Annotated in this window: 53 protein-coding genes; 25 read left to right on the top strand and 28 right to left on the bottom strand. The window is 64.4% G+C overall.

What is annotated here, in order from left to right; genetic code table 11:
• Nucleotides 1–1045: ABC transporter transmembrane domain-containing protein (locus Q0030_RS34695; RefSeq protein WP_298377781.1), on the bottom strand; the 1045-nt coding region annotated here is incomplete at its 3' end.
• 213 nt (nt 1046–1258) lie between these two features.
• Between Q0030_RS34695 and Q0030_RS34700 the strand changes: the two genes are divergently transcribed.
• Nucleotides 1259–1864, top strand: coding sequence for a TIGR00730 family Rossman fold protein (locus tag Q0030_RS34700; RefSeq protein WP_298377783.1), 606 nt, complete (start codon nt 1259–1261; stop codon nt 1862–1864).
• Between the two features lie 3 nt (nt 1865–1867).
• Here the strand turns inward: Q0030_RS34700 and Q0030_RS34705 are convergent, their stop codons facing one another.
• From Q0030_RS34705 to cysS, 4 genes are all read right to left on the bottom strand, one after another.
• Nucleotides 1868–2245 carry a VOC family protein gene (locus Q0030_RS34705; RefSeq protein WP_298377785.1) on the bottom strand — a complete coding sequence of 126 codons (378 nt, stop codon included), beginning with the start codon at nt 2243–2245 and terminating at the stop codon, nt 1868–1870.
• Between the two features lie 120 nt (nt 2246–2365).
• A complete protein-coding gene (gene cimA / locus Q0030_RS34710; protein WP_298377787.1) occupies nt 2366–3964 on the bottom strand; it encodes a citramalate synthase in 1599 nt (532 codons plus the stop codon).
• Entirely contained in the window at nt 3961–4467 is a 507-nt protein-coding gene (locus tag Q0030_RS34715; protein ID WP_298377789.1) for a GNAT family N-acetyltransferase, read from the bottom strand. Before Q0030_RS34715 ends, cimA begins: the two co-directional genes overlap by 4 nt.
• Nucleotides 4464–5879, bottom strand: coding sequence for a cysteine--tRNA ligase (cysS, locus tag Q0030_RS34720; protein WP_298377791.1), 1416 nt, complete (start codon nt 5877–5879; stop codon nt 4464–4466). Before cysS ends, Q0030_RS34715 begins: the two co-directional genes overlap by 4 nt.
• Before the next feature lie 296 nt (nt 5880–6175).
• Between cysS and Q0030_RS34725 the strand changes: the two genes are divergently transcribed.
• Together Q0030_RS34725 and Q0030_RS34730 are read left to right on the top strand one after the other, a co-directional pair.
• Nucleotides 6176–6484, top strand: a complete 309-nt coding sequence (locus tag Q0030_RS34725; RefSeq protein WP_298377793.1) for a hypothetical protein — start codon at nt 6176–6178, stop codon at nt 6482–6484.
• Between the two features lie 194 nt (nt 6485–6678).
• The gene (locus tag Q0030_RS34730) at nt 6679–7764 is read left to right on the top strand and encodes a DUF2865 domain-containing protein (protein ID WP_298377795.1); all 1086 of its coding nucleotides are present in this window, start codon (nt 6679–6681) and stop codon (nt 7762–7764) included.
• 91 nt (nt 7765–7855) lie between these two features.
• Here the strand turns inward: Q0030_RS34730 and Q0030_RS34735 are convergent, their stop codons facing one another.
• The 4 genes from Q0030_RS34735 to Q0030_RS34750 form a co-directional block, all read right to left on the bottom strand.
• On the bottom strand, nt 7856–9607 hold the full coding sequence (locus tag Q0030_RS34735; RefSeq protein WP_298377797.1) for an NAD+ synthase: 1752 nt from the start codon (nt 9605–9607) through the stop codon (nt 7856–7858).
• Between the two features lie 90 nt (nt 9608–9697).
• Nucleotides 9698–10843, bottom strand: coding sequence for an FAD-dependent oxidoreductase (locus Q0030_RS34740; RefSeq protein ID WP_298377800.1), 1146 nt, complete (start codon nt 10841–10843; stop codon nt 9698–9700).
• Nucleotides 10840–11199, bottom strand: coding sequence for a diacylglycerol kinase (locus Q0030_RS34745; protein WP_229170836.1), 360 nt, complete (start codon nt 11197–11199; stop codon nt 10840–10842). The genes Q0030_RS34740 and Q0030_RS34745 overlap by 4 nt, the downstream gene beginning before the upstream one ends.
• 43 nt (nt 11200–11242) lie before the next feature.
• Nucleotides 11243–12631, bottom strand: a complete 1389-nt coding sequence (locus Q0030_RS34750; protein ID WP_298377807.1) for a class II 3-deoxy-7-phosphoheptulonate synthase — start codon at nt 12629–12631, stop codon at nt 11243–11245.
• Between the two features lie 146 nt (nt 12632–12777).
• Here Q0030_RS34750 and Q0030_RS34755 point away from each other — a divergent pair, with 146 nt between their 5' ends.
• A complete protein-coding gene (locus tag Q0030_RS34755) occupies nt 12778–13704 on the top strand; it encodes an alpha/beta fold hydrolase (RefSeq protein WP_298377810.1) in 927 nt (308 codons plus the stop codon).
• 229 nt (nt 13705–13933) lie between these two features.
• Here the strand turns inward: Q0030_RS34755 and Q0030_RS34760 are convergent, their stop codons facing one another.
• The 7 genes from Q0030_RS34760 to Q0030_RS34790 all read right to left on the bottom strand — a co-directional run bounded on the left by Q0030_RS34760 (nt 13934) and on the right by Q0030_RS34790 (nt 20470).
• Nucleotides 13934–14287 carry a cupin domain-containing protein gene (locus Q0030_RS34760; protein ID WP_298377813.1) on the bottom strand — a complete coding sequence of 118 codons (354 nt, stop codon included), beginning with the start codon at nt 14285–14287 and terminating at the stop codon, nt 13934–13936.
• Nucleotides 14288–14343: 56 nt separating this feature from the next.
• Nucleotides 14344–14553, bottom strand: coding sequence for a DUF2934 domain-containing protein (locus Q0030_RS34765; protein ID WP_298377816.1), 210 nt, complete (start codon nt 14551–14553; stop codon nt 14344–14346).
• Between the two features lie 467 nt (nt 14554–15020).
• Nucleotides 15021–16475 carry an amino acid permease gene (locus Q0030_RS34770; RefSeq protein WP_298377819.1) on the bottom strand — a complete coding sequence of 485 codons (1455 nt, stop codon included), beginning with the start codon at nt 16473–16475 and terminating at the stop codon, nt 15021–15023.
• A 398-nt stretch (nt 16476–16873) separates the two neighbouring features.
• Nucleotides 16874–18259 (bottom strand): glutathione-disulfide reductase, encoded by a 1386-nt coding sequence (gor, locus tag Q0030_RS34775; protein WP_298377826.1) that lies wholly within the window; start codon nt 18257–18259, stop codon nt 16874–16876.
• Between the two features lie 77 nt (nt 18260–18336).
• Nucleotides 18337–18870 carry a DUF2059 domain-containing protein gene (locus Q0030_RS34780; protein WP_298377827.1) on the bottom strand — a complete coding sequence of 178 codons (534 nt, stop codon included), beginning with the start codon at nt 18868–18870 and terminating at the stop codon, nt 18337–18339.
• Nucleotides 18871–18893: 23 nt separating this feature from the next.
• Nucleotides 18894–19592 (bottom strand): ribose-5-phosphate isomerase RpiA, encoded by a 699-nt coding sequence (rpiA, locus tag Q0030_RS34785; RefSeq protein ID WP_298377828.1) that lies wholly within the window; start codon nt 19590–19592, stop codon nt 18894–18896.
• Between the two features lie 107 nt (nt 19593–19699).
• A complete protein-coding gene (locus tag Q0030_RS34790) occupies nt 19700–20470 on the bottom strand; it encodes an SDR family NAD(P)-dependent oxidoreductase (protein WP_298377829.1) in 771 nt (256 codons plus the stop codon).
• 139 nt (nt 20471–20609) lie between these two features.
• On the opposite strand from Q0030_RS34790, the gene Q0030_RS34795 reads away from it, so the two are divergent.
• The 6 genes from Q0030_RS34795 to Q0030_RS34820 all read left to right on the top strand — a co-directional run bounded on the left by Q0030_RS34795 (nt 20610) and on the right by Q0030_RS34820 (nt 27169).
• Nucleotides 20610–21290, top strand: a complete 681-nt coding sequence (locus Q0030_RS34795) for an HAD hydrolase-like protein (protein ID WP_298377830.1) — start codon at nt 20610–20612, stop codon at nt 21288–21290.
• A gap of 160 nt (nt 21291–21450) precedes the next feature.
• Nucleotides 21451–21936, top strand: coding sequence for a hypothetical protein (locus Q0030_RS34800; protein ID WP_298377831.1), 486 nt, complete (start codon nt 21451–21453; stop codon nt 21934–21936).
• Nucleotides 21937–22217: 281 nt separating this feature from the next.
• A complete protein-coding gene (moaA, locus tag Q0030_RS34805) occupies nt 22218–23252 on the top strand; it encodes a GTP 3',8-cyclase MoaA (protein WP_298377832.1) in 1035 nt (344 codons plus the stop codon).
• Between the two features lie 348 nt (nt 23253–23600).
• Nucleotides 23601–24140: a TRAP transporter small permease subunit gene (locus tag Q0030_RS34810; RefSeq protein ID WP_298377833.1), complete on the top strand. Its 540-nt coding sequence runs from the start codon at nt 23601–23603 to the stop codon at nt 24138–24140.
• Nucleotides 24137–25741 (top strand): TRAP transporter large permease subunit, encoded by a 1605-nt coding sequence (locus tag Q0030_RS34815; RefSeq protein WP_298377834.1) that lies wholly within the window; start codon nt 24137–24139, stop codon nt 25739–25741. Before Q0030_RS34810 ends, Q0030_RS34815 begins: the two co-directional genes overlap by 4 nt.
• 123 nt (nt 25742–25864) lie before the next feature.
• Nucleotides 25865–27169 carry a M20/M25/M40 family metallo-hydrolase gene (locus Q0030_RS34820; protein WP_298377835.1) on the top strand — a complete coding sequence of 435 codons (1305 nt, stop codon included), beginning with the start codon at nt 25865–25867 and terminating at the stop codon, nt 27167–27169.
• Nucleotides 27170–27212: 43 nt separating this feature from the next.
• On the opposite strand, the gene Q0030_RS34825 is transcribed toward Q0030_RS34820, so the two are convergent.
• On the bottom strand, nt 27213–28547 hold the full coding sequence (locus Q0030_RS34825) for a HAMP domain-containing sensor histidine kinase (protein WP_298377836.1): 1335 nt from the start codon (nt 28545–28547) through the stop codon (nt 27213–27215).
• A 2-nt stretch (nt 28548–28549) separates the two neighbouring features.
• Nucleotides 28550–29224, bottom strand: coding sequence for a response regulator transcription factor (locus tag Q0030_RS34830; protein ID WP_298377837.1), 675 nt, complete (start codon nt 29222–29224; stop codon nt 28550–28552).
• A gap of 408 nt (nt 29225–29632) precedes the next feature.
• On the opposite strand from Q0030_RS34830, the gene Q0030_RS34835 reads away from it, so the two are divergent.
• From Q0030_RS34835 to Q0030_RS34855, 5 genes are all read left to right on the top strand, one after another.
• Nucleotides 29633–30820 carry an efflux RND transporter periplasmic adaptor subunit gene (locus tag Q0030_RS34835; RefSeq protein ID WP_298377838.1) on the top strand — a complete coding sequence of 396 codons (1188 nt, stop codon included), beginning with the start codon at nt 29633–29635 and terminating at the stop codon, nt 30818–30820.
• A gap of 45 nt (nt 30821–30865) precedes the next feature.
• A complete protein-coding gene (locus tag Q0030_RS34840; protein WP_298377839.1) occupies nt 30866–34111 on the top strand; it encodes a CusA/CzcA family heavy metal efflux RND transporter in 3246 nt (1081 codons plus the stop codon).
• A gap of 51 nt (nt 34112–34162) precedes the next feature.
• Nucleotides 34163–35719: an efflux transporter outer membrane subunit gene (locus tag Q0030_RS34845; protein ID WP_298377963.1), complete on the top strand. Its 1557-nt coding sequence runs from the start codon at nt 34163–34165 to the stop codon at nt 35717–35719.
• Between the two features lie 38 nt (nt 35720–35757).
• Nucleotides 35758–35958, top strand: a complete 201-nt coding sequence (locus tag Q0030_RS34850; RefSeq protein ID WP_298377840.1) for a hypothetical protein — start codon at nt 35758–35760, stop codon at nt 35956–35958.
• Nucleotides 35959–36021: 63 nt separating this feature from the next.
• Nucleotides 36022–36354: a hypothetical protein gene (locus Q0030_RS34855; RefSeq protein ID WP_298377841.1), complete on the top strand. Its 333-nt coding sequence runs from the start codon at nt 36022–36024 to the stop codon at nt 36352–36354.
• Nucleotides 36355–37030: 676 nt separating this feature from the next.
• On the opposite strand, the gene Q0030_RS34860 is transcribed toward Q0030_RS34855, so the two are convergent.
• From Q0030_RS34860 to Q0030_RS34885, 6 genes are all read right to left on the bottom strand, one after another.
• The gene (locus Q0030_RS34860; protein WP_298377842.1) at nt 37031–37303 is read right to left on the bottom strand and encodes a hypothetical protein; all 273 of its coding nucleotides are present in this window, start codon (nt 37301–37303) and stop codon (nt 37031–37033) included.
• Nucleotides 37304–37445: 142 nt separating this feature from the next.
• Nucleotides 37446–38534 carry a TRAP transporter substrate-binding protein gene (locus Q0030_RS34865; protein WP_298377843.1) on the bottom strand — a complete coding sequence of 363 codons (1089 nt, stop codon included), beginning with the start codon at nt 38532–38534 and terminating at the stop codon, nt 37446–37448.
• A 247-nt stretch (nt 38535–38781) separates the two neighbouring features.
• Nucleotides 38782–39870, bottom strand: coding sequence for a TRAP transporter substrate-binding protein (locus Q0030_RS34870; RefSeq protein WP_097672506.1), 1089 nt, complete (start codon nt 39868–39870; stop codon nt 38782–38784).
• A gap of 326 nt (nt 39871–40196) precedes the next feature.
• The gene (locus Q0030_RS34875; RefSeq protein WP_298377857.1) at nt 40197–40490 is read right to left on the bottom strand and encodes a hypothetical protein; all 294 of its coding nucleotides are present in this window, start codon (nt 40488–40490) and stop codon (nt 40197–40199) included.
• Nucleotides 40491–40634: 144 nt separating this feature from the next.
• Entirely contained in the window at nt 40635–41765 is a 1131-nt protein-coding gene (locus Q0030_RS34880; protein ID WP_298377859.1) for an Mrp/NBP35 family ATP-binding protein, read from the bottom strand.
• Between the two features lie 56 nt (nt 41766–41821).
• Nucleotides 41822–42259, bottom strand: a complete 438-nt coding sequence (locus tag Q0030_RS34885; protein WP_298377861.1) for a VOC family protein — start codon at nt 42257–42259, stop codon at nt 41822–41824.
• Between the two features lie 203 nt (nt 42260–42462).
• Here Q0030_RS34885 and Q0030_RS34890 point away from each other — a divergent pair, with 203 nt between their 5' ends.
• The 5 genes from Q0030_RS34890 (at nt 42463) to Q0030_RS34910 (ending at nt 47957) form a co-directional block, all read left to right on the top strand.
• Nucleotides 42463–43335: an NAD(P)-dependent oxidoreductase gene (locus Q0030_RS34890; protein WP_298377863.1), complete on the top strand. Its 873-nt coding sequence runs from the start codon at nt 42463–42465 to the stop codon at nt 43333–43335.
• Between the two features lie 328 nt (nt 43336–43663).
• Nucleotides 43664–45259 (top strand): WG repeat-containing protein, encoded by a 1596-nt coding sequence (locus tag Q0030_RS34895; RefSeq protein ID WP_298377864.1) that lies wholly within the window; start codon nt 43664–43666, stop codon nt 45257–45259.
• Between the two features lie 125 nt (nt 45260–45384).
• Complete coding sequence (locus Q0030_RS34900; protein ID WP_298377867.1) at nt 45385–46989, top strand: ATP-binding protein; 1605 nt, start codon at nt 45385–45387, stop codon at nt 46987–46989.
• 154 nt (nt 46990–47143) lie between these two features.
• Nucleotides 47144–47347 (top strand): DUF1289 domain-containing protein, encoded by a 204-nt coding sequence (locus Q0030_RS34905; protein ID WP_298377870.1) that lies wholly within the window; start codon nt 47144–47146, stop codon nt 47345–47347.
• A gap of 25 nt (nt 47348–47372) precedes the next feature.
• Complete coding sequence (locus Q0030_RS34910; RefSeq protein ID WP_298377873.1) at nt 47373–47957, top strand: TIGR02281 family clan AA aspartic protease; 585 nt, start codon at nt 47373–47375, stop codon at nt 47955–47957.
• Between the two features lie 126 nt (nt 47958–48083).
• Here Q0030_RS34910 and Q0030_RS34915 read toward each other — a convergent pair whose 3' ends face one another.
• From Q0030_RS34915 to Q0030_RS34925, 3 genes are all read right to left on the bottom strand, one after another.
• Entirely contained in the window at nt 48084–49181 is a 1098-nt protein-coding gene (locus Q0030_RS34915; protein WP_298377875.1) for an alpha/beta fold hydrolase, read from the bottom strand.
• 221 nt (nt 49182–49402) lie between these two features.
• On the bottom strand, nt 49403–49693 hold the full coding sequence (gene catC, locus Q0030_RS34920; protein WP_298377877.1) for a muconolactone Delta-isomerase: 291 nt from the start codon (nt 49691–49693) through the stop codon (nt 49403–49405).
• Nucleotides 49694–49795: 102 nt separating this feature from the next.
• Nucleotides 49796–51373 (bottom strand): 4-hydroxyphenylacetate 3-hydroxylase N-terminal domain-containing protein, encoded by a 1578-nt coding sequence (locus Q0030_RS34925; protein ID WP_298377879.1) that lies wholly within the window; start codon nt 51371–51373, stop codon nt 49796–49798.
• 237 nt (nt 51374–51610) lie between these two features.
• Here Q0030_RS34925 and Q0030_RS34930 point away from each other — a divergent pair, with 237 nt between their 5' ends.
• The 5 genes from Q0030_RS34930 (at nt 51611) to Q0030_RS34950 (ending at nt 56084) form a co-directional block, all read left to right on the top strand.
• Nucleotides 51611–52291 (top strand): FAD synthetase, encoded by a 681-nt coding sequence (locus tag Q0030_RS34930; RefSeq protein ID WP_298377881.1) that lies wholly within the window; start codon nt 51611–51613, stop codon nt 52289–52291.
• On the top strand, nt 52288–52812 hold the full coding sequence (locus tag Q0030_RS34935; RefSeq protein ID WP_298377882.1) for a flavin reductase family protein: 525 nt from the start codon (nt 52288–52290) through the stop codon (nt 52810–52812). The genes Q0030_RS34930 and Q0030_RS34935 overlap by 4 nt, the downstream gene beginning before the upstream one ends.
• A gap of 72 nt (nt 52813–52884) precedes the next feature.
• Nucleotides 52885–53754 carry an intradiol ring-cleavage dioxygenase gene (locus Q0030_RS34940; RefSeq protein ID WP_176532048.1) on the top strand — a complete coding sequence of 290 codons (870 nt, stop codon included), beginning with the start codon at nt 52885–52887 and terminating at the stop codon, nt 53752–53754.
• A gap of 68 nt (nt 53755–53822) precedes the next feature.
• The gene (locus Q0030_RS34945) at nt 53823–55001 is read left to right on the top strand and encodes a muconate/chloromuconate family cycloisomerase (RefSeq protein ID WP_298377889.1); all 1179 of its coding nucleotides are present in this window, start codon (nt 53823–53825) and stop codon (nt 54999–55001) included.
• 186 nt (nt 55002–55187) lie between these two features.
• Nucleotides 55188–56084, top strand: a complete 897-nt coding sequence (locus Q0030_RS34950) for a LysR family transcriptional regulator (RefSeq protein ID WP_298377890.1) — start codon at nt 55188–55190, stop codon at nt 56082–56084.
• 7 nt (nt 56085–56091) lie between these two features.
• Here the strand turns inward: Q0030_RS34950 and dusA are convergent, their stop codons facing one another.
• The gene (gene dusA, locus Q0030_RS34955; RefSeq protein WP_298377892.1) at nt 56092–57087 is read right to left on the bottom strand and encodes a tRNA dihydrouridine(20/20a) synthase DusA; all 996 of its coding nucleotides are present in this window, start codon (nt 57085–57087) and stop codon (nt 56092–56094) included.
• Nucleotides 57088–57319: the final 232 nt, after the last annotated feature.

Consider the following 57319-nt stretch of genomic DNA (forward strand, 5'->3'; position numbering starts at 1 on the left):
CGATGATCGCCTGCTTGATCTCGCGATACACCATGCCCATGAAGTTCAGCGGCTGGTAGAGCTGGATCATCATCGAGTTGATCAGCACGAAATCGCCGACGGTGTGGGTGCCGTTGCGGATGCCGAACGCGCACATCAGCATGGTCGCGGTCAGCCCCGCGGTGAAGATGATCGCCTGCCCGGTGTTGAGCACGGCGAGCGAGGTGTAGGTCTTCACGCTGGCCTGCTCGTAGCGCTCCATCGAGCGGTCGTAGCGCCGCGCCTCGCGCTCCTCGGCGCCGAAATATTTCACCGTCTCGTAGTTGAGCAGCGAGTCGATCGCCTTGGTGTTCGCCTCGGTGTCGGAATCGTTCATCTTGCGGCGGATCTCGATCCGCCACTCGGTCGCGATGTAGGTGTAGTACATGAACACGACGACCGTGATCAGCACCGCGAGCACGTAGCGCCAGTCGAACTGCCAGAGCAGCACTGCCGCCAGCAAGGTGACCTCGACGATGGTCGGGATCAGCTGCAGGATCACCATCCGCACGATGGTCTCGATGCCGGAGCGGCCGCGCTCCAGCACGCGGGTCAAGCCACCGGTCTTGCGCTCGAGATGGAAGCGCAGCGACAGCTCGTGCATGTGAACGAAGGTGATGTAGGCGAGCCGCCGCACCGCGTGCATCGCGACGCGGGCGAAGATGCCATCGCGCCACTGCGTCAGCACCGCCATGATGATGCGCACCGCGCCGTAGCTGATCGTCATCAGCACCGGCGAGGCGATCAGCCAGACCATCCAGTTCGAGGAAGCGACCGGCGCCGAGCCCGTGCCGTTCAGCGCGTCGATCGCCCATTTGAAGGTGAACGGCACCGACAGCGTCGCGAGCTTGGCGAACAGCAGCAGCACCACCGACCAGATGACGCGCATCTTCAAATCGGCGCGATCGCCGGGCCAGATGTACGGCCAGAGATGAACGAGGGTGCCGAGCAGCGTCCCCTTCTCGGCGGCCGGCGTCGTGGCCGTGGGCTGATCGGCCACGGTCACAGTCTGTTGCGGCGGCACCATCAGGAGCCCGCTCTCGCCGTCATGGCGCGGCGGTCCGCTGCCACATCTTGTCCACGATTTGCCATTGTGCCCGTCATATAGATCGTTTGAACGCGGCGTACAGGCTTATGACGAAAATTGTTCGCGATTCGCGGGAATTTGCGGGATATTTTGGCCCTCAATCCCCATATGCGAGTCTTGACCCTGTTTACGCTGCAGTGCCACAAGGATCGTATGAACCAAATCAAGACTGTCTGTGTTTATTGCGGCTCCGGCCCCGGTAACAATCCCCGCTTCGTTGAAGCTGCCATCGCACTCGGCAAGGCCTTTGCCGACAACAACGTGCGCCTGGTCTACGGCGGCGGCTCGATCGGCCTGATGGGCGCGGTCGCGAAATCCACCCTCGATCATGGCGGCTCCGTCACCGGCATCATTCCGGAATTCCTGCGGGCGCGCGAGAATGCGCTGACCTCGGTTCAGGAAATGATCGTCACGCCCGACATGCATGAGCGCAAGCGGCTGATGTTCGAGCGCTCGGATGCGTTCGTCGCGCTGCCCGGCGGCATCGGCACGCTGGAGGAGCTGGTCGAGCAACTGACCTGGCAGCAGCTCGGCCGTCATCACAAGCCGATCCTGCTCGCCAATATTGATGGTTTCTGGGAACCCCTGCTCTCGCTGCTGAGCCACATGCGCACGACCGAGTTCATCCGCGCGACCCTTCCCATCAACGTGCTGATGGCCGACCGCGTCGACGACATCCTGCCGCGGCTGCGTTCGGCGGTGGCCGGCAAGCCGGCGGCCGCAAAGGAGCTCGCGCCCGAAGTGGCGCGGCGGCTGTAACCCCTACTCGCTCGGAAACGTCACGGCCTCGATGCGATTGCCGTCGGGGTCGAGGATGAAGGCGGCGTAATAGCGCACGCGGTCGTGCGGGCGCAGGCCCGGGGGACCATCGGAGAGGCCGCCTGATGCCAGCGCGGCGGCGTGGAAGGCATCGACCTCGGCAGTGGTCTTCGCGCGCAGGCAGATATGGCTGCCGCTCTCATGCGCGACCTGCGCCATCGTGGCGCGCAGATTGATCCAGAATTCAGGATAGGTCTTGCCGAAGCCGATCGTTGCCGGCCGCGTGACCAGACGGCTCAGGCCGAGCGCGGTCAGCGTCGGCTCATAGAACCGCGCCGCGCGGTCGAGATCGCGGACGCCGACAGAGACGTGGTCGATCATGGGCCCTCCTGCCCGTCATTGCGAGGAGCGAAGCGACAAAGCAATCCATGCATCCTTGCGCGCGGAAAGGTGGATTGCTTCGCTTCGCTCGCAATGACGGCACCTGTTTCCTTCGCAGCCTTAAGCCTGCGCGCCCGATTTCACCAGCTTGTAGAACACCGAATCCATCAGCGCCTGGAACGAGGCGTCGATGATGTTGGGCGAGACGCCGACCGTGGTCCAGCTCTCGCCGGTCTCGTCCTCGCTTTCGATCAGCACGCGTGTGACCGCCTCGGTGCCGCCATTGAGGATACGCACACGGTAGTCGATCAGCTTCAGGCCATCGATGTATTTCTGGTACTTGCCGAGATCCTTGCGCAGCGCCACATCGAGCGCGTTGACCGGACCGTTGCCCTCGGCGGCCGAGATCAGCCGATCACCGTCGACGTCGACCTTCACCACCGCAAGCGCTACCGTGACGCGCTGGCCGTTGGCGTTGTAGCGCTGCTCGACATTGACGTCGAACTGCTCGACCTTGAAATATTCCGGCACCTTGCCGAGCGTTCGGCGCGCCAAGAGGTCGAACGAAGCATTCGCCGATTCATAGGCGAAGCCCGCGGCCTCGCGCTCCTTCAGCTCCTCGACCAGGCGCGTCAGCCGCGGATCACTCTTGTCATAGACGATGCCGGCGCGGTCGAGCTCGGCCATCACGTTGGAGCGGCCGGCTTGATCCGAGACCAGCACCTTGCGGTGGTTGCCGACGGAATCCGGCAGCACGTGCTCATAGGTCTGCGGATCCTTCATGACAGCGGAGGCATGGATGCCGGTCTTGGTGACGAAGGCGCTCTCGCCGACATAGGCCGCATGGCGGTTCGGCGCGCGGTTCAGCATGTCGTCGAGCGTACGCGACACCTTCATCAGCGTCGCCATCTTCTCCGTGGTGACGCCGATCTCGAACTTGTCGGAAAACTCCTGCTTCAGCTTCAACGTCGGGATCAGCGAACAGAGATTGGCGTTGCCGCAGCGCTCGCCGAGGCCGTTGAGCGTGCCCTGGATCTGCCGCGCCCCGGCGCGCACCGCGGCGAGCGAATTGGCCACCGCCTGCTCGGTGTCGTTATGGGCATGAATGCCGACATGAGCGCCGGGCACCTGCTTGACGACATCGCCGACGATGGTCTCGATCTCATGCGGCATGGTGCCGCCATTGGTGTCGCACAGCACCACCCAGCGCGCGCCGGCCTCATAGGCGGCCTTCGCGCAGGCAAGCGCATAGTCGCGGTTCTCCTTGTAGCCGTCGAAGAAGTGCTCGCAGTCGACCATCACCTCGCGACCGAGCGCCTTGGCGGCGGCGACGCTGTCGCGGATCGAGGCGAGATTCTCCTCGTTGGTGGTCTCGAGCGCGACCCGGACCTGATAGGCGGAGGATTTCGCGACGAAGCAGATCGCGTCCGCCTTGGCTTCGAGGATGCCGGCGAGCCCCGGATCGTTCGAGGCCGAACGGCCCGGCCGCCGCGTCATGCCGAACGCGGTGAATCGCGCGTGGTCGAACGCAGGCTTCCTGCTGAAGAACTCGGTATCGGTCGGATTGGCGCCGGGATAGCCGCCCTCGACATAGTCGATGCCGAGCGCGTCGAGCATGCCGGCGATCACCTGCTTGTCCTGCAGCGTGAAATCGACGCCATTGGTCTGCGCGCCGTCGCGCAGCGTGGTGTCGAACAGATAAAGGCGCTCGCGGCTCATGCGTGGCCTCCAGGCGTGGCAACGCCGTCGAGCGTCTTCTGCATCGTGGTGTTGGCGAGCCACTCGTCGTTGATGGTGACCGTATTGCGCTGCTGCGCGACGTAGCCGCGCTTGCGGAAGAATTCGAGCGCTGTGTCGCTCGCATCAACCTTCAGGGCCTTGGTGCCGCGGGCGCTCGCGATCTTCTCCAGCGCATCGCACAGCGCGCTGCCTGCACCCTGCCCGACCGCACTCGGATGCACATAGAGCATGTCGATGTGATCGGCCCCCTTCAGCGAGGCGAATCCAACAGGCGCGCCCTGCAATGTCGCGATCAGGGTCAGCTGCCCGGCGAGCTTGTTGCCGAAGGCCTCCTCGTCGTCGGCGGCCATCGCCCAGGCTTCCTGCTGCGCCTCGCTGTAATCGTCGCCGGTCAGGTCCATGATCGACGCCGCGAAGATCGCCGCCAGCAGCGGCGCGTCGTCAGGCAGATACGGACGCAACGCGGGTGCGGATCGGCTCATCGCGCAACCTCCCAGGTCGTGATCGGCTTTCCTTCGGCATCCTTGCCGTCCTTGATCGCCACGCCCATCGCCGCGAGCTGATCGCGGATCCGGTCGGACTCCTTGAAGTCCTTCCGCGCACGCGCCGCGGTGCGCTCGGCGATCAGCACCTCGACCACGGCGGCATCGACGCCGCTGGCCTGCTCCTTGCGGCCCTTCCACGCCGCCGCGCTCTCAGAGAGGAAGCCGAGCAGCCGCAGCGAGCCGGCAAATTCCTTGCGGCTCGCTTCATTGCTGGCGGCAGCATTCCGCAGGCTGTGCAGCACGGCCATGGCCTGCGCCGTGTTGAGGTCGTCGTAGAGCGCCTCGACCATCGCCGGCGATGGCGCGCCGGGCTCGGCGTCGGCCGCGACCGCATACCAGTCGTCGAGCGTCCTTGCGGCTTCCTCCGCGCTCTTCAGGGTCCAGTCCAGCGGCGAACGGTAGTGCGTTCTCAGCATGCTGAGCCGCAGCACCTCGCCCGGCCAATCGGCCAGCAGATCGCGGATCGTGAAGAAGTTGCCGAGCGACTTCGACATCTTCTCGCTTTCGATCTGCAGGAAGCCGTTGTGCATCCAGACATTGGCCATGCGGTCGGTGTGGAACGCGCAGCAAGTCTGCGCGAGTTCGTTCTCATGGTGCGGGAACACCAGGTCGATGCCGCCGCCATGGATGTCGAACTTTTCGCCGAGATGCTTCCAGGCCATCGCCGAGCACTCGATGTGCCAGCCGGGCCGCCCCTCCACCGCAATGCCTGCCGGCGACGGCCAGGACGGCTCGCCCGGCTTCGACGGCTTCCACAGCACGAAATCGGTGTTGTCGCGCTTGTAGGGCGCGACATCGACGCGCGCGCCCGCGATCATCTCGTCGAGCGAGCGCTTCGACAGCGCACCATAGCGCGGCAGCACCGAATTGGCCGCGTTCATCGCCTGCGGCGAGAACAGCACGTGATCCTCGGCGACATAGGCAAAGCCGCCGGCGACCAGCTTCTCGATGATCGCGCGCATCTCCGGGATGTGCTCGGTGGCGCGCGGCTGCACCGTCGGCGGCAAGCAGCCGAGCGCGGTGACGTCGTCCTGATACTGCTGGTAGGTCTGCTCGGTGACCTTGCGGATCGCCTCGTTCAGCGGGACGCCGGGATAATCCCGCGCGGCGCGCACGTTGATCTTGTCGTCGACGTCGGTGATGTTGCGGACATAGGTGACGTGACCTGTGCCATAGCGATGGCGCAGCGCGCGAAACAGCACGTCGAAGACAACAGCGGCGCGGCCGTTGCCGATATGGGCGAAGTCATAGACCGTCGGTCCGCAGGCATACATGCGGACGTTATCGGCATCGAGCGGCACGAAGGGCCGCTTCTCCCGGGTCAGCGTATCGTAGAGGCGCAAATCCATGGGTACCCATCCCTTGCGGCCGGGCGTCCAGTGATCTCAGAGTGATTGAGAAAAGACGGCCTCAGCCAGCGAATCGCTAGCTCATAATCTCGCGGCAAATGCTGCAGATGGCGAGGTGGCCGTTCATGGTTCCATCGTGTCTCACGGCCCCCTTATCCCGTCAAGGGGCTGTTTTCGGGCGTTTTGCAGCCCCGCGTCGCACCGAAGTCACGCCAACGCCCTCATGGTTAATCATTATTAAGGAATTGGGCGTACGGGAGGGCCTGCGGATTCCCCGCCATTTTAACTGGTGCACCATGCGGCCCATTTCAGCATTGATTGCCTGCACGATCGTCCTTGTCTCCTCGGCCGCCCTGGCCGACAGCCGCGTTTTCATCGTCGCCAACCAGGCCGACGGCTACGGCATCGACCAGTGCCTTGCCCGTGGCGACCGCTGCGGCGCGTCCGCTGCCCGCGCCTACTGCCGGTCACGGGATTTTGCGCAGGCCACCAATTACCGCCGCGTCGATCCAGACGAGATCACCGGCGCGGTTCCGCACGCCGCGAACGAGACATGCCGGGGCAATAGCTGCGGCGAATACGTCGCCATCACCTGCCAACGCTGAGCCAAGCGGCTGGATGAGCGGGGTTATTGCCACACCGGCGCCCCGGAAACGACGTGACGCTGCCCCGAGAAACGGCTATTGCAGCGGCCTTGCCCGCGCGCTTTGGCGTTGATCGCCGCGCGGCGTCGTTTTAATGGCCGGATATGCCCAATAGCTCCCGTTCTCGCTTCTCCCGCTGGTTCTTGACTTGCGCCGTGCTGGGTGGAATCGCCCTGCCCGCCGCGGATGCCCTCGCGCAGGTGCCCCCGGGCCCGCCCGGCCCGGCGCCCCAGGGCGCGCAGGCCAATCCGATGTGCGCCCGGCTCGAAGGCCAGCTGGCGGCAATCGATCGTGGCGGCGGCGATCCGGCCAAGGACGAGCAGATCCGCCGCTATCAGGACGCTGCAACCCGGCAGCAGGGCGAACTGGATCGCGTGACCGCGCAGGCCCGGCGCATGGGCTGCGACAGCTCCGGGTTCTTGTCGCTCTTTAATAACAACTCGGCGCAGTGCGGACCGGTCAACAACCAGATCCAGCAGATGCGCGCCAATCTCGATCAAATGACCGCCAATCTCGAGCGGCTGCGCACCGGCGGGCTCGGTGGCGCCGATCGCGAGAACCAGCGCCGCTCGGTCTTGACCGCGCTGGCGCAGAACAATTGCGGCCCGCAATACGCGGCGGCCGCGCGTGGCCCCGGCAATTTCATCGAGAACCTGTTCGGCGGCGGCGGTGGCGGCAATCCCAATCCGCTGCCCCCGCCCGACGCGCAATATGGCGGGCAGTCCGGCACCTTCCGCACCGTCTGCGTCCGCACCTGCGACGGCGCCTATTTCCCGATCTCGTTCGCGACCACGCAGGCGCGCTTCGCCGCCGACGAGCAAGTCTGCAAGGCGCAGTGCCCGGCCGCGGAAGCCAGCCTGTTCGCGTACCGCAATCCCGGCGAAGACATCAACCAGGCTGTCTCGATCAACGGCCAGTCCTACTCGTCGCTGCCGAACGCCTTCAAGTACCGCACCGAGTTCAATCCGTCGTGCTCCTGCAAGGCGGCCGGCCAGAGCTGGGCGGAGGCGCTGAAGGCGGTCGACGACCAGGCGTCCGCCGCGCAGCAGGGCGACATCATCGTCACCGAGGAGAGCGCGCGGAAGATGCAGCAGCGCGCGCAGACCAAGGCCGCCGCCGGCAAGAAGGGCGCGCCGGCCGCGGCGGCTCAGCAGCAGCCCGCCGCCGCTGACGCCACCGCGCCCGCGAGCGACGGCCAGATCCGCACGGTCGGCCCGACCTTCATCCCGAAGAAGCAGTAAGACTCATTACGTTTTTTGAGCACGATCTCCGCGCAAACGCTTACGCGTTTGTCGCGTGGGAAAACCGGTCTCCACTTTTCCGGATCATGCTCTAGCCCTCAAACGCCTCCGCCGACGCGCGCGAGGTGCGCGTCAGCAGCGTCTCGTCGGGCGCCGGCAGCGCCTTGCCGAAATCGCGGAAGCGGTTGGTGATGGGATAGCGGCGGTCGCGGCCGAAATTTTTCCGCGTCACCTTCACTCCCGGCGCCGCCTGCCGCCGCTTGTATTCGGCGATGTTGAGCAGGCGATCGACGCGGGTCACCACATCGCGGTCGAAGCCGGCCTCGATGATGGTCGCAAGCGGCTCCTCGCGCTCCACCAGCCGTTCGAGGATCGCATCCAACACCTCATAGGGCGGCAGCGAATCCTGGTCAGTCTGGTTCTCGCGCAACTCCGCGGTCGGCGGCCGGATGATGATGTTGACCGGGATCACCTCGCCCGACGGCCCAAGCGCGCCGTCCGGCTTCCAGGCATTGCGCAGGCTCGAGAGACGGAACACCTCGGTCTTGTAGATGTCCTTGATCGGATTGAAGCCGCCGTTCATGTCGCCATACAGCGTGGCGTAGCCGACCGACATTTCCGACTTGTTGCCGGTCGTCACCACCATGGCGCCGGTCTTGTTGGAGATCGCCATCAACAGCGTGCCGCGGGCGCGCGCCTGCAGATTCTCCTCGGTGATGTCGCGCTCCAGCCCTTTGAAGACCGGCGCCAGAATTGACTCGAAGCCGTTGACGGCGTCGGCAATCGGCAGGATCTCGTAGCGGATGCCGAGTGCGGCGGCGAGCTTGGCGGCATCGTCGAGCGACACCTGCGCGGTGTAGCGGAACGGCAGCATCACGCCGCGCACCTTGTCGGCGCCGAGCGCGTCGACCGCGATCGCGGCACACAGCGCCGAGTCGATGCCGCCGGAGACGCCGAGCAGCACGCCCGGAAATCCGTTCTTGCGAACATAGTCGCGCAGGCCGAGCACGCAGGCCGCGTAATCGGCCTTGTCGCCTTCGAGCTGCGCAGTGATCGGCCCGTTGCAGCGCCAGCCATCGGCAGTCTTGCGCCAGGTCAGCGTCGTGATGTTCTCCTCGAACGCCGGAAGCTGCGCCGCCACGGAGAGATCGGCATTCAGCGCAAACGAGGCGCCGTCGAAGATCAGCTCGTCCTGGCCGCCCATCTCATTGAGATAGACCAGCGGCAGCCCGCTCTCGGTGACGCGCGCCACCACGATCGACAGCCGGAGATCGGCCTTGTCGCGGGCATAGGGCGAGCCGTTCGGCACGATCAGGATCTCGGCGCCGGTCTCGGCCAGGCACTCGACGACATTCTCGTAATCCTCGGATTCCTCGAGCCAGATGTCCTCGCAGATCGGCACGCCGATGCGCACGCCGCGCACCGTCACCGGGCCCGATGCCGGGCCGCGCGCGAACAGCCGCTTCTCGTCGAACACGCCGTAATTCGGCAGATTGGCCTTGAAGCGCAGCGCGGCGATGCGGCCGCCGTCGAGCAGTGCGCAGGCATTGTAGAGCTTGCCGTCCTCGACCCAGGGCGTGCCGATCAGCATCGCCGGGCCGCCATCTTTGGTCTCGCGCGCCAGTTCCTCGATCGCGGCGCGGCAGGACGACTGGAACGCCGGCTTGAGCACCAGATCCTCCGGCGGATAGCCCGCAATAAACAGCTCCGACAGCACCACGAGGTCGGCGCCGTCGGCTTTCGCCTTCTCGCGCGCGGCACGCGCTTTCGCGGCGTTGCCGGTGACGTCACCGACCGTCGGATTGAGTTGCGCCAGGGTGATCTTGATCTGTTGTTCGCTCATAGCTTTATGTTGTCCCGCACAACGGCAAACTGCAATGGTCGTCCGATCATGGTGCGATTGCAGAAATCGCACTGGGATCTTGGGCGCCGGTCAGGGGGCAAGCTCTGCCCTCACCTCGCCGAGCAGCGCCATGCCACCCAGCCGGCCCAATTCGTCCGAACATTTCGCGCTCTTGCCATAGCAGCCGAATGCAACCGTGACCCGCTCGGAAAGTGGTCCGATGCTGGGCAAGCCCGTGTCGCCGAAGGTGGTCATGCAGGGCACGACGCGGCGTTCCTCGAATTTGAGGTCGCGAATGCGGTCAAGGATCTGGGTTTGCAGCCGATCAGCCACATCAACCGATCCGCCCGACCGGAACCAGTCCTTGATCTCAGCCTCGCTCTCGAGCGCACGATCGACCGGATCGCCGCCGAGTTTCAGCCAGCTCTGGCCATCCGGATATGGGATCGGCGGCAGGATGTAGGGGTTGTCGCCCTTGGGCCCGAGACACCGCATCGACGGCATGCCGGCAAGACGCTGCGCCTCCGCCGCACCGAGCCGGAACAGCGCCGCGGTGCGCGCATAGACCGTAAAGCCCAAGGAGCGACCGAGCAGCGATTGGGTGTGCCCGCCGGCCGCAACCAGCACGCGCTCGGCCGCGATGCCGCCCGATCGCGTCCGGATCGTCACACCGGAGCCGCTCTCCGAAATCCCGAGCGCTGGCTCGTCGATGATCCGGGCGCCTGCGCGCTCCGCCGCGATGGTCTGCGCCTGAACCAGGCGACGCGGTGAGATGTATCCGGCATTGCGCGGCTCGAAATAGCCCAGCATTCCCGCCGTCGATTTCAGGAACGGAAACCGCTCCGCGAGCGCCGCATCCTGATAGGCTTCACACGCGATCCCTTCGTCGGCGCAGACTTGGCCGACCGAGGCGACATCGGTGGTTTCGCGACCGCCGACGTGAAGCGCACCGGCTTCGCGGTAGAATTCGACACCGCTTTCCGCGGCAATCTCGCCGTAGCGCGCGATCGCTGCGCGGTTCATCTGCCGCCAGAACGGCTGCGGATCGTAGACCCGCGTGATGCGGCCCTCATCATAGTGGCTGCCGAACACGCCGCTGTGCTGCGAGAAATTGACCGGCTCATCGGGCCCGATCAGCGCAACCGCATGGCCCATCTTGCTCAGATGTCGCGCGGCCGCCGAGCCGATCAGTCCACGTCCGATCACCGCAAGCTTGATCGGTCTGTTGGCGCTCACGACGAGAATGCGCCCAGGCGTTCGGCGAGAGCGAACAGCCAGAACAGCCCGGCCATCACGAGCGCGACGCCGACGGCGGCGGAGCCCATATCCTTGACCCGCCCGATCTGCGGATCGTGATCCATGGTCAGGCGGTCGGCGAGCTTCTCGATCGCGGTGTTGAGCAGCTCGATCACGAGCACCAGCACCACGGTCGCGACCAGCTCGACCCGGCGCATCACGGTGGCGCCGACCAGCCAGGCCAACGGCACCGACAGCACCAATGCCACCACCTCTTCGCGAATCGCCTGCTCCGAGCGAATGGCAAATGCCAGCCCGTTGCGCGAGTTGATGGTGGCTCGCCAGAACCTCAGCAAGTCACTGCCCTCAAGTCACCGCCCTCAAGTCACCTGCCCCAAATCACAACCCAGCGGCGGCCGGCATCGGTTTGACCTTGCCTGCGCGCTCCTGCTTCAGCAGCTCGGCGATCAGGAAGGCCATGTCGATCGACTGTTCGGCGTTGAGGCGGGGATCGCAGACCGTGTGGTAGCGGTCGTTGAGATCCTCGTCGGTGATGGCGCGCGCGCCGCCGATGCACTCGGTGACGTCCTGCCCGGTCATCTCCAGATGCACGCCGCCGGCATGGGTGCCCTCGGCGGCATGGATCTGGAAGAACGCCTTCACCTCCGACAGCACGCGGTCGAACGGCCGCGTCTTGTAGCCGGAGGTCGAGGTGATGGTGTTGCCGTGCATCGGATCGCACGACCACACCACCTTGCGGCCTTCCCGCTGCACGGCGCGGATCAGACCCGGCAGATGATCACCGACCTTGTCGGCGCCGAAGCGGTTGATCAGCGTCAGGCGTCCTGGCTCGTTGTCGGGGCTCAGCACGTCGATCAGCTTCAACAGCTCGTCCGGCTTCAGCGACGGGCCGCATTTCAGGCCGATCGGGTTCTTGATGCCGCGGAAATATTCGACATGGCCGTGATCGAGCTGGCGGGTGCGATCACCGATCCAGATCATGTGGCCCGAGGTCGCGTACCAGTCGCCGGTGGTGGAATCGACCCGCGTCATCGCCTGCTCGTAGCCGAGCAGCAGCGCCTCGTGGCTGGTGTAGAAATCGGTGGCGCGCAGCTCCGGATGGCTCTCGAGGTCGAGGCCGCAGGCGCGCATGAAGTTCAGCGCGTCCGAGATGCGGTCGGCCAGCTCCTTGTAGCGGCGGGACTGCGGCGAATCCTTCAGGAAGCCGAGCATCCATTGATGCACGCTGCCGAGATTGGCGAAGCCGCCGGTCGCGAACGCGCGCAGCAGGTTGAGCGTCGCTGCGGATTGGCGATAGGCCATCAGCTGGCGCTGCGGATCGGGAATCCGCGCTTCCGGCGTGAAGGCGATGTCGTTGACGATGTCGCCGCGATAGCTCGGCAGCTCGACATCGCCCTGCTTCTCGGTCGGCGACGAGCGCGGCTTGGCGAATTGGCCTGCGATGCGGCCGACCTTCACCACCGGCAGCGCGCCGGCATAGGTCATGACCACCGCCATCTGCAGCAGGACGCGGAAGAAGTCGCGGATGTTGTTGGCGCCGTGCTCGGCAAAGCTCTCGGCGCAGTCGCCGCCCTGCAGCAGGAAGGCCTCGCCCACGCAGACCCGCGCCAGCGCCTTCTTCAGGCTGCGCGCCTCGCCCGCGAAAACCAGCGGCGGAAACGTCGCAAGCTGGGCCTCGACATCGGCCAATGCCTTGGCATCGGGATAATCGGGCACCTGCAGCACCTTCTTGGCGCGCCAGCTATCGGGTGTCCACCGCTCGGACATGAGGTCAACTCCTGAGCAAAAACCGCGACTTAATCGGCGGGAAAGGTGGGCTTATACACAGCCGCCCGCTCTCCCGCTAGAAGGATTCCTGCAATCCCGTCAAACTCTTGCAGGAAAATACGAATTCGCATTTGCTGGACCATACCATGAATGCCAGGGAAATTGCCGCAGCCGCCGCCGCGCTGGACGACGTTTTTAGCGACGACATCGTCGTGCCGGCCGCGGACGGCTACCCGCTCGCCGCGACGCTGTTCCTGCCGCGCGGCAGGAAGCGCCATGCCGTCCTGATCAACTCGGCGACCGCCGTGCCCCGCAAGGTCTATCGCGGCTTTGCCGGCTACCTCGCCCGCCGCGGCGCGGCGGTGCTGACCTACGACTACCGCGGCACCGGCGACTCGAGGCCGATGGCGGCGACCGGCCTCAACAAGCCGAAGTCGCTGGCCGGCTTCAACGCCACGATGGCGGACTGGGCCGCGCTCGACACCACCGCGGCGGTGAGCTGGATGCGCTATCGCTACCGCGACCTGCCCTTCGCCTATGTCGGCCACTCCTTCGGCGGCCAGGCGCTTGGGCTCCTTGCCAACAACGCTGAAATTCCGCGCGCGCTGCTGGTCGCCTCGCAGGCCGCCACCTGGAAGCTGATGGCCTCGCCCGAGCGCTACCGCGTCGTTGCCTTCATGAACGGCATCGGCCTGCCGCTGGCGCGCACGCTCGGCTACGTGCCCGCCTGGGCCGGTCTCGGCATGGACCTGCCGCGGGGCGTGTTCGAGCAATGGCGCGGCTGGGTGATGCGCGAGCGTTATCTGCTCGACGATGCCACGCTCGTAGCGCGCGAAAATTTTCCGAAGTTCAAGGGCCAGCTCCGCGCGCTTGCCATCACCGACGACACCTGGGCGACGCGGCCGGCGGTCGAATTGCTGTGCTCCGCGTTCACGTCGATCACGCCGGAGATCATCTCGATCCGCCCCGCGGATGCCGGCGCAAAAGCGATCGGCCATTTCGGCTTCTTCCGCAGCGAACACCGCGACGCCCTGTGGCGCGGCGCCGCAGAGTGGCTCGAGGCGGAGGGATGAGCCCGAACTCTCACCACCGTCGTCCCTGCGAAAGCAGGGACCCATAACCACCGAATTCACTTGTGAACGCGATCGCGGCCCCAGCGTCGTGCGCCAATTGAGATTTGGGGTAATGGGTCCTGGCCTTCGCCAGGACGACGATGAGGATGGTTCTCGCGCGATACGACCCACCGCTATTTTAGCGGTCAAAATGATGGGTATCGCTTCGCTCCACCCATCCTACCCAATCTCACACCACCTTCCGCGGCGCCGCCGTCGCCGCATCACCCGTGTTTGGCGTGCCCGTCGGCTCGACCAGCAACAGATGCACCTCTTCCCGCGCGACGGGCCGGTGCTCGACGCCCTTCGGCACGACGTACATCTGGCCGGGGTGCAGCGTGATGGTGCGATCGCGCAGCTCGATGTCGAGCACGCCCTTCAGCACGAGGAGGAAGTCGTCGGTGTTGTCGTGCTTGTGCCAGACGAACTCGCCCTGCACCTTCACCACCATGACATCGCAGGCATTGAATTGCGCCACCGGGCGCGGCGACCAGTGATCGCTGAATGTCGAGAGTTTCTCGGAAAGATCGATCGCGTCGCGCATGGTGCCTCCGGTCCGGGCCAGCTTGCCGGACTCGTTAGCTCAGCCGCGCGACGCACTCAATGCACGCCCCTCAATCGCTCCGGATATGTTGTCGGCCCGTTGTGCCCGTTGATATCGCAATGCGTTTCGCCGTTGGCGGCCTTGCGCGCCAGCAGCTCGCGTTCGGCCTTGTACCAGAGCTGATCCATCTGGCCCGGCGGTTCGCCGGCGTCCTTCCACAATTCGTAGGCGCGGGTCCGAATCTCCTGCTCGGTTGGGCCTGTCATGGGCGGCTCCCTCAATTTGAGACATCAAACTGTTTGGAGTGGAACTGCCAGCATAGCGCAAGGTTCCGACGCACGCGAGATTGCCCCGCTGCCCGTCGCGCGCCATCTGTGCACAAGCGCCGTAGCGCGAGCCATTCGCCGGAAACCGGATCTGATTTGAGCGCGCGCAAAGGGCGGCATATTCACGTCAACAAAGGTGCCCTAGTTCCCCGCACCAGGAGCGGCCGCCGGCAGCGCGCCGGTCTTGTGGAAGCAAGCTACCCCTTCTGAGGTATGAAACCTTTGCGCGCCTCCGCAGACTCAAAGTTATCAGGATTTTGCAACGACCTTCCTGGGGCTAGAGACAGCGCCGCTCGCATGTATTTTAAGCGGGCGGCGTTGGGCTGTCAGGCAGGGCTCGTTTACCGTTCCAGCGCAAGTCTGCGGTGAAGAAATCAAGCGCAAGGCCGATCGTCGTCATCACATGTCTAGCGCGGCGGCGCACCGTGGAGCAGGACCGAGTGGCGGCGGCCATAGACGAAGTAGAGTGCGAGGCCGATCACCAGCCACACGATCAGGCGCAGCCAGGTCTCCCAGGGCAGGAACACCATCAGCAGGATCGAAAAAGCCATGCCGAGCACCGGAACGACAGGCACGCCGGGCGTGCGGAACGGGCGCGCGATCTCGGCATCGCTCTTGCGCAGGTAGATCACCGCGCCGCAGACCAGCACGAAGGCGAACAGCGTGCCGATAGAGACCATCTCGCCGAGGATATCGATCGGGGTGAGCGCCGCGACAACAGCCACCACGATCCCGATCAGCAGCTGGCTCTTCCAGGGCGTGCCGAGCGAGGGATGCACGTCGGAGAACAGTCTGGGCAGCAGGCCGTCCTTGGCGATCTGGAAGAAGATGCGGCTCTGGCCATACAGCAGCACCAGGATCACCGTGGTGAGGCCGGAGAGCGCGCCGATCTTGATCAGCACCGAGAACCAGGTCTGCCCGATGACATCGACGCCCTTGGCGATCGGATCGGCGACGCCGAGCTCCGTGTAGGGCACGAGGCCGGTGAGCACGCCGGCGACCGCGACATAGAGGATGGTGCAGATCAGCAGCGAGCCGAGGATGCCGATCGGCATGTCGGTCTGCGGGTGCTTGGCTTCCTGCGCCGCGGTCGACACCGCGTCGAAACCGATGAAGGCGAAGAACACCACCGAGGCGCCGCGCATCACGCCGGTCCAGCCGAACTGACCGAACGTGCCGGTGTTGTCGGGGATGAAGGGATGCCAGTTCGCTGGTGTAACGTATCCAACGCCGAACAGGATGAAGGCGAGCACGACGGCGAGCTTGATGCCGACCATGATGTTGTTGAGCCGGGCCGACTCCTTGGTGCCGCCGATCAGCATGGCGGTGAGCGCCAGCACGATGAACGCCGCCGGCAGGTTGACGATGCCTTCCACGGTCGAGCCGTCAGCCAGCTTGGCCTCGGTCCAGGGGGCCGCGGCATATTGCGGCGGGATGTTGATGCCGAAATTGTGCAGCAGCGAGACGATGTAGCCGGACCAGCCGACCGCGACGGTGGAGGCGCCCATCGCGTATTCGAGGATGAGGTCCCAGCCGATGACCCAGGCGAAGAGCTCGCCGAGGGTCGCGTACGTATAGGTGTAGGTGCTGCCGGAGACCGGCAGCAGCGCCGCGAGCTCGGCGTAGCACAGGCCGACGAAGGCACAGGCGATGCCGCCGACGACGAAGGAGAGCATAATCGCCGGGCCGGCATAGTGCGCCGCTGCGGTGCCGGTGAGCACGAAGATGCCCGCACCGATGATGCAGCCGATCCCGAGTGCGGTGATGCTGAGCGCCCCGAGTGTCTTGCCGAGCGTGTGCTCCCCTGCTTCGGCGATGATGCTGGCGACCGACTTGCGCGTCATCAAACCCAGATCTGTCATGGCGACATCTCCATCTGGTAAGGCCAATGCGGCCTCTCAATCAGAGATAGAACATTTGGCCGCAGTATCCGAGCGATTGTCCTGACGTTCAGGCAAGGCAAACGGCTTTTGGCGCGCGAGCCGCCAATCAACGATCTCAGGGAGCTCTGTCTATATACGCGCGACTATGACGACTGGTTCCCGGTGCCGGAACGTGACCAGAGTCCTATTGTTCGCGGCTCGCCCTCCGTCATGGCCGGGCTTGTCCCGGCCATCCGCGTCTTTCTTGCGTGATTGATGCAAAGACGTGGATGCCCGGCACAAGGCCGGGCATGACGAGGGCTATCGCCCCACTCAGCCCCGAGTGTGTCCGGATGTTTCGCCGCGACGCGCCGCATCATCGGCGCGCCGCCTGCGCCCTACTCCGCCGCCTGGCGCACGTGTTGCGCGGTTGGCGTCCGCATCGTCACCAGCTCTTCGGAGGCGGTCGGATGCAGCGCGATGGTGGCGTCGAAATCCGCCTTGGTCGCCTTCATCTTCACCGCGATCGCAACCGCCTGGGTGATCTCGGCGGCGGCATCGCCGACGATGTGGCAGCCGAGCACGCGGTCGCTCGCGCCGTCGACCACGAGCTTCATCAGCACGCGGGTGTCGCGGCCGGACATCGTCGCCTTGATCGGGCGGAAATCGGTCTTGTAGATGTCGACGTGGCTATATTGTGCCCGCGCCTCTTCTTCCGTGAGGCCGACGGTGCCGACCTCCGGCTGCGAGAACACCGCGGTCGGAATCGTCGCGTGGTCGACCTGCACGGGGCGCTTGCCGAACACGGTGTCGGCGAAGGCATGGCCCTCGCGGATCGCGACCGGCGTCAGATTGGTGCGGTGGGTGACGTCGCCGACCGCGTAGATGTTGTCGACCGACGTCTTCGACCAGCCGTCGACCTGGATGCCGCCATTGGCGGGATTGATGGCGACGCCGGCAGCCTCCAGCCCGAGACCCCTGACATTGGGATGCCGGCCGATCGCGAACATCACCTGGTCTGAAGCGATGCTCGAGCCGCTGGAGAGATGGGTCGTGTAATCCTTGCCGTGCTTGTCGACCTTCGCCACCGTGCAGCCGGTGATGATGGTGATGCCGCGCTTCTCCATCTCGGTGCGGACATGCTTGCGCACGTCCTCGTCGAAGCCGCGTAGGATGTTGTCGCCGCGGTAGACGACGGTGACGTCGGAGCCGAAGCCGGCGAAGATGCCGGCGAATTCCAGCGCGATGTAGCCGCCGCCCTGGATCACGGTCCGCTTCGGCAGCTCCTTCAGATGAAACGCCTCGTTGGAGGAGATCACGTGTTCGATGCCGGGAACCGCCGGCCCGTGATTGGGCGCGCCGCCAGTCGCGATCAGGATGTATTTCGCCGTCACCTTCTCGCCGGTGGCGAGGCGGACGGTGTGGGCATCCTCCAGCACCGCGCGGGTCTTGACGATCCTGGCGCCCGACTTCTCGACATTGCTGGTGTAGGCGCCCTCGAGCCGGGCGATCTCCTTGTCCTTGTTGGCGACGAGCGTCGCCCAGTCGAACGAGACCTGGCCGATGCTCCAGCCGAAGCCGGCCGCGTCCTCGATCTCCTGGTGGACGTGGCTGCCGATCACGAACAGCTTCTTCGGCACGCAGCCGCGGATCACGCAGGTGCCGCCCATCCGGTACTCTTCGGCGACCATGACCTTCGCGCCATAATTGGCGGCGATGCGGGCGGCACGAACGCCGCCCGAACCACCACCGATGACAAACAGGTCGACGTCGAACTCGGCCATGGGTACCTCTCTCTTCGCCCTCGCCCCGCAAGCGGGGCGAGGTATCACGGACGCTCCGAGAGCGCTCGAAGGCGCTCTTAGATATCCTTACCGCGCTTCTTCATCTCGGTCTTGAACTGGCCGTTGACGATCACGCCGAACTGCTGCGCCCACTGCTGCATATATTGCAGCGATCCGTTGATTGCCGTGGGCTCCGCGATCAAAAGCTTCTGACCGAGCGGGGTCTTGTAGAACGTCACGAGGTCCTTCAGCTCCTGCTCGCTGAACTCGGCGGCGTAGATCTGCGCCATTCCGTCGCCGATCTCCTTCTCGCTGCCCGCGAACTGCTTGGCGACGACCAACGCCACCTCGTCGAGATCCTTCTGGTAGTTCAGGTACTGCTGCAACAGACCGGTCTTGGTCTTCTCGATGATTCCCGGAACGGCGCCGGCATACATCACCGCCACGTTCTTCATCGTCAGGATTTCCTTGGCGTACCCAATCGCCGCGGGGGTCGACTGCTTGACCTTGGGCATGGGGGGCAGCTGCTGCTGCGCCATGGCCGGTGCAGCCGCGAGCGCCAGTCCAGCCGCCAGGGCCGCTGCCGACAAAAGTCCCGAAAAACGCTTCATTCCAAGTCTCCTTGCTTGCGGCGTTAGCGCCGTTCAACAACCCGAATTCCCTGTGCGCCGGCCAGGACGGCGACGCTGCCGAGCCCGATGAACAGGCCATGTTCAACCACGCCCGGGATCACGCTGAGCAAACCGGCAAGACGCGGCGGGTCGCCGATCCGGCCGAGATGCGCATCGACGATCCAGTGGCCGCCATCGGTGACAAAAACGTGACCGTCCTTGCCCTTACGGACGATCATCTGGCCGGACACGCCGGCCTCGGCGAACGCCCGCGCCATCGCGGCCTGGGTCGCGGCGAGCCCGAACGGGATCACCTCGACCGGCAGCGGAAAGCAGCCGAGCACGTCGACCCATTTGCTGTCGTCGGCGATCACGATCATGCGATCACTGGCGGCCGCCACGATCTTCTCGCGCAGCAGCGCGCCGCCGCCACCCTTGATCAGATTGAGCGCGTGGTCGATCTCGTCGGCGCCGTCGATGGTGAGGTCGAGATGATCGACCTCATCCAGCGTGGTCAGCGGGACGCCGCAGCGGATCGCGTCCGCCCGGGTCGCCTCCGAGGTCGGCACGCCGATCACCTTCATGCCTGATCGGACCTTCTCGCCGAGCAGTTCGACGAAATGCTTGGCGGTCGACCCGGTGCCGAGCCCGAGCTTCATGCCGTCGCGCACCTCTTCGAGCGCGCGCGCCGCCGCCTGGCGTTTCAGTGCGTCCATGTCCACGGCCGATAGCCCCTCGGTTGTCCGTTACGGGCGCGCCATCGGGCCGCCCGGCGGGCGCATATCTAGCCTCGATTCACGGGCAGGAATAGCGCCATCCGGGCCCGTCTTTAGGCCGAAACGGCGTCCATCGCGGCCAAAATCGCCGCAAAACGGTCCTCGACCTCGGCTCGCATCCCCGGGTGGGTGAAAACATAGAGCTGGTCGTCGTGAATCGCGCTCACTACGCGGGCCGCGACCGCAGTCGGATCGAGACCGGCTTCCAGGCGGCGCGCGATCTCGGCAACGAGCGCGGCTGCCGGGCTGTCAGGGGCCAACTGGCGCGGCGGGCCGTACTGCGCCGGACGATTGCGCCCGCTCTCGCCGATCCGGGTCCGCACATAGCTCGGACAGAGCACGCTGACGCCGATCCCGAGCGGCGCCAGCTGCGCCGAAAGCCCTTCGGACAGGCTGACGACGGCGAATTTGGTCGCCGAATACGGGCTGACGCCGAGCCCGGCGTTCATCCCGGCCATCGACGCCGTGTTGACGATATGGCCGCCCTCGCCGTGCGCGCGGATATGCGGCAGGAAGCTCCTGACGCCGTGCAGGACGCCCATCAGGTTGACGTCGATCACCCAGCGCCAGTCGTCGACCGAGATCTGGTCGATGCCGCCGCCGGCCGCGACGCCGGCATTGTTGCAGACGACATGGACGTTGCCGAAGGCGCGGAACGATGCCTCTGCCGCGCGGTCGACGCTCGAGGGATCGGCGACGTCGCAGACGACGCCATGGACATCCGCGCCGCCGCCCCGCAGCGCATCGACGGCCTTGTCGAGCGCGCCGGTTTCGACGTCGGCGAGCATCACCTTCATGCCCTCGCGCGCGAACGCGGTTGCCATGGCCAGTCCGATTCCGCTGGCCGCACCGGTGACAAAAGCGGCTTTTCCGGCAAGTTCCCGCACCTGAGCCTCCCCAACTTCATGACGCGCCCACATCTACTCTTGCATCGCGGCGCGCGGCTCGATAGCCAAAAGCGTGATGTCCGCCTCCTCTCCCCCCATCATCGTGTTCGATCTCGACGGCACGCTGGTCGACACCGCGCCTGACCTGATCAGCGCGCTGAACCATGTGCTCGACCGCGAAGGCCTGCGGCCGGTGCCGCTGTCGGCGGCCCGCAACATGATCGGCGCCGGCGCGCGCAAGCTGCTCGAGCGCGGGCTCGAGGTGGACGGACGCGTAGTCAGCCTCGCGGACCTCGATCGTCTGACCAAGGCTTTCATCGACTATTACGCCGAGCATATCGCCGACGGCTCGCGCCCATTCGACGGACTCGAAGCCGCGCTCGATCGGCTGGAGGCCAAGGGCCATCGCTTCGCGGTCTGCACCAACAAGCTGGAATGGCTGTCCAAGCTGCTGCTCGACCGGCTCGGCCTGACGCCGCGCTTTGCCGCGATCTGCGGCCAGGACACGTTCGGCGTCGCCAAGCCCGATCCGGCATTCCTGCGCGAGACGGTCGCCCGCGCCGGCGGAAAGCTGCCCGGCGCCATCATGGTCGGCGATGCCGGTCCCGATGTCGGGGTCGCCCGGCGCGCCAGCGTCCCGGTGATCGGCGTCGATTTCGGCTACACCGACGTGCCGATGACCGAGCTGAAGCCGGACCGGCTGATCAGCCATATGCGCGATCTGCCGGACGCCGTCGCCAGCCTCGGCGCCGCATAAGCTTTCCGCAATACATTGATATTGCTTGGCAATAATTTGCTATGCGAATTTTCCATTAACCATCCTTTAACGAACAGACCTCCCCCTGTTGCACCTCTGTTCCGACGCTCCTATGGTCGGGTCGGGGATTGTGGCTGATTGCCGCAGTAGAGTGTGGATCATGCGTCGTATCATCGTGATTGCGGCCGCCGGGCTGAGCCTGGCCGGCTGCTCTTCGTTCTCATTGGATTCGTTCAAGTCGGCACCGCCGCCGATGCAGGTACAGCTGGATTCGGCACCGCAAGGCGCCGACGCCGTGACCTCGATCGGGCCGGGTTGCAAGACGCCCTGCGCGGTGTCGATCCCGGCGCCCGAGGCCAACTTCACCGTCACCTTCAACATGCCGAAGTTCCAGCCGGCGACGGTTCCGGTGACGGTGACCCGCACGCCGGGCGACATCACCAGCCCGGCCACCACCACGCTCGATCCGAGCCCGGTGTTCGCCGAGCTGCAACCCGCCGGCCCGCCGCCGCGCGGGCACAAGGCGATGCGGCCGAAAAAGAAGAAGCCGAAGCCGGCTGCCGCTGCGGCTCCTGCCGCCGCACCGGACGCCGCGTTCCCTGCTCCGAGCGCGGCACCGCCGCCGGCAGCCGCGCCCACACGCTGACGCGCAACGCTGCGCGCGTCTGATCGAGATTGCACTGCACAAGAACCCGGCCCAAAGCCGGGTTTTTGTATGTTGTGGAGACACATCGGCGATTGCGATCATGCATCGCGCGATCTGTCTCACCTATCGCTTTGCAATTGGCGTTGCAGGTTGCGGATCATCCATTGGAACGCATTGTGACGGCGTGCCAACATGCATAGATTGCGTGTGCAGGGCTCGTCACGGCCCCTGCGCTCTGGGAACGCCTTGGTTCGAAGGCTTGGCTTGAAGGCTTGGGTTGAATGAACGGATCCACGCAGGCGCATTCCGACACGCTGTTTCGTCCGATGACCGATCCGTTCGGCCGGACGATCCGTTACCTGCGCGTCTCCGTCACCGACCGCTGCGACCTGCGCTGCTTCTACTGCATGTCGGAAGACATGACCTTCCTGCCGAAGGCCGATCTGCTGACGCTGGAAGAGCTCGACCGTCTGTGCTCGGCCTTCGTCGCCAAGGGCGTGCGCAAGATCCGCCTCACTGGCGGTGAGCCGCTGGTCCGCCGCAATGTGATGGGCCTGGTGCGCTCGCTGTCGCGCCATCTTTCGACCGGCGCGCTCGACGAATTGACGCTGACCACCAACGGTTCTCAGCTCGCACGCTTCGCGCAGGAGCTGGCCGATTGCGGCGTGCGCCGCGTCAACGTCTCGCTCGACACGCTCGACCCCGTAAAATTCCGGGCCATCACCCGCTGGGGCGACATCGACAAGGTGCTGTCGGGCATCGAAGCGGCGCGATCGGCGGGGCTCGCGGTCAAGATCAACGCGGTCGCGCTGAAGAACGTGAACGAGGACGAGATTCCCGCGCTGATGGAATGGGCGCATGGCAAGGGCATGGGCCTGACCTTGATCGAGGTGATGCCGATGGGCGACATCGGCGAAGGCCGCATCGATCAGTACGTTCCGCTGTCGCTGCTGCGCGCGCGGCTCGAGAAGCACTACACGCTGACCGATCTCGCCGACGACACCGGCGGCCCTGCCCGCTATGTCCGGGTCGCCGAGACCGGCGGCAAGCTCGGCTTCATCACGCCGATGACCCACAATTTCTGCGAATCCTGCAACCGGGTGCGGATCACCTGCACCGGCACGCTGCACACCTGCCTCGGCCATGAGGACGCCTCCGACCTGCGCCGGCCGCTGCGCGCTTCCGACGACAACGATCTGCTGTCGGCGGCCATCGACCGGGCCATCGGGCTGAAGCCGAAGGGGCACGATTTCATCATCGACCGCCGCCACAACCGCCCGAGCGTCAGCCGCCACATGAGCGTCACCGGCGGCTAACGTTAAAGCCCGCTGCCGACGCCTGCGCCGTCCCCCGATTACCAAGGCGGGACAACGATTTGCCGCGCCGTCAATTTGCCCATTTTCCGATTGACGGCGTTCGACGGCGCTGATTTGGTGCCCCGGCTTTCACGCTCGCCCGGCCGGATAGGCCGCTGCCCCCTGTCGGCACCTGCCGACGATCCGGCAGCCAAGAGCAACGAATAACGGCGGAAGCGGATTCGGGGGAGGACGATCGCTTGCAACTGCTCCTGAAGGTGAGCCGTGGCTCCGTGCGCATGCGTGCGGCGGCCAGATGATGCTTGAGAAAATATTCGGCGCGCGGATCGCGCGGCCGCGGAGATCGTGATGCGCCCAATGTTGGCACTCAGTCAGGCCATCGACCGACTGAACGAGAAGATCGGATACGTCTGCAATCTCCTCGTCCTGCTCGCCTGCCTGGTCAGCGCCGGCAACGCAATGATCCGCTACGCGTTCAGCTACTCCTCGAACGGCTGGCTCGAGGCGCAGTGGTACATGTTCGCGATCCTCGTGATGTTCGGCGCCTCCTACACCTTCAAGCGCAACGAGCATGTCCGCGTCGAGATCCTCTATCTGATGCTGTCCGAGCGCGGCCAGCTCTGGCTCGACATGATCGGCACATTGTTCTTCCTGATCCCGGCCTGCCTGCTGCTGGCCTATCTGTCCTGGCCGTTCTTCCACCAGGCCTATGCGGTCGGCGAGATGAGCGGCAATGCCGGCGGCCTGCTGCGCTGGCCGATCAAGTTCGTTATCCCGTCCGGCTTCGTGATGCTCGCGTTGCAAGGCGTCTCCGAGGTGATCAAGCGGATCGCCGCGCTGCAAGGCTATGTGACGATCGACGCGAAGTACGAGAGGCCGACGCAATGACGATTACGCTGGAGATGATGCCGCCACTGATGTTCGGCGGCCTGATCATTGCAATGCTGATCGGCTACCCGGTGGCGTTTACGCTCGCCGCGGTCGGCCTGTCGTTCGGGTTTCTCTCGATCTATCTCGGCTTCTTCGACCTCAACTTCCTGCAGGCGATCCCGGGCCGTATCTTCGGCAGCGTGCTCTCCAACGAGCTGTTGCTCGCGATCCCGTTCTTCACCTTCATGGGCGCGATATTGGAGAGATGCGGGCTCGCCGAGGACATGCTGGATTCGATGGGCCAGCTGTTCGGCCCGATCCGCGGCGGCCTCGGCTATTCCGTGATCATCGTCGGCTTCATCCTCGGCGCCATCACCGGCACGGTGGCGGCGCAGGTGATCGCGATGGCGCTGATCTCGATGCCGGTGATGATCCGCTACGGCTACAACATCCGCTACATCACGGGCGTGCTCGCCGCCTCCGGCACCATCACGCAACTTGTCCCTCCCTCTCTCGTCCTGATCGTGCTCGCCGACCAGCTCGGCAAATCGGTCGGCGACATGTATCTCGGCGCCTGGGGCCCGTCGGTGTTCCAGATCCTGCTGTTCGCCGGCTACACCTTCCTGCTCGGCATCTTCAAGCCGAGCCATGTGCCCGCGGTGCCGATCGAGGCGCGCACGCTGACCGGCTGGGCGCTGTGGAAGAAGTGCCTGCTCGGCATCATCCCGTCCGCGGTGCTGATCTTCGTCGTGCTCGGCACCATGATGATGGGCCTTGCAACCCCGACGGAAGCCGGCGCCATGGGCGCGGTCGGCGCCATCGTGCTCGCCGCGATCCACCACAAGGATTTCAGCGCGACCGGCCGCAAGATGCTCATCATCGGCGTGATCGCCGGCGGCATCGGCACCATCATCGCGATGCTCTACAGCGAGAACCTGATCTTCAGGCTCGCCTTCGCGGTCACCTACCTCGCGGTGGTCTGGATCTGCCTCGAGGCCGTCAAGATCCCGGACCTGCGCGACCTGATCAAGCAGGGCTACGAGACCACCATGCGCATCACCTGCATGGTCACCTTCATCCTGATCGGTTCGACCTGCTTCTCGGTGGTGTTCCTCGGCGTGTCCGGCGGCACCTGGCTGGAGCACCATCTGACCTCGCTGCCCGGCGGCGTCTGGGGCTTCCTGATCTTCATCAACATCTTCATCTTCTTCCTGGCGTTCTTCCTCGATTTCTTCGAGATCGCCTTCATCATCCTGCCGATGATCGCGCCGATCGCGCAGAAGGTACTGGCGCCGGTGGTCGGGCCGGACGCGGCGCTGATCTGGTTCGGCGTGATGCTGTGCGTCAACATGCAGACTTCGTTCCTGCATCCGCCGTTCGGCTTTGCGCTGTTCTATCTGCGCGGCGTGGCGCCGAAGGAAGTGAAGAGCTCCGACATCTATTGGGGCGCAATGCCCTGGATCGGGCTGCAGGCGATCATGGTGGCGCTGGTGATCGCGTTCCCGGTCGTTGTCACCGGACTGCTCGACAAGCCGCTCGATGTCGACCTCAACAAGGTCAAGATCGAGGTGCCGCAGATCGAACTGCCGCCGCTCGATTTCGGGCAACCGAAGCAGTAGCCGGCGTCAGCTTCTTCGGCGTGCCTTGCGGAAGCGGGGCACGCTGGAACCGTTGACGGCGGCGGCGAGTCCTGTGAAGACGCGGGGGACACGGACCGTCCTCCAACTCACAGAACGCCGCCCATGCCCCAACCGCATCCCGCCCGCTCGTTCGTTCGCCCGCTCGTCGCATCCCTCGGCCTGGCATCTCTCAGCCTGGCGTTTGCCGCTGCCGTCGCGCATGCGGCGCCGGCGGCCGACATTCGCGCACTGGCGCAACAGGAGCAGCAGCCGCTGCTCGACACCTTGCGCGACCTCGTGCAGATCGAATCCGGCAGCAAGGACATCGAAGGCCTCAACCAGATCGCCGCGCGCATCGCCGGCCAGCTCAAGCAGCTCGGCGGCACGGTGGATATCCTGCAAACCACCGACATCTACCGGCTGGACGACACGCCGGAGAAGATCGGCCCGGCCGTGCAGGCCGTCTTCAAAGGCACGGGCAGCGCGAAGATCATGCTGATCGCGCACATGGACACGGTCTATCTGAAGGGCATGCTGAAGGATCAGCCCTTCCGTGTCGATGGCGACAAGGCTTACGGTCTCGGCATCGCCGACGACAAGCAGGGCATCGCCACCATCATCCACAGCGTGGCGCTGCTGCAGAAGCTGAACTTCAAGGATTACGGCACGCTCACAGTGCTCATCAATGGCGACGAGGAGATCTCTTCGCCCGGCTGGCGCAGCACCATCACCCGCGTCGCCGCGGAGCAGGATGCCGTGTTCTCGTTCGAAGGCAGCGACGCCAGCGGCACGCTCCGCCTCGCCACCAGCGGCATCGGCTCGGCCTATCTCACGGTGCATGGCAAGTCGTCCCATGCGGGCGCCAGACCTGAAGGCGGCGTGAATGCGCTCTATGAGCTGTCACACCAGGTGCTGCAGATGAAGGACCTGTCGAAACCCGAGCAGGGCCTGAAGCTGAACTGGACGGTTTCCAAGTCCGGCACCAACCGCAACGTGATCCCCGCCGAAGCCACCGCCCAGGCCGATGCGCGTGCGCTCAAGGTGTCCGACTTCGACGAGCTCGAGACGGCCCTGCAGGACAAGATCAAGAACCGCCTGCTGTCCGACTCCAAGGTAGACGTGAAGTTCGAGATTCGCCGCCCGCCGCTCGAAGCCAACGACGCCTCGCGCCGCGTGGCCGGCCACGGCAAGACGATCTATCAGGAACTCGGCATGCCGCTGAACGTGGCCGAGCGGGCCACGGGCGGCGGCACCGACGCTGCGTTTGCCGCCCTCAAGACCAAGGGAGCCGTGGTTGAAGGCATGGGCCTCTCTGGTTTCGGCGCGCACTCCAACGATGCCGAGTATGTGCAGATCAACAGCATCGTGCCGCGCCTGTATTTGACCACGCGCATGATCATGGACCTGTCCGACGGCAAGGTGAAGTAAGCCGGCCGACACGCGGCACGACGGGTGCCGCAGGCGGAGCCGCTCAGGCGGTCGCCGGCTCTGTCCTGGCGAGGCGGAAGCTCAGCGTGAACTGGGCTCCGCCTGACGGCAGGTTCTCGACCTTGATCGTCGCGTCGTGATCGTCGACGACGCTGCGGACGATCGAGAGCCCGAGCCCCGCCCCGTCCGTGCGCTGGCGCTGGCGGTCGCCGCGCCAGAAGCGCTGGAACACCAGGCCCTGCTCGGCGGGCGCAATCCCGGGCCCGCAGTCGCGCACCTGCACCGAGCCGTCCTCATGCACTTCGACATCGACCGAGGTCGCGTCGGCGGTGTACTTGATGGCGTTCTCCGCCAGATTGAAGATCGCGCGCTGCAGCATCTCGGCATTGCCCTTGACCTGGACCGGACTGTCGGTGCCGCGCAACGCGATGTCCTTCTGCTGCGCCAGCGCGTAGGGCGCGATCGAGCCGACCACCTCGGCGCATACGGCGCGCAGATCCGCGGTCTCGCCGGGGTCCAGCACCAGCGTATCGAGCTCGGCGATCTCGAGCAGCTGGCTGACGATACGGCTCATGCTCTCGATGTCGGCATGCAGCTCCTTGGTCCCCTTAGCTACATCCAGCGTCTCGATCCGGGTCCGCAGAATTGCGAGCGGGGTCCGAAGCTGATGGGCGGCATCGGCCGTGAACTGGCGCTGCACGTGAAACCCGTCCTCCAGACGATCGAACGCCTGGTTGACCGCGGTCACCAGCGGCAGGATCTCGCTCGGAATCCCGTCCGTCGGGAGCCGGATGTCGGTCCTGGCCGGTCCGATGGCCCTGGCTTCCTCCGAAGCCCGCAACAGCGGAATCACGGCGCGGCGGAAGATCAGGATGTCGGTCGCAAGCAGTATCAAGAGGATCGGGATGGTGATCCAGCCCACCCGCCGGAAGAAGTTGGAGACGATGTCGTCGATGATGACGTCGCGATGCGAAAGGTCCTCGGCGACCTGAATGCGCAGCGTCTGGTCGCCAAGCAGCTTGGTGACGCTGGCGCCGGAAATCCGGTTGGCGGGGGCCGGCAGTCGCGGCGGCTCGCGATGTGACGAAAACAGCAGGTGGTCGTCCGCATCGTAGATGTCGTAGCGGTAGCGGCCATAAGCGTCGGAATAAAGCCCCCTCAGGCTGTCCGGCAGGTTGAGCTGTACCTTGCCGGCGGAATCGACCACGAGGTTCTGGCCGAGATCGGCAGCCTGATCGCGCATCGCCTCGCTGTGCAGATGATTGATCTCCGAATTCAGCAACCAGAGCAGCAGCAGCGGCAGGAAGATCGCAGCGACCGCGACCGCCACGATGTGCAGGAACACGATCCGCGAGGTCAGCGACGTGAAGCGGAACACCCCTATTTCTCCTCCGCCATCAGATAGCCGACGCCACGAATGGTATGGATGATGACCTTGGCACGGTGCTCGGTGAGCAGTTTGCGCAGGCGCGACACGTAGACCTCGACAGCATTCGAGGCGACCTCGCCCGACAATCCGAAGATGTGGTCCTCGACGTTCTTCTTCGGCACCACCCGCCCCTGCCGCCGCAGCAGGATCTCCAGCACCGAGGTCTCGCGCGCCGAGAAAACCTGCGGCGTGCCGTCGACGAACACCTGCTTGCTCTCGGTGTCGTAGACGAGATTGGCGAGCTTCAGCGAGGAGCCGAGCAACTGACCGGGCCGGCGCAGGATGGCCTCGAGACGTGCCACCAGCTCTTCCAGCGCAAACGGCTTCGCCAGATAATCGTCCGCACCGCTGCGCAGGCCGTTGACCCGATCCTGAAGGCCGTTGCGCGCGGTCAGCACCAGGACCGGCAGCGGGTCGTTCCTGCGGCGAAGCTCCGCCAGCACCGACAGGCCATCGCCGTCGGGCAGACCGAGATCGAGGATCATGGCAGCATAGCTGACGCTACGCAGCGCATCGCGCGCCTCGGCAACGCTGTTGACGATGTCGGACTCATACCCGGCCGCCATCAGCCCGCTGGCGAGCAGTCTCGAGAGCTCGACGTTATCCTCGACGATCAGAAGGCGCATCGCAGCAGTCCTGTCTTCATTCGAACCGTCTTCAGTTTGCACACCCTGTCGCAATAGGCCAGCAACGCCACAAACCGCGCATTCAGATCGTGCGTTGGGCAAGCCCGCTGCGCAAACGACACGGATTTAAGCACAACGCTTGGATTACCGTTAAAAGCGCTATATTTTGGCTATGCGTAGCCGCTCCGATTCTCACGCAAAAAATAGGTAAACGCGCACCCGCCGCGATCAAGACCCGGGGTCCGACGGGCCGTTGAAAAGGGCAAATGTAAGGCTGGCGTCAGCTAGCCCTGATAACAGTCTACGCGTTCCTGCCGAGAGTTCGACGACGGCCCACCATGCGGCAAGACCTCGACTCTCGCGCGAGGATTTCATCCAATATTGGCCAGGCGGGCGATGTCATTCCGAATGAAATATATGAGCTTTGCGGCGCTGCCGGTGCTGGCCGCGCTGGCCGCCGGCGCATGGTTCGTGACGCGCACCGACGGCGTCGTGAGCGCCAGGGCTGCGCAGGAGACGGCACCGCAGGATGTCAACGTCGAGCAGCAATACGTCGCACTGAGCGACAAGCAGGCCGCCTCCCTGAAGATCATGGCCGCGGAGCAGCATTCGTTCCGGACCCTGAAGAACGCGGTCGGCTCGATCGACTTCAACCAGAACATGCTGGTGCAGGCATTTACCCCAAATCCCGGCAGGATCGTCGACACGCCGCTCAACGTCGGTGACGAGGTTGCCAAGGGCGATACGCTGTTCACGATCGACAGCCCCGATCTGCTGCAGGCCGAGTCGTCGCTGCTCGCCGCGGCCGGCGTGCTCGAACTGCAGACCAGGACGCTGGCGCGGGTCAGGCAACTGCTCAAGACCGGCGGCGGCGCGCAAAAGGACGTCGACCAGGCAACGTCGGATCAGCAGACCGCCGAGGGCAACTACAAGGCCGGGCGCAACGCAGTGCGCATCTTCGGCAAGACCGACGCCGAGATCGACCGCATCGTCGCCGACCGCAAGGTCGATTCCATTCTGGTGGTCCCGAGCCCGATCTCGGGCCGGATCATTGCGCGCAATGCCGCACCGGGTCTCTTTGTGCAGCCCGGCAATGCACCGGCGCCCTATTCGCTGGCCGACATCTCCACGATGTGGATGGTCGCCAATGTGATCGAGACCGATGCGCCTTCCTACCGGATCGGACAATCGGTCGAGGTACGGGTGCCCGCTTATCCGAACGAGGTGTTTCGCGGCCGCGTAACGACGCTTGGCCTCAACATCGATCCGAACTCGCACCGTCAGCTGGTGCGTTCGGTGATCGACGATCCCCAGCACAAGCTGCGCGCCGGCATGCTGGCGAGCTTCACCATCGAAACCGAGCCGCCGAAACAATCGGTCAGCGTTCCGCTGGACGCCATCGTGCGCGAGGGCGACGGCACGATGACGGTGTGGGTCACGACCGACGGCCGCAAGTTCGACCGCCGCACGGTGACAATCGGAATGGAGCAGGACGGCTGGCGGCAGATCCTCAACGGCCTCGCAGCCGGCGAGAAGGTCGCCTCCACCGGCGCGATCTTCCTCAGCAACAAGTTCGCCAACGCGGCCACCGGCTAGCCCGTGCCAACCGCGCCTTCGTCCGCTCAAGAGTAGTGCAGCGCCTTGATCAAGAGCCTCCTTCAATTCGGTCTGACCCGAAGCGCAGTCATCGTGCTCGGCCTCGCCGTGTTCTGCGCCGCCGGATTCGCCGCGTTCACCAAGCTGAACATCGAGGCCTATCCGAACCCGGCGCCCGTCATCCTCGAGATCACGGCACAAGCCGCCGGCCTCTCCGCCGAGGAGATGGAGAAGTACTACACGATCCCGATGGAGGTCGGGCTGTACTCGACGCCGGGCGTGGTCAACATCCGTTCGACCTCGTTCTACGGCCTGTCGTTCGTGCGGGTCACCTTCAAATACGGCGTCGACTATTATTTCGCGCTGTCGCAGGCCACCAACAACCTGACGCAGAACGTCCAGCTTCCCGGCAATCAGATCCCGCAAATCCAGCAGTCCAGCCTGGTCGGCGAGATCTACCGTTACCAGCTCGTCGGTCCGCCCAATTTCGGCCTGACCAATCTCAGGACATTGCAGGATTACGTCGTCGCTCGCCGGCTGATGACGATACCGGGCGTCGTGCAGATCAACTCCTGGGGCGGCACCACCAAGCAGTTCAACGTCGACGCCGATCTTGCAAAGCTCGAGGCCTACAACATCACCGTGCCGCAGCTGATCAGCGCGCTCGGCAACTCCAACGTCAATGTCGGCGGCCGCGAGATCGCGATCGGCCAGCAATCCGTCAATATCCGCGGCATCGGTCTGATCAACTCCGGCGGCGAATATGACGTCACCAAAGGCTACAAGGTTCAAGACATCGAGAATGTCGTCCTGACCCAGTCGAACGGGCTGCCGATCCAGATCAAGGACGTCGCGAAGGTTTCGGTCGGCTATGTGCCGCGGCTCGGCATCGCCGGAAAGGACAAGAGCGACGACGTCGCCGCGGCGATCGTCGTGATGGGACGCACCCAGCACACCAACGACATCGTGCCGAAGGTCGAGGAGGAAGTCGCCAAGATCAACAGCGACGGTACTCTGCCGCCCGGCGTCAAGGTGGTCCCCTACTACGACCGCACCTCGCTGGTCAGCGTTACGACCCACACCGTGCTGCACAACCTGATGTTCGGCTGCCTGCTGGTGTTCGTGATCCAGTGGGTTTTCCTGGGCGATCTGCGCAGCGCGCTGATCGTCAGCGCCAACATCCCGTTCGCGCTGTTTTTCGCGATCATCATCCTGGTGCTGCAGGGCGAGGACGCCAATCTGCTGTCGCTCGGCGCCGTCGACTTCGGAATCATCGTCGATTCCGCCGTCATCATGATGGAGAACATCTTCCGCAATTTCCAGTCCAGCCCCGAGAACCGGCTGCGGGTGCTGCAACAACTCGCCGAGGGCTACTGGGGAGACGATCCCACGGCGCGAAATGGCCAGCCCGCGCCGGGCTGGACCGAGCGGCTGCGCATGATCTTCGTCAGCGCATTGCAGGTCGACAAGGCGGTGTTCTTCACCGCGGCCATCACCGTCACCGCGTTCGTGCCGCTGTTCACCATGCAGGGCGTCGAAGGCCAGATCTTCGGACCGATGGCGCGAACCTACGGCTACGCGCTCGCCGGTGCGCTGCTGGCGACATTCACGGTGACGCCGGTGCTGGCATCGCTGCTGCTGCCGAAGCATATCGAGGAAACCGAAACCATCATCGTGCGCTCGCTGCGCAAGGCCTACACACCCGTGCTGCGCTGGTCGCTGACGCATCTGAGGGTCGCGGTCGCAGCCGGCATCATCTTCCTCGGACTGAGCGGCCTTGCTGCGAGCCGGCTCGGCAGCGAATTCCTGCCCGCGCTCGAGGAAGGCAATTTCTGGATCCGCGCCTCGATGCCGCCGACCATGTCGCTCGACGCGGGCACCGAGCCGACCCGCAAGATGCGCGAGATCCTGTTGCGTCACCCTGAAATCATCACGGTGGTGTCGCAGCACGGCCGTCCCGACAATGGCAGCGACGCCTCTCCATTCTCGAACGTCGAGCTGTTCGCACCGATCAAGCCGTTCGACCAGTGGCCGCCCGGCCTGACCAAGGAGAAGCTCACCGAGGAATTGCAGAAGGAGTTCGACGAGGAACTGCCCGGCGTCACCTTCAACTTCTCGCAATACATCCAGGACAACGTCGAGGAGGCGCTGTCGGGCGTCAAGGGCGCGAACTCGGTCAAGATCATCGGTCCAAACCTCGCCGTGCTCGAACAGCTCGCGACCAAGGTCGCGCAGGAGATGGCCAAGATCCGCGGCGTCGCCGATCTCGGCATCTTCCACCTGGTCGGGCAGCCCAACCTCAATATCAAGGTGAACCGCGAGAAGACTGCGCGCTACGGTCTCAATACCGGCGACGTGACGACCGTCGTCCAGGCCGCGCTCGGCGGCACCAGCGCGACGACGGTGCTGGAGGGTGACCGGCAGTTCGGCGTGGTGGTGCGGCTCGATCCGAAGTTCCGCCAGAGTATCGACAAGGTGCGCGAGATCAAGGTGGCCTACCAGACGCCGTCCGGCACCAACGCCTACATCCCCTTGAGCGAGCTTGCCGACATCTCGCTCGATACCGGCGCGTCGTTCATCTACCGCGAGCGCAGCCAGCGCTATATCCCGATCAAGTTCAGCGTGCGCGGCCGCGATCTCGGCAGCACGGTGGCGGAGGCGCAGACGCGCGTCGCCGAGGCCGTGCAGCTTCCGACCGGTTACCGGATGATCTGGTCCGGCGAATTCGACAATCTCGAAGCCGCCAAGGCGCGCCTGATGATCGTGGTGCCGGTGACGCTGCTGCTGATCTTCGTGCTGCTCTACAGCCTGTTCAATTCGCTGCGCGACAGCCTGCTGGCGCTCGCCGGCATACCATTCGCCATCGGCGGCGGGTTGATCGCGCTGTATCTCTCCGCTCTCGACTTCAGCATTTCGGCGGCGATCGGCTTCATTTCGCTGTTCGGCGTGGCCGTCATGGACGGCATTCTCAACATCACCTATTTCCGCGAGCTGCGAGCCACAGGAATGAGCGTCAGCGAGGCGGTCTTCCAGGGGTCGGAACAGCGCATGCGTCCGATGTTGATGACTGCCCTCTCCGCCGGCGTAGGCCTGTTCCCGGCGGCGCTCTCCCATGGTATCGGTAGCCAGGTGCAGCGGCCGCTTGCCACCGTCGTCGTCGGCGGCATGTTCATAGGGCCGTTGCTGCTGCTCGTGGTGGCACCCGCTTTGCGCAAGATATTCCTGTCGCGGGCGAGCGAAGTGCCCAGCGAAGACAGCGCGGCCGCAGCGCCGCCCGAAGCGGCGCGTTAAGGGGGGCGGCCGATGTCCGAGACCGTCGCAAGAATTGTTGCCGCACTCGCAGTGTGCGGAAGGCGCGCCCTGCGTCCGACGCTTGGCGCCGGGACCGCCGGGCTGTTGCTGGCAAGCTGCGCCGTTGGCCCGAACTTCGTTCCGCCAGCCGCTCCGGATGTCGATCGCTACACACCCGAGAAGCTAGCTTCCCCCAGCTCGAGTGCCGGGGGGCCCAGCGTGCCCAAGCAGCATTTCGTCAGCGGAGAGGACGTGTCGCTGCGGTGGTGGACGGCATTTCGGTCGAAGCCGCTCGACGAATTGATCAAGATGTCGGTCGAGCACAACCCGTCATTGCAGGCAGCCGAAGCATCGATCAGGATTGCGCAATACAATGCGCTGGCCCAGCGCGGGCTGTTCTTCCCGCAGCTCGGCGCAAACTACACGCCGTCCCAGCAGCAGATATCCGGCGCATCGGGTTCGGGCCCGGGTGGCCAGTCCCCCTCGGTATTTTCGCTTCATACCGCGCAACTGAACGTCAGCTTCGTGCCGGACATCTGGGGCCAGAACATTCGCGCGGTCGAGAGCCTCGACGCGATCTCCGAGCAGCAACTGTTCCAGCTGGAAGCGGCCTACCTCACTCTGACGGCCAACGTCGTCACGGCGGCGATCCAGGAAGCATCGCTTCGCGGCCAGATTGCCGCGATCCAGCGCGTCGTGAAGATCGAACGCGGTATTCTTGAGATCGTGAAGAACCAGTTCAACGCGGGCGGCGCCGCCCAGGTCGACGTGCTGGCGCAGGAGGCCGCGCTGGCCCAGTCCGAGCAACTGCTGCCGCCGCTCGAAAAGCAGCTCGCGGTTCAGCGCGACCTGCTGACGTCGCTGGCCGGGCAATTCTCTGCCGACGAAATCCTGCAGAAGTTCACGCTCGACCGCCTGGCGCTTCCCGCACACCTGCCGGTGAGCCTGCCGAGCAAGATGATCGCCCAGCGTCCGGATGTCAGGGCCGCGGAGGCGTTATTGCACTCGGCGAATGCCCAGGTCGGCGTGTCGATCGCGGCACGGCTGCCCAACATCACGATCACCGGAAATGCGGGCGCCGCGGGCTTCAGCCTGGCCGAGCTGTTCACGCCGGGAACCAGCTTCTACGTCATCGCCGCGAGCGCGACCCAGCCGCTGTTCGATGGCCTGACGCTCTACCACAAGCAGAAGGCCGCGGAGGCCGCGGTGGACCAGGCGGATGCGCTCTATCGCCAGGCTGTCGTCACGGCGATGCAGAACGTCGCCGACGCCTTGCGAAGCCTGCAGGCCGACGCGCGCGCCTTGCAGGCTGCGGTCAAGGCGGAGCTCGCCGCCAAAGCCAGCCTCGACATCATTCAGAAGCAGCTTGCGCTCGGGCAGGTCAATCAGGTGGTCGTGCTCAATGCCCAGCAAGTCTATCTGACGGCGGCAGTGGTCCGCGTGCAGGCCCAGGCGACGCGCCTCTCGGACAGCGCCGCGCTTTTCATGGCGCTTGGTGGCGGTTGGCCGACGAACTGCGCATCCGACGACTGGCGCAAATGTGCCCTGGAGGATTTGCCCGCCGCCGCCCCGCAGCAGGTCAGCGAAAACGGGCCTCCCGCCCGCTGACAAGCGCCATACGAGGCTACTAACTGGAGGAACCGACGATGAAGAACATGCTCACCTTGGTGGCAATTCTCCTTGCGATCTCTGCGGGATCCGCGGCCGCACAAAGCGCGGTCGGCGGTCCGAAAAAGCCAAGCAATGTCGGCGGCCCCACCGAGCAGAAGAACCCGGTGGTTCGCACGACGCAAGGGGGCGCATCAACGCCTCCAGCATCGCCGCCGAAGCAGTCGCCAAGAAAATAGCGGCACGCTCGCGCGATCGAATTGGCTTCCGGGATTCACGCTGATCGGCTCGATGAGACCCATATGAAAAATACAACGCTTCTGCTTCTCATCGCTGCGGCCGGTGCCGTCATCGTGTCGGAAGCCTGCGCGGCGCCTGTTCAGGTCACGCGGCTGTCGCCGCAACATCCCGCAAGCGTCGTTCGGGTCCGGCTCGCTTGTGACCAGTACTGCCATTGCTGGCAGACGCGCTATCAGCAGCGAAGCTATCGGCGGAAGGTCGAAGATCAAGAGCGTCAGGATCCGAATTATTGCCCCGGCGGGGGGCACTATAACGGCCATTACCGCACCGGACCGGCCACCGGGCTAGGCTTCGAAAGCCGTGTTCCCGTGCGGTCACACCCATTTCCATTTTGATCAGGGGTGTCGTGCAATGGCAGCCATTCGGTACCGTGTCGGACCAGTCCCTTGCGAAGGAAAGACGCCATGAAATGCGGCGCTTTCGGTGTTGTGCCGTTGATGGCCGCCGCATGCCTAGGCGTCCTGCCGAACGCGGCCCAAGCGTCCTCCACCAACCCGGACGATTGCACCGCCAGAGTTCTGCATTCCGAAGAGCTGCCTTACGCGCCGATCGGATACTGGCTTGTACAGGTGACCCTGGAGGTCACCCCATCGAACGGACCACAATTCGTAAGAAGACTGCTGAGGGAGATCCCACGGGGGAAGTCGCCCCCGCGACGGGGCGAGAGCTACCGGCTGAGATGCAGCTCGGCAAACGAGTTCGCTTACTGACCCTTTGCTCGGTCTCGAATAGTGGCCCAACTACCCGAGCTCCCTGCGAGCCCCCTCCCTGTAAGTCCGGTGTAAGCGCGTCGTTATAGCCTCCCGCTGTGGAGCTGAGATGCGGAGGGCGGGGATGCGCAACTGGCTTGTCGGGTACGTTACGGCCTTCGGCTTTCCAATCCAGAGATGGGTGCCGCCAACCCTCGCGCTGCTCTTGGCCTGGGCCCTATTTGCACGGTGGCTGTCCCGGTGAGCCGCTTCGTCCTGGCGACTGGCGCCCACCGGCCACGGTCGACGATCCCGGACCAACCTACCAGATGACGGCCGCGCATATCAGCGCCAAAGGCACCGCGGCGCCCCCGATGATGACCCACCTGCGCATGTCCGCAGGATCTCTGGAATAGGTGAATATCTGGAAGGCCACGAAAAGGCAGACCGCGGCGCCCAGAATGATGCGAAACAAATCCGATGGCGTGTCGTAGGCCGACCAGATGGTTTCGTTTTGCGGGCTTGCGACGCGAGCAGTTATGACCACCACAAGGGTCAGAAACAACGTCCGCAGGATAAGACCGAGGAAACGCATGTGGCGCCCTGATTCACGCTCGTGTGTAACACTAGCACGAATCGTGCCGAAAAGCATTCATTTGGCTGGCCCCTCGCCAGCTCCAGACAAAAATCCCGGAGCTTTGCCCCGGGATTCCTGCTTGCTCCGAAGGTGAGCGGCGTCAGACCTGAGAGTGGCGTGCCATAAAATTGTCATAGCCCACTTCGGCGACCTGGAACCACTGATAGCCGTTGTTGGAGAACGACGTCAGCGAGTCATAGACCTTCTTGAAATTGGCATTGGTCGCCGAAACCTCGGCATGCAGCTCCTTGGCGGCCTTGAAGGACGCTTCCATCACCGCAGACGGGAATGGGCGCAGCTTGGTGCCGACCGCGAGCAGCTTCTTCAGTGCGACCGGATTGGCCTGGTCGTAGCGCGCCATCATCCAGTTGTTGGCGAGATGGCCGGCCTGCTCGAGCACGAACTGATAGTGCTTCGGCAGCGCATTCCACTTGTCGAGGTTGATCATCGCCACCAGCATCGGGCCGCCTTCCCACCAGCCGGGGAAGTAGTAGTTCGGCGCGACCTTGTAGAAGCCGAGCTTCTCGTCGTCGTAGGGACCGACCCACTCGGCCGCGTCGATGGTGCCTTTCTCCAGCGCCGGATAGATGTCGCCGCCGGCGAGCTGCTGCGGCACCGCGCCGAGCTTCTGCATCACCCTGCCGGCGAAGCCGCCGATGCGGAATTTGAGGCCCTTGAGATCGTCGACGCTGTTGATCTCCTTGCGGAACCAACCACCCATCTGGCAGCCGGTATTGCCGGCAAGCAGCGAGGTGACGTTGTAGCTCTTGTAGAACTCGTTGAGCAGCTCCTTGCCGCCGCCCAGCATGAACCAGGCCTGGTTGAGCCGCATGTTGGGCCCGAACGGCACCGAGGAGCCGAAGGTGAAGGTCGGGTCCTTGCCGAAGTAGTAATAGGGCGCGGTGTGCCCCATCTCGACCGTGCCATTCTGCACGGCGTCGAGCACCTGCAGGCCGGGCACGATCTCGCCGGCGGCAAAGGTCTGGATCTGGAACTTGTTGTCGGTGGCCTCCCCCACCGCCTTGGCCATCAGCTCGGCGCCGCCGTGCAGCGTGTCGAGCGACTTCGGCCAGCTCGTCGTCAGGCGCCATTTGAGTTCCGGCATCGTCTGCGCAATCGCGGGAGCTGCGACCGTTGCCGCGCCTGCGACGCCCAAGCCCGTGACCTTGATGAAATCTCTGCGCTTCATTTGAATCCCATCCCTGTATGATTGTGTTTGTCCGAGCGTCGACTGCTTGCGATCGTCGCGCTGCGTTTCTTTGCCGTCATGACCGGTGACCGATCACGCGCCGCCTTCATGCCGAGGCTTCGGACGCGAGCATGGAACATCCCCTCGGCGAATGCCAGACGCAAAAAACCCGGCCTCCTTGCGGAGGCCGGGCTACTTAAGTCGAAGCCTTGCGCGCGTTCTCTTCTCGCGAACGCTCGAAGCGCTGTTAGCCGCGGGTGCGCGAGCGGATCATGAAGCTGTCGAAGGTGTATTCGGCGACCTGCCACCACAGATACTGGTCGGAACGGTACGCCTGCATGGCGTCGATCGACTTCTTGAAGTCGGCGTTCTTGGCCGAGATTTCACCCCAGAGTTCGTTGGTCGCCTTGAGGCAGGCCTCGAGCACTTCGTTGGTGAACGGACGCAGCTGCGTGCCGCCGGCAACCAGCCGCTTCAGCGCCGAGGGGTTCTGCATGTCGTAGCGCGCAGCCATCCAGGTGTTGGCGTTGGCGGTCGCGTTGGTCAGGATCGCCTGGTAGTTCTTCGGCAGCGCGTTCCACTTTTCGAGGTTGCAGTAGGCGTGCACGGTCGGGCCGCCTTCCCAGAAGCCCGGATAGTAGTAGTACTTGGCGACCTTCTGGAAGCCGAGCTTCTCGTCGTCATAGGGACCGACCCACTCGGCGGCGTCGATGGTGCCCTTTTCGAGCGCCGGATAGATGTCGCCGCCGGCGAGCTGCTGCGGCACCACGCCGACCTTCTGCAGCACCTGACCGGCGATGCCGCCGATCCGGAATTTGAGGCCGGAGAGATCGGCGACCGTCTTGATCTCCTTGCGGAACCAGCCGCCCATCTGGGTGCCAGTGTTGCCGCAGGGGAAGCCGATCACGCCGAACTTCTTGAAGAACTCGTTGCCGAGCGCCTCGCCGCCGCCCTGATACCACCAGGAGTTCTGCATGCGGGCGTTGAGGCCGAACGGCACCGACGCGTAGATCGCAAAGGTCGGGTCCTTGCCGACATAGTAGTAGGACACGGTGTGGCACATCTCGACCGTGCCGTTGGAGGTCGCGTCCAGCGCCTGCAGGCCGGGGACGATTTCACCGGCCGCGAACACCTGGATCTGGAACTTGTTGTCGGTCATTTCGGCGACATACTTCGCCACCTGGTCGGCGCCGCCATAGATGGTGTCCAGCGACTTCGGGAAGCTCGAGGTCAGGCGCCACTTGATTTCAGGCGAGGACTGCGCAATCGCCGGCGCGGCAACCGCCGTCGCGGCAGCACCGGCCGCAGACACTTTCAAAAAATCACGACGCTTCATCGTAAGGCTTCTCCTTGAGGGGCGTTTCCCAGTGACCGCAAGCAGTTCTCCGGCGGGAGGCTTGCAAGCAGAACATTCGCAAAAGGCCCGCCGAGGCGCTCTCGATCGGCCCTTTAACACGGAAGACGGCCTCACGGAAACGCGACAATGGCATGACCGCACCAATTAAACGAAAGTCTGATGAGGCGGGAAACTTGCTGGAAAATGCGGGCTCAGGCTGCTGCGACGACGGCTTGCAGCGGCTCACGGACCTTGTTGCCGTCACGCGGTAAATCGCCGCGTGCGGGCCACCCGGCTGGCGTTCAACCACCGGGCTCCCGTGGCAATCAGCGCCGCGTCGCCTCTCGCGCCTTCTTGGCTTTATCGGCCAAATGCCGCCCACGCCGGATCCAGCTTTGCGCGGTCGTCTTGCTGACGCCAAACGTCTTGGCGATCGCTATGGCGGCCTCGCCGATCGAGTCGGATTTCTTCGCAAGGTTGAACGCCGCCCGGGAGGCCTCTTCGCGCTTCTCCCGCGTCAGGTGCTTGCGGCGCTGTTTGTTTGCTTCGCGTGATGCTGCCATGTCGCTGGTCGCCTCACGGCCCCTCCCCGTATGTCGGCTGCCCGTGCCCGCCTTCAATTGACGGAACGGTGGTACGATTCGGCCAGTGCTGCACCAACATACAGGCCGGAAGCGATTCAGCAATCGTCCGAGGGCGACAGGCCTGTGAAGAAAGGCCGCCGGGACGCCGGCGCTTCAAGGCCCGTCGGCCATGGCGCGGGCTCAGGCGGCGGCGATGACGCCTTGCAGCTGCTCGCGGACCTTGCTGCCGATCGCGCGGTAGATCGCCGCATGTGGGCCGTCCGGTTCGCTCTCGACCACCGGGTTGCCGGAATCGGAGGCAGTGCGGATGGCGATGTGCAAGGGGATCTCGCCGAGGAACGGCACCCCGAGCTTCTCGGCCTCGTGGCGGGCGCCGCCATGGCCGAAGATGTCCGAGCGCGTGCCGCAATGCGGGCACTGGAAATAGCTCATGTTCTCGACAATGCCGAGCACCGGCACATTGACCTTCTTGAACATCGCCAGTCCCCGCCGCGCGTCGATCAGCGAGAGGTCCTGCGGCGTCGAGATGATGACGGCGCCCTTGAGCGGGACGTTCTGCGCCAGCGTGAGCTGGGCGTCGCCGGTGCCAGGCGGCATGTCGACGACCAGCACATCGAGCGTGCCCCAGGCGACGTCGCGCAGCATCTGGGTGATCGCCGACATCACCATCGGCCCGCGCCAGATCATCGCGGTGTCCTCCTCGACCAGGAAGCCGATCGACATGATCGACAGGCCGAAGCGCTGCAGCGGGATCATCTTCTTGTCGTCGTTGAGCTGCGGTTTCTCGCGGATGCCGGTCAGCCGCGGCACCGACGGGCCGTAGATGTCGGCATCGAGCAGCCCGACGCGCAGGCCGATGTCGCGCAGACCGAGCGCAAGGTTGAGCGCGGTGGTCGACTTGCCGACCCCGCCCTTGCCGGAGGCAACCGCAATGACGGCGGAGATGCCGGGGATCTCGGCCTGGCGCGCCATCGGCGATTGCGCACCAGGCGGGTGCGGATGACGGTGCGCGGACGCGGGCTGGACGCCGCCGGCCGGTCGCGGCGCAGGCGCCGCACCACCCGCCTTGCGCTCCGCGGTCAGCGCGATCATCGCGACGCTGACGCCGGGAATGGCGCGCACGGCGTTCTCGGCCTGCGCACGCACGCTCTCCCAGGCGCGAGCTTCCGCGGCATCGACATTGATCGAGAAGAACACCTTGCCGTCGGTGACCGTGATCGCCGACAGCACGTTGGCGTTGGTCAAGGCTGTGCCGCGCGGCGACATCACCTTGGCAAGACAATCGAGAACCTGTTGCTGCGTCACGCTCACCGCGCATCTCCCGGAAAACTCAAGAGAGCACCCATAGAGCGTTGCAGCGCAAAAGGCTACCTCGCTCCGACGTCGTCCCGCCGCTCGGCCGGCGCTGCGGCGCCGCCCTCCTTGGCGGCCTCGTAGTTCAGCTCGATCATGACCCCGTTGGGGTCGTTCACGAAGATCTGCCACAGGTCGCCGCCGGGAACCTGGCGCGAGTCGAATTCCATGCCTTTGGACTGCAGCCGCTTCCGCATCCCGTCAAAGCCCTGACTGGCAAAGGCGACGTGATGGACGACGCCCGAGTCAGGCTTTTGCGCCTCGTCGGTCGCGGAAATATCGACCAGATGCACGACCGCCTTGCCCTCGCTGTACATCCACGCACCGGGGAACGCGAAGTTCGGCCGCGCCCCCTTTTCCAGGCCCAGAATGTCCTCATAGAACCGCACCGTGGCGGTGAGATTCCGGGTCCGGATATTGAAATGATCGAGCACACCGACGCTCATGCCCATGCGATACACTCCCTTTTTTGTGAGGTTCTTTGGTGGGGCGATCCTAGCACAAAACCGGGGTCTGCCATCCAACGAAGCCGTTGCCCTCCGCTGCGCAGGGGGTATGGTGCGGCTCCCTTCCATGGACGGAATGCCCTGCCCGCCGCGACGTTTTCCGGCGGTCTCACGGGGCGATCACCACGGCAAATCACAAGGTAACAGACATGGCTAAAGTCGCTTTCCTCGGTCTCGGCGTAATGGGTTTCCCGATGGCGGGACACCTCGTGAAAAAGGGCGGCCATGAGGTCACCGTTTACAACCGGACCGCGGCGAAGGCGAAGGAATGGGCCGACAAGTTCGGCGGCAAGACGGCGCCGACCCCGAAGGCCGCCGCCGAAGGCCAGGATTTCGTGATGTGCTGCGTCGGCAACGACAACGACCTGCGCGCGGTCACGATCGGCCCCGACGGCGCCTTTGCCGGCATGAAGAAGGGCGCAACCTTCGTCGATCACACCACCGCCTCCGCCGAGGTCGCCCGCGAGCTCGATGCCGCCGCCACCAAGGCCGGCTTCAAGTTCGTCGACGCGCCGGTGTCGGGCGGCCAGGCCGGCGCCGAGAACGGTGTGCTGACGGTGATGTGCGGCGGCAGCGCAGACGCCTACGCCGGCGCCGAGCCTGTTATCACCGGCGCCTATGCGCGGATGTGCAAATTGCTCGGACCGGCAGGCGCCGGCCAGCTGACCAAGATGGTCAACCAGATCTGTATCGCCGGCCTCGTGCAGGGCCTGTCCGAGGGCATCCACTTCGCCAAGAAGAGTGGCCTCGACGTCGCCGCCGTGATCGAAACCATCTCCAAGGGCGCAGCGCAGTCCTGGCAGATGGAGAACCGCTACAAGACCATGAACGAGGGCAACTACGATTTCGGCTTCGCGGTCGAGTGGATGCGCAAGGACCTCTCGATCGCGCTGGCGGAAGCCCGCCGCAACGGCGCGACGCTGCCGGCGACCGCGCTGGTCGACCAGTTCTATGCCGAGGTCGAGAAGATGGGCGGCAAGCGCTGGGATACGTCGAGCCTGCTGGCGCGGCTGCAGCGGTAGTTCATCGACCTCCCCGCTTGCGGGGCAGAGCTATCGCAGATGGCACTCGCTGCTTCTGTGACAGCCTGCCTCCGCCTTGGCATGGGCGCACTGAAAAATATCGAAAACAACCCCATGCAAAGTAGCCAGCGGCGCCGGCGTTCGACATGACGACTTGACACGTCGGGCAACTCAGCGGCACAATTCCATTATTCCGAAATCGCGCCAGGAATTGCGGTGACAGTGCACTTACTTAATCGAGGTTGACTGTGCTTCGGCTGGCAGAAATGAGAGTCCGTTAAGTGCACCGTAGTTCCCCAGCGGTAAGCCGGAGGGGGCCTTCTGACAGGTGAGAGCAGGACTCGCATCAGTTGGGATACTTCTTGGGCTCGCGCTTCTCGCGGCGCGAGCCACCGCCGCTGAGCCGAACACCTGGCGCTGTGACGGCAAATTCGGCCTTTGCCGCTACCTGAACTGGAAGACGAACCAGGAAATCATACCGCCTCGCTTCGAGCGCGGCATGCCGTTCAGCGAAGGCTTGGCGGCGGTCAGTGTTGGCGGACGGTTTGGATATGTCGACGAGCGCGGTGAGATCGTCATCGAACCGAAGTTCGATCTCGCCGGCGAATTCTTGCATGGCTTGGCCGAGGTCCTCGTTGGGGACAAGGCCGGGATCATCGACCGCAAAGGCGCGTTCGTCATCCCACCGATGTTTCGCCGCGCCATTCCTTTGACGGGTGACGTCGTCGTTGCGATCGAAGACAGCAAACGCTCGGGCTATCTGGACTTTGGAAGAATTCCGTACGATCTGACGAACGCCGGCCTCTACCATATCTCCGGCTATTGGGTGCGGAAGCCTGAACCGAGATGGATCAGCCTGTTCGATAAAGCAGGCCGCGGCCTGATCTGGGCCACCGAGCGCGACAGCAGGCTTTACGGACTGCTGGCAAGCAACGGCGAATGGGTCGTTGAGCCGCAGTACGAGTCTGTTGGACAGCTCTACGACGAACGCGCGCTGGTCGGGAAGCGTGTCGACAAAGTGAAGCTGTCCGGCTGGGTTGATTCCACGGGCCAGATCGTGGTTCCGCTGCAGCCACTGGATGTATCAAACGGCCAAGGGCAGGATTACCGCGCCAGCAACGACAACGGCAGGGTTCTCGACACTTGTCCGAACGGCGTGCGGGCAATCTTGATCGACCGCAAGGTTCAAATCGTCGACGCCGGCGGACAGCCGACCACTCCCTACCTGTTCGACCCCACCGGACGGCCGACCTGCATCGACCCCTTTCCTGTCAGCCTCGACGGAATCTGGAGCTTTATCGGTGTCGACGGCCACCTGCTGTTCGATCCGCCCGCATTCAAGGACCAGCTTGGCTTCAAGGACGGATATGCCGCCGTGTCGGACGGTCAGAAATGGGGCGTCATCGACACTTCGGGCCGCTTCGTTCTGCCGATGACCTTGGAAAGATATATCGGACGCCGCGACGGACTTTTTCAGGTCGTCATCGCCGGCCGCGAGGTCTGGCTGACGGCAACGGGTGAAGAGCGCCCGGAGCCGCCGGTCGCCCACGCGGCGCGGAACGGGCTCGAATGTGGGCACGGGCTCGAGTTGGTCGAACGCGATGGCCTGTGGGGCATTGCCGATAACGACGGGACGCCCACGATCCCTCCTCGCTACCGCGCGCTCGATTGCTTTCGGGACGGTGTTGCCTGGGCGGCGATCGACTCCAGACATCAATGGTGCGCGCTTGGTCCCGACGGCCTGTTGCGGGATAGGCCTGCCTGCAAGACACAGCACTATCCGATCACATGGACCCACTCCGTGCCCGAACGGTTCGACCAGGACCTATTTGAGGACAGCGTGCTATGGTCGCGCGCCTATCTCGAATACCGCGCGGGCCGCCGAGCCAGTGCCCCGCGATGGGTCTCGGACGGGATGCGCTGAAAGAGTTAATTTAACTTCCGGTTAACGCTTTTCTTTAGCTCTTTAAGGTAACGCTTAATGAATTGGCGTCACAGATAGACAATGCAAAAAGCCCGCGCGGTTCGCGGGCAGGATTTGTGTTGTTGATGAGTAATCCCGCAGAAAAGCCTGAAGTTGTACAGCTTCCGGCAGGACCTCAGGTGACGGTGCCGGTCAACAGCCGGCGCGTCGCAGCACAGCGGGTGCGCGAGGCGCGGGATCGGTTAACGTCAACCAGTGGAACCCGCCCGGCGTTCGACGCCGAACTGCTTCGGCAATATGCCCAGACCCGGATATCGGCATCCTACGTCGTGATGCTGCTCGTGGTGGCAACTGGCATCCTGTTTGGCCTCTGGATCAAGCCGATCGTGGCCGCCGCCTGGACGGTCGGCATCCTCGGCGTCCATCTTGCGATTATCCGCAGCTGCGCCCGCTTCCTCGCCGAGCCGACCTCCGTCGCGGTGACCCGCAAATGGCGGACGCGCTTCGTGCTGCTCGACCTGCTGTACGGCCTGTGCTGGACCGCGATCCTGATCCACCCTGCCGGGCGCGATCTCTCCTCCAACACGCTGATGATGTTCCTGATGCTGCTGGTGATCGCGGTCTCCAGCATGCTGGCGGCGAGCCTGCCGATCGCAGCACTCGCGGCGACCGCACCGGTGACGGTCGGGATCGCGCTCGACCTCGTGCTCAACGGTGCGTTCGACAATTACGTGCTGGCGCTGCTCGCGCTTGCCGCCGAGGGCTATTTCGCGCTGCTGGCGCATCGGCTGCATTCGACCACGCTGGCGACGCTGGAAGCCCGTGCCGAAAAGGACGCGCTGATCGGCGAACTGGAACAGGCGAAGGCGATCTCAGACGAGGCGCGGCACCGCGCCGAATCCGCCAACGTCGCCAAGTCGCGCTTCCTGGCTCAGATGAGCCACGAACTGCGCACGCCGCTCAATGCCATCCTCGGCTTCTCCGAGGTGATGAAGAGCGAGATCTTTGGTGCGCACGCGGTGCCGGTCTACAAGGAATATTCCGCCGACATCCATAATTCCGGCGTGCACCTGCTCAACCTCATCAACGAGATCCTCGATCTGTCGCGCATCGAGGCCGGCCGCTACGAGCTGAACGAAGAGGCCGTGGCGCTGGTGCATGTCGTCGCCGACTGCCACCATTTGCTGAAGCTGCGCGCCTCCAGCCGCGGCATCACCATCCACGAGGTGTTCGAGCATGGCATGCCCCGGATCTGGGGCGACGAACGCGCCATCCGCCAGGTCGTGCTCAACCTGCTCTCCAACTCGATCAAGTTCACCCCGCAGGGCGGCGAGATCTGGCTGAAGGTCGGCTGGACCGCGTCGGGCGGGCAGTATCTGAGCGTCAAGGACACCGGGAGCGGCATCGCCGAGGACGAGATCCCGGTCGTGCTGGCCTCGTTCGGCCAGGGCTCCAACTCGATCAAGTCGGCGGAACAAGGTGCGGGCCTTGGACTGCCGATCGCGAAGAGCCTGATCGACATGCATGGCGGCACCTTCACGCTGAAATCGAAGCTGCGCATCGGCACCGAGGTGATCGTGACCTTGCCGCCGGAGCGGGTGATGAGCGCACTGGCGCCGATGACGGAAGAAGCGCCGCCGATGCAGCCGGAGCCCGTCGAGCCCGCGATGGGCGCCGACCGGAAACGCGTGCGCCGCAAGTCGATCATGAGTGCCGGCACCGGATTGTAGAGCATGTCGCGGAAGATCGTGACGCGGTTTTCGTTGCCAATAGACGCAAGGCGTTCGCGCCAACACCATGCTCGCGACAAAAAGCCGGGGCGTGATGGCGCATCCCGATTCGACCGACTTGCACTGGCGGGTGAAACGGTCCAACAGTTGAAGAATGAGCTCAGAGACGCCGTGTATCGCAGTCTGCATGATGGACCCCAGGACGAAGCTCTGCTTCGGCTGCGGTCGCACGCTTCCGGAGATCGCGCGCTGGCACAAGATGGACCGCGCCGAGCGGCTGTCGGTCATGGCGACATTGCCGGCGCGGATGACCGAAGCTGGGCTCGAACGCATGGAGCCGCGTCCGAAGCGCGCGTAACCACCGCCGCGACCGGAGCCGCACCGTGACCCGCATCCTCCTTGTCATCGTGCTCTTGATGGCAACCGCCGGCGCCGTTGTCACGTACGGCGATCCCGATCAGATCGCGCGCGCCAGGCAGAATCTGACCCAGATCTTCGGCCGCAGCATCGCCGCGCCGGCCGCCGCCCCTGCCCCCGCGGTGCAGATTGCGCGCAGCCAGGGCGGCGAGTTCGCGTTCCGCGCCAAGATCAACGGCGTCAGCGCACCGATGGTGATCGACACCGGCGCGACCTCGGTCGTGCTGACCTGGGAAACCGCCAAGGCGATCGGGCTGCCGACCGACATGCTCGAATACAATGTCGACCTGGAGACCGCCGGCGGTCACACCAAGGCGGCGCGGCTGACGCTCGATCGTCTCGCGGTCGGCAAGCTGGTCGAGAAATCGGTGCCTGCGCTGGTGGTGCAACGCGGGCAGATGAAAACCAACCTGCTCGGCATGAGCTTCCTCGATCGGCTCGAAAGCTGGGGGGTCCGTTCCGACACGCTGAGCCTCACCGGATACCCGGACGTCACCGGCAGCATCAACACCTCGGCCCGTCACCGGCGCCCGCGCGCGGTTGTCGACTAGCGGTGTGCATCTCAGGCAAAGCCTAAGTCAGTTGGCTTAGCCCGTCATCGACAGCTCTTGATCTAAATCGGATATGTCAGAAGGTCCGGTGAAAATTAGTGCTGTGCGCCAACGGGCCCGAAAGCCTCATTTTGCAGATGCCGCTCGTGACGTATCCTCTCCGAGTTGTTGACCCTGGGCCAGCCTCCGCTCCAACATGCCCATTACGGTGCTTACTTCGTCGAAGGCTCTGGAGTGGGAGTCGTCTCCCCCCAGATGAGTAAGGTCGAACACCAGAATTTTCTGCTGAGCAATCGCGCTCTTGTACGGTTCTTCTTCCGGATTGATGTCGCCGACGCGGTTTGCCCCTCCCGCAATTGTTTTTGAGATTTTGAGAGCGACATCATCTTGAGACAGAAGCAATCCGATGCGAGGGCGCCGGGACCCCATCTCTCCGACCTGGCTGATGAACTGGTCAAACGCGACGTCGGGCGCGACAAGTGCCACGTTCTTCAGCTTCGAAATCGTGTTACCGCGGGATGCTTTCATATGGAGCGCATCAAGGGTTACAAGGCAACCCATGGAATGGCAGACAAGTGTGATCTCCTTGATGCTAGGATTCGAGTTCACAACGTCCAGGAATTGGGCCAGGGGCGCGGCTGACTGCGCCGCAACCTTGCGGTCGTACTCATACGACCCCAGATTTGCGGCTCCCTGTGACGGCCACGAAAAGAGGACCGGAACAACGGGAAGTCTGCCGTCTTGCACGAATTGGGCGTACCGATACACCGCATCGTCGAAGCGGTTGTTGAATCCATGAACGAAGACCATCGCCTTGCTGCGATGTTTTGCTTTTGCCACGATGGTGACAGCATTTCCAAATCCGGCGCGATCCAGATACTCCGTCGACGTCGTTACAAAGTCTTTACGTGGGTCGCCCGGGAGAGTCACCGGCCACTGTATTTCGCCGACCGCTCGTGAATCATCCGGCGGAATAGAGACCGTGACCTGACCGAAAGCCATCTCGTTGGACGGATCCCGGCCGAACATCTCGCCGGCATCACTGCTGGACCGAGCGCGCGTCGTTCCGATAAGAATAGGGACTTGCGAGGCGGCATCAACCGTCTCATTGCTCGGCACAAGCACGCCTTGCAAGGGACGGATCGTGCATGAACAGCACGCAATGGCCGCCAACACGGCAATTGTAAGCCGCAAAGAAGCGACAGCACGGCCCCGTGGATGCATCCGGCTCTCCTCTTGCCACACAGCGAGGACTCGAAGCAGCCAGCATTCTCATAGCGTCTGCCTGACCTTGACCTTCGGCCCCCGCCGGCGGGTGCATCCAGCACCTGAGTGAGTTCCGCACAATTCGGATTGATTCAGATCAATGATCCGGTCCGGTTGCCGAGTCCACCGGGAGCCAGACAGCCGCTCCCACAAACCTGAGTGGCCTTACCGGTCCGCCATTACCGGTCGTCGTCGTGGATCGATGACGGATGCCGGCATAACGGCGTGACCTGGATCTCCATGAACGGAAACAGCGGCAGGCTGGACAAGATGTCGTGCAATTCCTGCGCGCCCGCCACATCGAAGATGCTGACATTGGCGTAGCGGCCGGCCACCCGCCACAGATGGCGCCAGGCGCCGGTGCGCTGCAGCTCCATGGCGCGGGCACGCTCGGCCTGCTTCAGCGCATCGACCTTCTCGGCCGGGAGATCGTGCGGGATCCGCACGTCCATTTCGACGTGAAACAGCATGTTGGTCAACTCTCTTTGCAAGCGATGAAGCGGTAACGCGTGGAGCCGCCGCGCGATCGCGGCGGCTCCATTGCTCTGTCTATCAGATCGTCAGCCTTGTCGTCAGCCTTGCACCAGGCCGCGGCTGACGAGGTTGATGTCATCGGGATTGACGAGATCCTTCGCCGTCCAACCCGAAACGTCATAGTCGCTCATGCAATTGCGCACGAAATCCTGCATGGCGCCGAGGTCGCCGGTCGCGCTCGCGGCCATCAGCGTCTCGACGCGAAGGTTCTCGTAATTGCCCGCATAGTTGCGCTCGTAGAGCTCGTGCCGGCCGCCGAACTCGGAGCCGACCGCGTCCCAGAGCAGCTTGAGCAGCTTGATCCGGTCGATCGCGGCATAGCCGTTGGAGCCGCGCACGAAGCGGTCGAGATAAGGTCTGATCGCCTCGCTCTCCAGATCGGCCGAGCTTGACGGCAGATAGATCAAGCCGCTCGCGACGTGACGCTCGATCAATTCCTTGATCCGCGGATAGGCCATCGGCGCGAAGACGCGATAGGCCAGCCCATAATTCAGGTTGGGCAGATTGTAGCCCTCGGTTCCCTGCCAGGCGATCGGCGATTTCACCATCGCATCCGAAATGCCGTGGAACAGATTGCGCCAGGCGATCACCTCGCCCACCGCCGTCTGCACGCCGCGGAAATCCTTCGATCCGGTCGCCTCCACCGCCATCGAGAACAGGCCGGCAATGAAGTCGAGCTTGACGGCAAGCCGCGTCACGCCGTGCAGCGTGAAGCGCGGGATGAAGCCCGACGCCGGGAAGAACTGGTTGATCTTGTCGACGTCGCCATAGATGAAGACGTTCTCCCAGGGCACCAGCACCTTGTCGAAAACGAGGATCGAGTCGTTCTCGTCGAAGCGGCTGGACAGCGGATAGTCGAACGGCGAGCCGGTCGCAGCCGCGGTGAATTCGTAGGACGAGCGGGCGATCAGCTTGACGCCCTTGGCGTCCATCGGCGCCGTGAAGATCAGCGCGAACGACTTGTCCTTGATCGGGATGCCGTAGTGGGCGATGAAATTGTAGTGCGTCAGCGCCGAGCCGGTCGCAACCACCTTCGCGCCCGAGACGATCAGGCCGGCGTCGGTCTCCTTCTCGACATGCATGAAGACGTCGCGCACGTCCTCGATCGCCCGGTCGCGATCGATCGGCGGGTTGACGATGGCGTGATTCCAGAAGTCGAGCCGCTCCTGGGTCCGGGCATACCATTTCTTCGCGTTGCCGGCGTATTCGCCATAGAAGCCCGAGTTCGCGCCCAAGGTCCCAAGGAACGCCGCCTTGTAGTCCGGAGAGCGGCCCATCCAGCCGAACGCAACCTTCTGCAAGTCGGCGATCGCATCGCGGCCCTTGATCAGGTCGTCGGCCGTGCGCGAGCCAAGGAAGAACGGATGGGTCAACTGTCCGGAGCCGGTGTCGGTCAGGACGCCGATCTGATCCTTCTTCTCGTGGAAGCGGTCGTACCAGCGCGCCACCATCCGCGCCGAATTGCGGAAGGCGGGATGTGCGGTGACGTTCTTGACGCGCTCGCCGTAGATGTAGATTTCCCGGCCATCCTGGATGCTGTCCAGGAATTCCGCGCCGGTATAGACGCTGGTGGTTGGCGCTGGCGCGTCGGCCCGCAGGGCAGCTGCTGTAGTCATGGGTTTCTCCTCCGCTTGTGTCGTTGGACCGACGGGCGTTGCCACACCGGCCCCGACCATCCCGTCACGCTCTTGGTCGGCGTGACATCGGCGGAAAAGCTACGCGCTCAGCCTGAGCGGGCGAAAGGTATCACACCATACCGCGCGAACCGTCGCAGCTCGGGCTATGACTCAGGTGGCACGGACCGGACGGCAATGATCGTCCGGCCGACGCAGCGCCGCAGCTGATGCAGCAATTTGCACGGCACGGCAAGGGAGCGAGAACCGGAGCGAGCCATGGGCAAAGGTTTGGCCAAGGATCTGGGCAAGGATTTTGACAGCGCTGCTGTCGCTTTCCATCGCGATGGGGAATTGGCCCTCACGGCCAGCGTCGTGACCATCGGCGCGTTCGACGGCGTTCATCGCGGCCATCAGGAACTACTCCGGCAGACCATTGCGGCAGCGCGACGCCGCGGCATTCCGGCCGTGGTCTATACCTTCGATCCGCCGCCGAAGGTGTATTTCGGCCAGGCCGAGGCGCTGATCTCGCTCCGCGAGAAGCTCGAGCGCATCGCAACATTTGCACCTGACCATGTCATCGTCGCCGACTTCAACCCTATCTACGTCCGGCGCACCGCGGCCGATTTCCTCGCCGAGTTGCAGCTTCTGCAACCGCGTGAAGTGATCGTCGGCAAGGATTTCCGCTTCGGGTCCTGCAAGGGCGGTACCGCGCAGCTGCTGCGGCAGTACTTCAACACGCGCATCCTGCCGCCGGTGCGCTGCGGCAATGGCGAGATCGTCTCCAGCAGCCGGATCCGCTCGCTGCGGCGATCCGGCCTTGCTGCCGCCGCGGCTGCGCTGGAAAACTGGCGGGACATCGTGACCACATCACCTGCCAATCGATCCGGCCAGGCCCAACTCGAGGTCATCAGCCAATGACCGCCATCGATCCGCGCGAGCTGCGCAACGCCTGTGGCCAATTCGGTACCGGCGTCACCATCATCACCACGCATTGCGAGGGACGCGATCACGGCATGACGGCCAATGCCTTCATGTCGGTCTCGCTCGATCCGCCGCTGGTCGCGATCTCGATCGCGAGAAGCGCGAAGATGCTCTGCAACATCCAGAGCACCGGCCGCTTCGCGGTCAGCGTGCTCGCCGAAGGCATGGAGGATCTCGCCTGGCATTTCGCAGGCAAGCCCAGGCTCGACCTTTGCGACGTCTTCGAACGCCGCAACGAGCTACCCGTCATCGCCAACGCGGCGGCGTATTTCGTGACCGATCTTGCGGACGAGATCGTCGCGGGCGACCACACCATCTTTCTCGGTCATGTCCGCGAGATGGCACTGGAGCCCGGCAAAAAGCCGCTGCTGTTCTGCCGCGGCCGCTTCGGCGGCCTTGCCGACCCGCACCCCGCGCCCGCGACGCTGGAGAATGCTGCCTACGAATTTATCTGGTGAGACCGCCAGAAGATATTCCCGAACACGGGGATGCAAGTTTGATCCAAACTGCAAGAAAAGGAGGAAACGACCATGCTGAACGTCAACAAGGACACCATCACCGACCACGTGATCGCCGCGCTCTCGAACGACATTCCGGATCGCAACCGTCAGATCATGACGAGCCTGATCCGCCACATGCATGCGTTCTGTAAGGAGGTCGACCTGACCTTCGCCGAGTGGTTCGCGGCGTGCGAGTTCCTGCGGCGCGCCGGCGACATCTCGGACGAGAAGCGCAACGAGTTCATCCTGATCGCTGACATTCTCGGCGTCGAGGTCTTGGTCGATATGCTCGACCACCGCGTCACCGATGGCGAGAGCGAGTCCACCGTGCTCGGGCCGTTCTACCGGGAAAACCCGCCGGTGCTGCCCAAGGGCGCCTCCATCATCAAGAAGACGTTCGACAACGCGCAGACCGTCAAGGTCAGCGGGCGCATCAGCGACACCGCGGGGCGGCCGATCGAGGGCGTCACCATCGACGTCTGGGAAGACGCGCCGAACGGGCTCTATGACCTGCAAGACCCCGAGCAGCCGGCCTATAATCTGCGCGGCCGCTTCACCACCGACGCCAACGGCGAATACGCCTTCGTAGCGCTCCGCCCCGAGCCTTACCCGATCCCCTATGACGGTGCCGGCGGCGAGCTCCTGAAATACATGGGCCACCATCCCTGGCGTCCGGGCCACATCCACTTCATGCTGTCGAAGGACGGCTATCAATCGCTGATCTCGCAGATCTACGATTCCGAGACCAAGTATCTCGACAACGACTCGGTATTCGCCGTGAAACAGAGCCTGATCGGCAAGTTCGCCAAGGCACCGGCCGGCGCCGACACCGATCTCGTTCTCGATTTCGACTTCAAGCTCAAGAAGGCGGCAGTCGAGCGCCTTGTCGCGGCTGAGTAATCCACACCACGCCCTGCCAGGCCGGGAAAGCCTGGCAGGGTTCACTTTGAACTGACCCGCGAGGACATATGAGTCGTGCCGTGATCGAAATCGCCGAGCCCGTGGAGCCAGTGCGGAGCCTCGCAAGGGACACCGCGATCCGCAGTATCCGCGCCACCATCGTCGAAACGCCGACCCGCCGGCGGCACAAGCTTTCCAACACGGAAGTCACGCATCAGGGCTACGTTCTGGTGCGTGTGCTGCTTGACAACGGCGTGACTGGTATCGGCGAAGCCTCGACGCTCGGCGGGCCGCGCTGGGCCGAGGAGAGCGTGGAATCGATCAAGGCCGCGGTTACGAATTACCTGGCGCCGGCGCTGCTCGGCCAGCCTGCCCTCGCCTTCGAAGCCAATGCCTTGCGCATGAGCAAGGCCGCGACCCGCAATTTCGCGGCCAAGGGCGCGATTGAGTCCGCCCTGCTCGACGCCGCCGGCAAGACGCTCGGCCTCCCCGCCAGCGCGCTGCTCGGTGGTGCGGTTCGCGAGCGCATGGAAGTGATCTGGGCTCTGGCCTCAGGCGACAGCGGCCAGGAGCTGGAGGAAGCGAAGGAGAAGCTGCGGCGCCGCGAACACCGCCACTTCAAGATCAAGTTCGGCTTCAACCGCCCGCAGGCGGATGTGAAGCGGTTGCAGACGCTGCGCGCCGGCCTTGGTGACGAGGTGCGCCTGATCGTCGATGTCAACCAGGGCTGGACCGAAGCCGAATGCATCCGCTTCATGCCCGCGCTGGAAGAACTGGACGTCGCGCTGGTCGAGCAGCCGGTGTCCGCGCTGCAGCTGGAAACCATGGCGCGTGTCGCGGCGCGCACCTCCATCCCGTTGCTTGTCGACGAAGCGGCCTTCACCAAGGAGGAAATCGCCCGCGTCGCCACGATGGGTTGCGGCAGCGTGTATTCGCTAAAGCTCGTGAAGAGCGGCGGCCTGTTCGAGATGAAGCGCGCCGCGGCGGTCGCCGGCGCGCACGGCCTCGAGCTCTACGGCGGCTGCCTGCTGGAGAGCAGCATCGGCGCAGCCGCGCATCTCGCCGCATTCGCCACCCTGCCCAGGCTCGAATGGGGCAGCGAGCATTTCGGCCCGCGGATCCTGGTGGAGGATCTCGTCGTCGACCCGATCAGATTCGACGCGTTTGAGATCTGTGTGCCTGATGGCCCGGGCCTCGGCGTCGAAGTCGACGAGGACAAGATCCGCGCCTTCGCCCGAAAGGACTAGCCAGATGGCGTCGTTCCCGCGGACAATTGACAATGCAGGGATGCCCGCTCAGTCTTCGCACTGGAACCACCGTCTCGATCATGCGCCGATGACCACGCGATATCAAACCAGGCAGGCCTTTCCCGCAGCTTCCGCGGAAGCGCGCGGACAAACGTCCGGCTGACCGTGACCGATCGCGACGACGTCATGGATCTGAGGCGGCTGGTCTACTTCGTCGCCGTCGCCGAGGAATTGCACTTCGGCCGTGCCGCATCGCGGCTCGCGATCGCCCAGCCGCCGCTCAGCCGGCAGATTGCGCAGCTGGAGAGCGATCTCGGCGTCGTGCTCATCGACCGGAGCCGAAGCCAGATCCGGCTGACCCAGGCCGGCAGCGTTCTGCTGGAACGTGCACGCGATGTGCTGGAGCGGCTCGATCGGACGCACCGCGAGATCAAGCGGATCGGCGAAGGCTTTTCAGGTCACCTGCGCGTCGCCTTCGTCGGATCGGCGACCTATGGCGTGCTGCCCAACGTGATCAAGGCGTTTCGTTCGGCCTATCCTGACGTCGAGCTCGCGCTGTCGGCGATGAACAACGCCGAGCAGAAGCGCGCGGTGATCCAGCGCGAGATAGATATCGCCGTCGCCCGCCCTTCGCTCGACGACGAGGAATTGAAGTCGGAGCCGCTGCTGCAGGAGCCGTTGATCCTCGCGCTGTCCGACACCTCGCCGCTGCTCGAGCAGCAGGTCACGCTTCTGTCGGCGCTCAAGGCCGAGACATTCATCCTCTATCCGCGCAAGCCGCGCCCGAGCTTCGCCGACCACATCCTCAACATCTGCCTCGAAGAGGGCTTCATTCCGAAATCGCAGGTGCTGGCCCAGGATTATCAGACCGCGATCAGCCTGGTGTCGGTTGGCGTCGGCATCGCGCTGGTGCCGCAATCCGTCTCGCAGGCGGACCGGCCCGGCGTCGCCTATCGCGCCTATGAGGGACACAATCCCGGCACCGCGCTGTCGCTGAACTACCGGCGCGACAACCGGATGCCGCACCTCTTCAACTTCCTGAAGATCGCACAGGACGTCACGCGGCGTCAGCGCAAGCAGTAACTCGCCGTCAGGCCGCGACCGACGCAAGCGGACGATCGTCAACACGTGCGATCGCGTCGCGAAGCACGTCGATCCCGGCGCCCGGCCGTACGCCGTTCTCCGCAAGGTGCCTGCGAAACGCACGCGCACCGGGGACGCCGTGGAAGGCGCCGACGAAATGACGCGTGATCGAATGCAGCCGCGTGCCTTCAGCCAGTTGCCGCTCGATATAGGGCAGCATCGCCGCGAACACGTCCTTCATCGTGGCGTGCGGCGGCGTTTCTCCGAACAACTCGGAGTCGACGGTGAGCAAGCGCCACGGCTCCTGATAGGCCGCCCGCCCCAGCATCACGCCATCGACATGTGCCAGATGCTGCTTCGCTTCGGCGATACTCGTGATGCCGCCGTTGATGATGATGGGCACATCCGGCAGCGCCGCCTTGAGGCGATAGACGCGATCGTAGTCGAGCGGCGGGATGTCGCGGTTCTCCTTCGGCGACAATCCGTTGAGCCAGGCCTTGCGCGCATGCACGACGAGCGCATCCGCGCCCGCGGCAATCACGCCGCGCGCCAGCGTATCGAGCGCGACTTCCGGATCCTGGTCGTCGATGCCGATCCGGCACTTCACCGTGACAGGAACTCTCACCGCGCGCTTCATCGCCGCAACGCCCTCGGCGACTAGCGCGGGCTCCGCCATCAGACAGGCGCCGAAACGGCCATCCTTCACCCGATCCGACGGACAGCCGACGTTGAGATTGATCTCGTCATAGCCGAAATCCTCGCCGATCCGCGCGGCGGTCGCGAGATCGCGCGGATCGGAACCGCCGAGCTGCAGCGCCACCGGATGCTCGCTGGCATCGAAGCCGAGCAGCCGCGCCCGGTCGCCGTGGATCACCGCACCCGTGGTCAGCATCTCCGTATAGAGCCGCGCCCGCCGCGACATCAGCCGATGGAAGACCCGGCACTGCCGGTCGGTCCATTCCATCATGGGGGCTACGGAAAATAGATAGTCCTGATATTTCAATGATTTACCTTAGCATTCAACAGGGAAGCCTCATGAACGTGCGCACTTCAAACTGGCCGAATTTGCGCACGCTTGTACCCGTTTTGACCGGTGAGTGCACACCTGACGCAAAACAAATCGGCGCGTTGCCCGAATGTCCGGATCAGCTCTCCCGGAAGCCTATTGCGCTTTGCACTCGGCCTGCTCGGCGCGGTCGAGATCCGGTCCGCGCCGGGCGGCCCCGGGCTGCGCG

It is taken from the genome of uncultured Bradyrhizobium sp., from assembly GCF_947648125.1.
Classification (GTDB): domain Bacteria; phylum Pseudomonadota; class Alphaproteobacteria; order Rhizobiales; family Xanthobacteraceae; genus Bradyrhizobium.

What these genes read in the sequence shown, in the direction of transcription:
- Q0030_RS34935 (WP_298377882.1), top strand. Translation starts at nt 52,288, where the DNA reads ATGACCGCCATCGATCCGCGCGAGCTGCGCAACGCCTGTGGCCAATTC.
- Q0030_RS34945 (WP_298377889.1), top strand. Translation starts at nt 53,823, where the DNA reads ATGAGTCGTGCCGTGATCGAAATCGCCGAGCCCGTGGAGCCAGTGCGG.
- Q0030_RS34700 (WP_298377783.1), top strand. Translation starts at nt 1,259, where the DNA reads ATGAACCAAATCAAGACTGTCTGTGTTTATTGCGGCTCCGGCCCCGGT.
- Q0030_RS34865 (WP_298377843.1), bottom strand. Translation starts at nt 38,534, where the DNA reads ATGAAGCGCAGAGATTTCATCAAGGTCACGGGCTTGGGCGTCGCAGGC.
- Q0030_RS34750 (WP_298377807.1), bottom strand. Translation starts at nt 12,631, where the DNA reads ATGTCCGAGCGGTGGACACCCGATAGCTGGCGCGCCAAGAAGGTGCTG.
- Q0030_RS34715 (WP_298377789.1), bottom strand. Translation starts at nt 4,467, where the DNA reads ATGAGCCGATCCGCACCCGCGTTGCGTCCGTATCTGCCTGACGACGCG.
- Q0030_RS34905 (WP_298377870.1), top strand. Translation starts at nt 47,144, where the DNA reads ATGAGCTCAGAGACGCCGTGTATCGCAGTCTGCATGATGGACCCCAGG.
- Q0030_RS34705 (WP_298377785.1), bottom strand. Translation starts at nt 2,245, where the DNA reads ATGATCGACCACGTCTCTGTCGGCGTCCGCGATCTCGACCGCGCGGCG.
- Q0030_RS34890 (WP_298377863.1), top strand. Translation starts at nt 42,463, where the DNA reads ATGGCTAAAGTCGCTTTCCTCGGTCTCGGCGTAATGGGTTTCCCGATG.
- gor (WP_298377826.1), bottom strand. Translation starts at nt 18,259, where the DNA reads ATGGCCGAGTTCGACGTCGACCTGTTTGTCATCGGTGGTGGTTCGGGC.
- cysS (WP_298377791.1), bottom strand. Translation starts at nt 5,879, where the DNA reads ATGGATTTGCGCCTCTACGATACGCTGACCCGGGAGAAGCGGCCCTTC.
- Q0030_RS34765 (WP_298377816.1), bottom strand. Translation starts at nt 14,553, where the DNA reads ATGACAGGCCCAACCGAGCAGGAGATTCGGACCCGCGCCTACGAATTG.
- Q0030_RS34900 (WP_298377867.1), top strand. Translation starts at nt 45,385, where the DNA reads ATGAGTAATCCCGCAGAAAAGCCTGAAGTTGTACAGCTTCCGGCAGGA.
- Q0030_RS34855 (WP_298377841.1), top strand. Translation starts at nt 36,022, where the DNA reads ATGAAAAATACAACGCTTCTGCTTCTCATCGCTGCGGCCGGTGCCGTC.
- Q0030_RS34915 (WP_298377875.1), bottom strand. Translation starts at nt 49,181, where the DNA reads ATGCATCCACGGGGCCGTGCTGTCGCTTCTTTGCGGCTTACAATTGCC.
- Q0030_RS34850 (WP_298377840.1), top strand. Translation starts at nt 35,758, where the DNA reads ATGAAGAACATGCTCACCTTGGTGGCAATTCTCCTTGCGATCTCTGCG.
- Q0030_RS34780 (WP_298377827.1), bottom strand. Translation starts at nt 18,870, where the DNA reads ATGAAGCGTTTTTCGGGACTTTTGTCGGCAGCGGCCCTGGCGGCTGGA.
- Q0030_RS34860 (WP_298377842.1), bottom strand. Translation starts at nt 37,303, where the DNA reads ATGCGTTTCCTCGGTCTTATCCTGCGGACGTTGTTTCTGACCCTTGTG.
- catC (WP_298377877.1), bottom strand. Translation starts at nt 49,693, where the DNA reads ATGCTGTTTCACGTCGAAATGGACGTGCGGATCCCGCACGATCTCCCG.
- cimA (WP_298377787.1), bottom strand. Translation starts at nt 3,964, where the DNA reads ATGAGCCGCGAGCGCCTTTATCTGTTCGACACCACGCTGCGCGACGGC.
- Q0030_RS34950 (WP_298377890.1), top strand. Translation starts at nt 55,188, where the DNA reads ATGGATCTGAGGCGGCTGGTCTACTTCGTCGCCGTCGCCGAGGAATTG.
- Q0030_RS34810 (WP_298377833.1), top strand. Translation starts at nt 23,601, where the DNA reads ATGCGCCCAATGTTGGCACTCAGTCAGGCCATCGACCGACTGAACGAG.
- moaA (WP_298377832.1), top strand. Translation starts at nt 22,218, where the DNA reads ATGAACGGATCCACGCAGGCGCATTCCGACACGCTGTTTCGTCCGATG.
- Q0030_RS34735 (WP_298377797.1), bottom strand. Translation starts at nt 9,607, where the DNA reads ATGAGCGAACAACAGATCAAGATCACCCTGGCGCAACTCAATCCGACG.
- Q0030_RS34760 (WP_298377813.1), bottom strand. Translation starts at nt 14,287, where the DNA reads ATGCGCGACGCGATCGATCTTTCCGAGAAACTCTCGACATTCAGCGAT.
- Q0030_RS34815 (WP_298377834.1), top strand. Translation starts at nt 24,137, where the DNA reads ATGACGATTACGCTGGAGATGATGCCGCCACTGATGTTCGGCGGCCTG.
- Q0030_RS34790 (WP_298377829.1), bottom strand. Translation starts at nt 20,470, where the DNA reads ATGGCAACCGCGTTCGCGCGCGAGGGCATGAAGGTGATGCTCGCCGAC.
- Q0030_RS34925 (WP_298377879.1), bottom strand. Translation starts at nt 51,373, where the DNA reads ATGACTACAGCAGCTGCCCTGCGGGCCGACGCGCCAGCGCCAACCACC.
- Q0030_RS34870 (WP_097672506.1), bottom strand. Translation starts at nt 39,870, where the DNA reads ATGAAGCGTCGTGATTTTTTGAAAGTGTCTGCGGCCGGTGCTGCCGCG.
- Q0030_RS34940 (WP_176532048.1), top strand. Translation starts at nt 52,885, where the DNA reads ATGCTGAACGTCAACAAGGACACCATCACCGACCACGTGATCGCCGCG.
- Q0030_RS34830 (WP_298377837.1), bottom strand. Translation starts at nt 29,224, where the DNA reads ATGCGCCTTCTGATCGTCGAGGATAACGTCGAGCTCTCGAGACTGCTC.
- Q0030_RS34835 (WP_298377838.1), top strand. Translation starts at nt 29,633, where the DNA reads ATGAAATATATGAGCTTTGCGGCGCTGCCGGTGCTGGCCGCGCTGGCC.
- Q0030_RS34795 (WP_298377830.1), top strand. Translation starts at nt 20,610, where the DNA reads ATGTCCGCCTCCTCTCCCCCCATCATCGTGTTCGATCTCGACGGCACG.
- Q0030_RS34800 (WP_298377831.1), top strand. Translation starts at nt 21,451, where the DNA reads ATGCGTCGTATCATCGTGATTGCGGCCGCCGGGCTGAGCCTGGCCGGC.
- Q0030_RS34755 (WP_298377810.1), top strand. Translation starts at nt 12,778, where the DNA reads ATGAATGCCAGGGAAATTGCCGCAGCCGCCGCCGCGCTGGACGACGTT.
- Q0030_RS34770 (WP_298377819.1), bottom strand. Translation starts at nt 16,475, where the DNA reads ATGACAGATCTGGGTTTGATGACGCGCAAGTCGGTCGCCAGCATCATC.
- Q0030_RS34725 (WP_298377793.1), top strand. Translation starts at nt 6,176, where the DNA reads ATGCGGCCCATTTCAGCATTGATTGCCTGCACGATCGTCCTTGTCTCC.
- Q0030_RS34885 (WP_298377861.1), bottom strand. Translation starts at nt 42,259, where the DNA reads ATGGGCATGAGCGTCGGTGTGCTCGATCATTTCAATATCCGGACCCGG.
- Q0030_RS34820 (WP_298377835.1), top strand. Translation starts at nt 25,865, where the DNA reads ATGCCCCAACCGCATCCCGCCCGCTCGTTCGTTCGCCCGCTCGTCGCA.